The organism is Candidatus Woesearchaeota archaeon, assembly GCA_018303425.1.
Taxonomy (GTDB): Archaea; Nanobdellota; Nanobdellia; order Woesearchaeales; family JAGVYF01; genus JAGVYF01.
In genome coordinates this window covers 1-42,600 of sequence record JAGVYF010000004.1, presented here as the reverse complement: position 1 = coordinate 42,600, position 42,600 = coordinate 1, and the positions used below count along the sequence as shown (strand labels likewise).

Below are 42,600 nucleotides of genomic sequence, written 5' to 3'. Positions count from 1 at the left end.
AAATGGAAAAGTAATTGAATATTCAGGAACAGCAGAAATGTTTGATAGTCCAAAAAATAAACTGACTAAAGATTATATAAATGGAGAGTTTGGCTAATCCTCACTAATGAAACTTCTTTACAGAGTAGAAACAATATGTGCGAATCATTCATCCCAGACTCGTTTCTGTTATAATAAAAAATTTTGATGTAATGAAATGAAACTGTTAAACTTTTGTTAAGTTCCAATCAATCACGAGGCGAAGCCGAGACAATATTTTAACTAAAATTTAGCGAGGAAAAAATGGAATATAACATCGGCCCCGTTATATTCGTCTGATCAAAAGGAAGACCTAAAATTTAGTGCAACGTTCCGAAGGAAAATTTTAGAATTTTTGGATTACTGATAAATTCGACCGTAGGGAGTGTATATGTCCGATGGATGATTAATCAATTTTTTGGCTAATATGCTATAGTTTCATAAACCAAAGATAAGTTTGAAGTTGTCTATTAAAGTACATTTAATAGAGGCACGGCATTCATTTCACAAATAGGGGGAGATATTCTGCCTACGATTTTATAAAAACAAATGACAATTCAATACAAAAAGATTTGTTTACCTTGAACTGTCTGCTTGTCTTTCAAGTTCGTTTTTCTTAGCAATGACTGCGGAATTAGGGCTTGAATTATAAGCGTTCACAATTTCTTCTGATAAAGTATCAACAATTGACTTTTTAGAATTAAAAGATTTATGATATGAACCTTGTGAGATTAATTTTAATACTAAGTCAATTCTTCTCTGAGGTGAAGAATCAACGGCTTTAGGGTAACGCGCTCCCCCATATTCAATTGTAACAATTTCCTCTCTTGGGGCTGCATTTTCAATAGCTTTAACGAAAACTTTTATTGGATTTTCTTTAGTTTGTTTTTCTATTCTTAAAAATACTTTTTCAATAATGTTATATGCATTGATGCCCTGCGTAGCCATATGTCCCGAAGTTTTAAAATGATGCTGCTTAGACTTATGTCCGGTTACTCTAATTCTATTGATTAATCTTTCAACAATAAATGTTTTAGATTTATGGAATTGTCTACCAATCCATCTAGCATTTGTTTTTGGCACAATCTTTGGATCTAAATTAATATATCTGGCTAATCCTGGATCTTTTACTATAATTCCATTTGTTGACCATCTGTTAAATGCTAATATTTCTGTCATTTTTCAACCTTATTTGTTTAAAATCTTGAATATTAAAAACCGATAATTATTTTTATTTCCTCGCTTTTTCTAACTTGCCGCTTAATAATCCTCTAAGTGATTGGTCGTTTACTTTAATAACTTGCCACCTGACACCAGGGATATCTCCTTTTGAACGACCCATTTTTCCGCCAATGCATTCAACGATAACTTCATCGTGTTCATCTACAAGTTTAGATGCGCCCATGCCCGGAATAAATGCAGTAATCTGTATGCCATTCTTGACAAGCTGGACTCTTGCGCAACGCCTCATTGCAGAGTTTGGTTGTTTAGCTTCTCTTTGTACCTTTTCAAGCACAATGCCTTTTGCCTGGGAAGCTCCTTGTAATGGATCGGTCTTTTTCTTTAATGCTGACCTTCTAGGTTTTTTTGAAACTTTTCTTCTCTCTTTAAGCTTGATTCCTGCGTTTAATCCACGAGATTTTTTTGCCATTTTGTATTGTGAATCCTCTTTGAATTATAAATCTACCTGTACGATTTTTGTCTTTTTGCTCTTGCTTTTGAATCGTTAGGTTTACGCTGTTCTTTTCTTCTTATATCAGCAACTAATAAATGCCTATCATAATCTAAAAAAGTTTTTTCTAATTTTTTGTCATATACAACAAGACCTCTTGCCATTGCAAGACGGGCAGCTTCAATCTGACCTAAATATCCCCCACCATGGGTTTTTATTGATATATTTAATTTGTCGGCCACTTTTTTTGCAAAAAATAATGGTTCCTGAAGCTTTAATCTTAATAATTTAGGTTCTATGAAATCAATAACTTGATTATTAAATCTTACAACTCCTGTTCCTGCTTGTAATGTTGCTCTTGCAATTGCAGTTTTTCTTCTTCCGGATGTTTGAATTATTTTTACCATTTTTTCCCGCCTAATTCTTTGCAAATTTCTCCAACTCTCACCATGTTTAAAGTTGATAATTTTGATGCATTAGCATTAACATTTGTAATTTCCATATTTTTAAATTCGTCAGGCGTACCAATATAACACATGACATTGTGGAATGCATCCAGTCCCCTTGTCCTATCAATAGGCAGCATTCTTTTAATAACCTTTCTTACGAATCTATCCGGCATTTTAGGTTGAAATGGACCTTTACGCGGTTGAATACCCATATCGTCAATTTTCTTATATTTTTCAAATACTATGTTTTTTCTGCCGGAGATTATAACATCTTCACAATTAATTACATTAACTTTTTTGCCTAATAATGCTTGCTTTGCTGCAAAAGATGCTAATCTTCCAAGTATTTGATTTTTTCCGTCGATAATCATTTTAAATGTCTCTGAATTTTTAAAGTTATTTTTAATTTTTATCCCTTAACCAATAATCCTCACTTTATTTGCCTTTGGGTTTTTTTCCATAAGTTCCCATAAAGAGAGGGTATTGCCCCCAGCCAGTTTAATCTTTTCAACAGCTGATATTGAAAATTGATAAGCGGCCACATCAACTTTTTGTGTAACTTCACCTAAACCTAATACCTTTCCAGGAACAACAACAGTTTCACCCGGTTTAGCGTATTCTACAATTTTAATCAAATTAACTATTCTTCTGCTTCTAGTGCTTCTACTTAAATCCTCTGCAAGCCTTTTCCAAAGCTTGACTTTTTCAGTTAATGATTTTGTTTTTAACTCCTTAATTAAGGAGATAAGGTGTTCATTTGTTGATGTCATTTTTTTATTTTAATTATTTTTTATTTTAATATGCGGGAGACGAGGTTCGAACTCGCGCAAGCACTAAGCTACTAGGCATTTGAAGTTTGGGATTTAAACCCTGAAAACATTTAATTTTCACTGCCTCAACCTAGTCCGTTTGACCACTCCGGCACCCCCGCAAACACTGTTAAGGGATACGGAACACAGCCCTCTACAAATTTAATTGTGATTATGCCTACTTTAGCGCTTTTACCAACTTAACGAATTCTTCGGATTTTTCGTCAAGCTCATCTACTGCTCTTTTTAATATATCCTTAACATCAAGCTGACCCCAAGGTTCAACTGTAAATATAAATGTGTCTTCTTTATATGAAACTTTTATTTTTCCGTTGCTTTCATCTTGACAGGCTTCACATAAATGGCATGCTAGTTCATAATCTTTAATGAGTTTTAATTTTCCTGATTTTATTTCAAATAAATTAAGAGGGCACTTTGCTGCAACTTCCTCAACATTACTAACGTTTCCTATGTTAATTACTGGTTCGTTTTTATAAATTGCCAAACATGGGGCCCATTTGGCGTGGTCTCTTCCTTTTCCTAATACTGCGGTTGCAATAAGTTCAATGTCTTGACCTTTCAAAATTTTAGCAATTACTGATTCAGGTTGAGCAGGCGTTATTTTTGGGTCTTTTGGTTTAAGATCCGAAGCATAAACAATTCTTGGACCTTTAACTTTCAATACTATTTCCACCTGACATCTTGCGCATCCTTCACCATTGCATTTGCATTTTTCCGGAAGATTGTAGGATTTTAAGTCTGTATTTAATACAACTAAGCCAAGCCTATGCGCCAAAACTTCATCATATAATGCTGAATTGTTTTTTCTAATTTCAATATTTTCAATTGCCATTGTTGGCACTTCGTCAATCATCGATCTCCTAATTGCATTTGCAAAACTAGGTTTAACCCCTGACAAGATAAATGAAAATTTTTCTTTATCCTTTGAAATAATTTTAATATTCATACTCTCCTGCCCCTCCTTCCTCCTTTTTTTCTGCATCCATCATGGGGTAAGGGAGTAACATCTTCAATAATGCCTATTTTTAGTCCCATTCTTGACAATGCCCGGACAGCTGCCTGTGCGCCAGGACCAGGATTATTTGGGCCATTATGTCCTCCTGGAGCTTTAATTTTTACATGTAATGCATTTACACCTTTTTCTTTAGCGATTTCTGCGGCTTTTTTAGCAGCCATCATTGCTGCAGTTGGTGAAGATTCCATACGGTGGGCTTTTACAACTTGGCCGCCAGACGATCTAGCGATACTCTCTGATCCAGTTATATCTGTTATATGGATAATTGTATCATTATATGATGAATAAATATGCGCAATACCCCAATTATCTTCTGTTCTTTTTGATATTGGTCTTTGACCCACATTGCCTCTGTTCATTTTTTCCGTCCTTGGTTTTCTTGAATCTTCATCCATTATTCTGAAACCTCGACTTTTTCAGTTGTTTTGTCAATTTCTTTTGTAAATGATTTTTCAGACTTAACTCCAGTTTTGACAATTTTTTGAAGTTCAGCTTTAATAGATTTATCCACTCTTTCCGGATGATCCGGTTTTGCTAAAGTTGAATTATCTACAAATTTAATTAATTCTTCTTCTTGTTTTGAAACAAGATATGAAGGAGATGTAATTACTTTGTTACCGACCATTACATGGCGGTGAGTTACAAATTGTCTTGCTTGTTTAACTGTTCTGGCAAGATTCCTTTTACATAAAATTGACTGTAATCTTCTTGAAGCTAAACTGTTCAGGTTAATATCAAGCACTTTATCCAGTTGTGAATTTGGTTCAATTAAGCCTAAAATAACTAATTTATTTAACAAATGCCCTGTTTCAATCTCTGCTTGTTTACCTTCCGCAGAAATTAAATGTCTTGCCGTTCTGGTAAACTTTCTTAAAAGGGATTCAACTTTCCAAATTTCTTTTTTATTTTTAAATCCAAACTCTTTAACTAATACAGCTTCCTCTTCAATCCTGCTTTTACTCCATGCGGTAGTCGGAGTTTGGTATTTTTTTCTATTTTTTTTTGGATCTCCCATGTTGATTCCTCATAAATTAGGACCTGAAAAATTTTTAATTTTCATTGTCCCATATTTCATTATAATTTATTTACTTGATTTTTTACTTCCTTTAGCCTTTTTAACACCTAATGCTCTATTTCCCCTTTTTCTAAAATGGGCTTTAGTGCTTTGACCTCTTACAGGCAAATTTTGTATATGTCTGATGCCTTTATAACATTTAATTTTTTTAAGTTGTTTAATATCATTTTCTTGAACAAATTTTACATCTGTAGAAATTAAGTGGATATCTTGAGCTTCTTCAGGATCTTTTCTACGATTTAACATCCATCTTGGAACTTTATACTTTAAAGGTTCTTTTAACACTGAATTTAATTGTTCAATTTCTTTATCAGTTAATTCTCCAGTTTTTTTAGATTTATCAATTGAAGTTAAGTTACAGATTAAATTAGCAAACATAAAACTAACCCCCTTAATTTTCCTTAATGATGTAGCTATATCTTTACTGCCCTCGAGATCCGTATTTACTATACGTATAATATATTTGAAATTTGTTGATTCTGCCATTTTTATCATCTATAAAACACCAAGAAGACGCGAATACGGTTAAGTATAGTTTTCCGTAGACCCTATGCGCGTTAACTCGGGCTTTATACAAAGAATAAATAGGCCCTTTATAAAATCTTCGGTTTTAGGTCATCATTTTCTGATAAAACACTATAATCTTTGAAATCGATTTTATCTGATTTAATAATAAAATCAATATTCTTACCTTCTTCAATTGCCAGGTGTTTTTTAATAATCGCCTTACGAAAATGACTAAATTTTTTTAGTTCAATAATGCATTTACTGGTATACTTAATTAAATCCCCGCCAACCATTTTTACCTCATTCCTATTCTCAAAATCAGCATATACTTGATTAGTAATTAAAATAGGTATTTCTTTTTCTCTTGCAATTTTTAATAAGCTTATAAGTTGTTGTGTTAGTTCACGATTAATTTCAGAATAATCTTGTGCTAAGCCTATCTCTAGCCTATAAAACATCGCAATTGAATCTATTATTATTAATCCTATGTTTTGAGAAAGCAATAATGAAATACTTTGAAGAGCAATTTTTTGTTGCTGGAATGAGGTTGGCTTGAAAAATATAAAATTGTCAAGTTTATAAGGAAAATCAGAATAAAGCTGTTGCGCCCTTTCTACGGAAAAACCGCCTTCTGTGTCAACAAATATTACTTTTTTATTATTTTTTACTGTCTCAATAGCAGCTAACAAGCATAAACATGTTTTACCTGAACTAGATGGACCATAAATTACAGTTATAATTGTTTTGTCATAGCCTCCATTTAACAGGTTGTCAATAGCCTCAGAGCCAGATGTTAATTTTTCCATCTGATTTCAGATCCACACTCTTTATATAATTATTTCGTAATCTATAAATATACTTCTTAATTAAAGGATAATATTTTATGATTATAATCCAAAAATATGAAAAAATCTTATTATTAACTTTATTCCTATTCATATTAGGAGTTAAATTATATTTTGCATTTAATGCAGATAATTTGAGTTATGGGGCTTATTATGAAACGAAACAAGTAAATAATATACTCAAAACAGGTTTCCCCCTGTTATGGGATGAATTAAGCTTTTCAGGCAGGGCGGATATTGTAAGCCCAATTTATTATTATATACTGGCTTTATTTAGCTACTTTTTAGGGCTCTCACCTGCATTAATATTATTGCCGAATCTATTTGTATCGTTAATTTCAATAATAATTTATTTAATTGTTAAAAAGATAACTCAAAACGAGGTCTCAAGTTTTATTTGCGCAATCGTTTCAGGTTTTGTCCCTGTTTTGACTTATACAACTTTAATTACAGGGTCTATTAATTCGCTTGCTTTTTTAGTAATGTTTATCTATATTTACATTTTCATCGATATCAAAGATAAAAAAAGATTTAACTATTTTATAATATTATCTATCATGATTCCTTTTATTAGTCCAATTACGTTATTATGTTTAATTGGCTTGATTTTTTATTTTATGTTAATGAAACTTGATGGTTTTATAATTAATAAAAGTGAACTTGAGACTGTAACTTTTGCAAGTTTTTTTATGTTGTTAGCGTTATTTGTCCAGTATAAACCTGCATTGATAATGAACGGCGCTACCATAGTATGGCAAAATATTCCATTGGCGCTGCTTAACCAATATTTTTCAAATATCGATATTATGTCTTATATCGGGGCGATTGGATTATTGCCGTTAATATTTGGCATTTATACTATATATAAATTTACTTTTAAAGTAAACAAATCAAGCATAAATATAATAATTGGTTTCACGATTGCGGTGTTTTTAACGACATGGTTAAAATTGGTAAACCCTAACGCCGGGTTATCATTAATTGCGCTTTCATTAATAATCTTGATGGGTGAAAGTTTGAATAGATTCATTTCCAAAATCCGAGAAACCAAGTTTGACTCATTAGAATTTTTAATTATAATTATCCTCTGCGTAATATTTATATTTACATCTGTCAATGATACTATCGAAGCCCAAAACAAAATTATAGACCAGTCAGTTAACCCTGATTTAATTTATTCGCTAAATTGGATAAAAGGCAATACTCCCGTAGACAGCGTAATTTTTACCGATATCCAAAATGGATATTTAATTACAGAACTTGCAGAACGGAAAAACATGATTGATAATAATTTTATTTTAATAACGGATGGTTCCATAAGGTATGGGGATTACAGCCAAATATTGTATACCCCTTCAACAGTACAGGCAGTAAAGATTTTAAATAAATATAAAATTAATTATATATTATTGAATAAAGAGACCATGCCTAAATATACCGAGGACCAATGTTTTAAGCTTGTTAATAGTGAAGAAGATTATTTAACTTTTGAATTAATTTGTAAGGTGGAAAAAGTTGCATAAGTTCCTAAAACTAGAAAAACATAATTATAAGTATTTTTTATTTTCCTTATTTACATTTATATCTTTAGTCATACAAATCATCAGATTTGTGCATTATGATTCAGTGCCAATCGGATATGAAAGTTATTTTCATCAAAGAATGGCTGCATCAATTTTAACCGGAAACAGGTCATATAATCCATTTCATCTGCTTATTTCAGGGTTCAGTTTAATATTCGGAACATTGAATGTAGCGAAAATTTTACCCCTAATTATGGGATACATAACCCTCTGGTTATTAATCAAATTTTTTGAAAAAACAGGCATGGATTTAATTGAGAGATTTATTGTTTTATTAATTTTAACTACTAGCCCTGTCTTTATTTATTTAAGTTCAACATTAAATGTATATTTATTTGGGTTAATGATGGTTCTGGCAGGGGCATTATTTTATTTAGAAGACCGCACCATATTCAAAAATATATGTTATCTAATAATTTTATTATCTTCTTTTTATTTGGGTTTATTAATTTCAATCATTTGTTTATTTGAATATTTGAGGGATAAAAATAAGTCTCAATTTTTCTATTTTTTATTTGTTTTAATTTTTTCTATTGCTTCATTTCAGATAGTGCCTTATACCGACGCTGGAAATAATCTGATTTCAAGCTTTATCGGAGATTTGGGCGCGGTTTTAGGATTTAATATATATGCATTAATACTTTCAATATTTGGTTTATTGGGCCTTTGGAAACACAAAAGAATGCATTTTCAGGCATATGGCATAACTTTAATATTATTCATAATTTCAGTTTTCTTTGATAAGAGGATAAATATATTCCTATTACTTCCATTTTCATTTTTTGCGGCTAAAGGACTTATACACTTTAAAAACCGTGAATGGAACATGTTGCTCATTAAAGACTTAACAATGTTAATCTTACTTGTTGGTTTTACGATATCTACGATATCCTCTATTAAAGAAGTTGCAAATACTGGCCCGAATAATGAGGTATATGAATCATTAACTGTTCTAAAAGATTATGCTAATAAAAATGAAAAAGTTTTTTCAACATATGATAAAAGTGAATGGATTAGGAGCATAGGCGGCGCAGAAGTGGTTAATGATTTTAATGAACCTAATTATGAACTAACTAAACAAATATTGCTTCCCCGGAATTTGAACAATTTACTTAATTTACTGAAAGAAAATAAAATTACCTATATATGGATAGATGATGATATTAGAGAAAGATATTTTGATAATGAAGAACAAGGGTTAATTTATTTTATGAAGAATAGTGATAATTTTTATAATATCTTTCAAAATGAATATGCTGAACTTTGGGAATTTAGCGGTGATTCTGAATGATAGAATTAAATTATTTACTTATTTATATTACAACATTTTTTGGTTTATTCACCTCTATATATTTTTTTATAACATTATATGAAAACCATGATAAAATTTTAAGTCCAAAAGCAACAAGATTTCCGGGTGTAACTATAATCGTTCCGGACTATGGGCATCCTGAATCATTAAAAGTCACTATTGAATCATTGTTAGGATTGAATTATCCCAAAGGAAAATTAAAAATATTTGTTGTAATTAATGGTATAGATAGTTTTGCAAAAATGCAGGCATTTAAACTGGCGAAGAGTTATGAAGATAAGGGCATAGAAACATTTTATGCGGGAAACGTTGGGAAAGGCGGAGCAATAAATCGGGGAATTAAACAAACAACTACCGAGTTTGTAGGTGCTTTAGACGCCGATTGTTACTGTGATAAAAATGCTTTAAGGCGAATGGTTGCATATTTTGAAAATCCGAATGTTATGGCAGTTACTCCTTCAATACAGATAAGTAATGCGAAATCATTTTTACAGAGATTACAAAAAATTGAGTTTATGGTGGGAGTATTTTTAAGAAGGGTATTTGGTTTCTTGGGAAGTATACACATTACTCCGGGCCCATTTACGATTTATAGAAAAGCTTTTTTTGACAAATATGGGGCGTATGATGAATCAACTATAACAGAAGATATAGAAATAGCCTTAAGGATACAACAGAAAAATTATGTGATTGAAAATGCTACTGATTCTTTAGTTTATACTTCAGGTGTTAAAGAATTTTGGCCATTGTTCAATCAGCGGATTAGGTGGTATAGGGGATTTATTGATAATGTAGTGAAGTATAAAGTTCTATTTGGCGCAAAAACCGGTAATCTTGGATTGTTTATATTACCCGCATCATTTTTCTCAATTGGTCTAACGAGCCTATTAATTATATTATCATTAATTAATGCAATGGATAATGGGATTAAATTTTTTTTGAATTGGAAAGCAGTTAATTTCAGTATTTGGAAACTATTCGAGTTAAAATTTGATCTGTTTTTTATCTCAACCAATAGTCTGATAATATTTACTTTGATTTCATTAATATTGGGGCTTATTATATTGCATATATCCAAAGATATGGCACAGGAAAAGGAAACTATTAAATTGTCGTTCTTATTCCACTTCTTATTTTATTGGTTTTTATTTGTTATGTGGTGGGGGGTTGCAACCTTCTATTATTTAACCGGTAAAAAAATAAAGTGGGGCCCAAGAGAAGGATAATTTAATGATTTTGGACACTGTTTTGGAAAAAATAAGTTTTGGGAGAAAATTAAAATGCATAGAAGAAAATTTTCAATGTTTAAGTTTGTTGGAGTTTTGGCTGCTACAACATTAATTTTTATGATAGGTATACAGTTAGGAAATTATCTTAGCAGTATCAAGATTACAAGAATTGAAGATTTACAAAATAATATTAAAGTAGATACATTAGGATTAGAGACACAATTATTAATAGTAAGTAAAAATCCCTGTGAGATATTAAAGTTAGGTATTATGGATGAAGAATTATATGAGATAGGTTCTAAATTAGCCTATATTGAATCCCAGTATGGTCACGGGGATGAATCTGTACAAAGATTAAAAAATTATTATTCCATACTTGAACTAAGGCATTGGATATTATTAAATAATGTAAAAGAAAAATGTAATATTGATTATGATCTTATTTTATATTTTTATTCTAATGAACTTGATTGTAATGATTGTGAAAAACAGGGCTTTGTTTTAGACTATATCCGTAGAACAAATTCTAATGTTAAGATATACTCATTAGAATATAGTCTGGATAATCCGGCAATTAATACAATAAAGGCATTATATAAGATTAAAGCTGAAGAACTTCCAGTAATAATTATTAATGGTGAAGCTTATACGGGATTTAAAGATAAAGCTGAGTTTGAATCATTGCAGTGATAATTTTTGTTTAAGCATATCTCCAATTGTTAAAACAGAATTGTCTTTGGTAATTTCAATATTTTCTTCTTGAACTTGTTCAATTAACCGAATTTTTAAAAAACGTTCTAATTTTCTTGTTAAATCTAAAGAAGGTTTAAAATTATTAGATTCAATTTTTTGTATAATTGACCATTTCTCGTTTAAGTTTTTTGCAAGGTCTTCCTGTTTTAAACAAAGTGATTCACGTTTATTTTTAATTAAAGCTGAATAGTTGTCAACAATCTTCAAAGTATATTCTGGTTCAATTAAAGAAGAGATTACAGGTTTAGGTTTAAAAATTATCTTTTTCGGTATATGGACTATTGCGCCATAACCTGAACAATTAAGACAAACATTCATTTTAGAATTTTCAACCAAAATTTTTACAAGTTTGGCATCTTTACCGCATATATCGCATTGCATATTAATAATGATGAATAAATGATTTATAAGAATAGTTGTAATCCGCTATATCTATTTTTTAGAATTTTTAATTAAAGATTTACGTTTTTTAGAAGGTTTAACTGTTTTTTCAGATTTAGTTTTCTTTTCAAGAATTTCAATTTTTAAATCTTTAAAAGCTTTTATAACATCAGAGTGAGAAGCTTTTTTCTTGATATTTAGAGTTTTGTTTAATGGTTCTAAATGTTTAATATTGCACTTTTTTCTTCTGGTTTGACCATCAATTAACACATAATTTTCATTTAATGTGTCTACTACTACACATTGAAGATTTGCATCTCTTCCAGCTATTTTTAAACATACTCGGCCTACTTGCATCATTTTGTTAAAACCTCCGTTTGACAATTGAAAAAACGGTTTTTTTCATTTTACATTTCTCTTGCTTTTTGTTTTAATTTAGATCTCATACAAGCAGAACACAAATTTCCGCCGTATGGCCTATTAGTTGTTTTTTTACTTTTAGATAAATTTTTAAATTGAGAGCTAAGTAATTTAGGCATGCCTTTTAATGGAGTTTTACATTCTGCGCATTTAGGTAAATTTACCTTTCTTTGTCTGTAATGCACAATAGTCCTGGCACCAGGTGTCTTTATAAAGACTTTTCTGAACCTTTTTGTTTTATATTTTCCGCTTACCATTTTATTTGTTACTTTTAAGTTGGTTATAATTTCTATTTAAACCCGTCACCAGGTTTCTCTGAGTTCTTGACTCAGAAATTGTAATAAACTTGATATATGTGACCGGTTTATAAAAGTTTCTATATCTTTTAATGGATTTTCATAACTTTTCTAAATATTATGCTGGCAATAATAGAAACGATAATATAAGTGCCTAACCAGCCAAGTTTCCAACCAAATAAATTAAGTGGCTGTAATGGTTGATTATTAACGGAAATACGGGAGATATATTCATCGCCAATTTCTTTTACAGGTTCGATATAACGTTGTTTTGCAGTAATTATAACTGGTTTTATATAATTCCGGTCTTGATATTTATAGGTAAGATCATATTCACCTTCCGGTCCTTTAACTGTCCATATAGCTTTACCATTTTCAATGTCAACAATTCTTCCACTGATAACTTTTAATGTGTCGGGTGTAAGTAATTCGATTTGACCAGTTACTCCTTCTTTAAATTCAATAGTCGTTGTAAAATCAGAGTTTGGAATGATGGGTTCATATGCAAGATGCATACTAAGCCAACCAAATATTAGGATTATCGGGATAAAAGTAAATAAAGTTGGTTTCATGGAATGCATCATGTAATCCATATTTTTTTCCATCATGCGTTTTTGGATTTCCATGGCTTTCCCCGGATCGTGAGAGAACTTTTTTACTTCAGCCTGCAGTTCTTTCATTTCAGTTTTAATTTCTTTCATCAAATTTTGGTCAGTTGCAAGCTTATAGATAAGCGTCATAAGTAAAGCCACTAAAACTGAAATAATAATAATAGTCCATAGACTTGGTAATGCAAGCAACGGATTGAATACTGGATCAAGAATCTTGATAAATGATTGAAATAATACCATTGTAATAACAAAAAGAATTATTGTTTATAAAAGTTGCCTATTTATGGGGTTTTGTATAAACTCATTTAGGGGGATTTCCTTCAGTTAACGTATTCTAACGAATCGACATAAATAGATTTTCTATAGGTCATATTTACTCCATAAATTTCCTTAATGCAGGGTGCATGTCGTACATATGGGTTTTTGCAATGCTCTCGTAAAGTTTATAGATTATCATAACCGTTAATAAAAGTCCTGTGCCTGAAACCAAGGCGCCTGACAAGTCTGCAGCTGCAGCTAAAAATCCGACTATCATAGCGCCCATTACTGTCAAAGGTGAAATGTATCTGTCGAGTAATTTTTCTAAAACTCTTTTATCTTTTCTAAATCCCGGCACTTGCAGGCCGGACTTCATTATATTTTCAGCTTGACTTCCTGCGTCCATGTTCGCTGTCTGTACCCAAAAATAAGAGAATACAACTGAACCAAACATCATTATCAATATATAAACAAATGAATGTGATAAATCTGAAAAGGTTAAACTGCGGGTAATTAATTTTTGTACAAGGTTGGGTGAATTAAACCAAGAAACCATCCCTGTAATAGGAACATTACCTGAAAATGTGCCTAAAATTGGGTAACCCCAATTTTCTAATAATCTCCCCCATAACTGCATTGTTGACATAAACGCAGCAATCAAAATTACGGGAATATTGGAAGTATAAATAAAACTTAATGGCCATCTTATTCCATGACCCCTGATTCTGCCAAATGATAATGGAATTTCAACTTTCATTGATTGAACATAAACAACAATAGCAAAAATTGCAATTGTAGACAATATCCCTGCACCCATTAGCAAAGCCGTTGTAGGATCGCCCGCAGCTAAACTCTGAAATAAAGCAGGTAATGCTCCGACAGATATATTTGGGTTTGTAGGTGAAGCAGTCCAACTAAAAGCTCTATGAAATAGTTGTTGGCTTACGCCGGCTGCAATAAACAAACTTACCCCTGAACCAAATCCCCATTTTTGACATACCTCATCCATTAGGATTATCATTAATCCGCCCAATAATAATTGGAAAATTAATAACAGTTCTAATTGAAAATATAATGCAGTTCCTTGATATAACGGAGAAGGCGCAAAGCCCCCCATAAATACATAAATAATTGCTTCAAAAAGTACAAAACCATATTGTGAAAGTTTTTGTATGGCCCCATAATTTTGTTTGCCTGCTTTGCTTGATAAATCAAATTTAATTAAGCCTGAACCATTTAATAATTGTAAAATAATCGAAGCTGTTACAATTGGACCAATACCTAAAGAGATAATTGTACCAAACTTTGCACCCAGGATAAGTGATAAATATTCAAATTGTGTAAGCGCGTTTTGGCCTAAACCGAATAATGGAATTATACCTAATACAAAATAAAATGATAAAACTAAACTTGTCCATTTAAGTTTCTCTTTAAAAGAAAGATTTTTTTGTGTAGGTGATGTAACCTCCGGGAGGTTTTCTTTTATAGTATTCCATAGACTAGCCATAATTATAACCTTTATAATAGATATTTAAATACATATCGGTACTAAACGGTACTAATTAAATATTGGTACTATTTAGAATCTTTTAGATCCATAATTTTATCTTTAGATGATTCAGATTTATTGGATTTTAATGTAACTTTAACACTACCGCCCGCTTTTTCGATTTTTTCAATAGCTTTTGCAGTTGCTGCATCGACAGTAATGTTAAACTTTTTAGAAACCAAACCTTTTGATAATAATTTGTTGAATCCCATTTTGGATAAATCAATTATAAACACATTGGACTTTTCAACTGCTTTTTTAAGATTTAATAAGCTATTGATATGATTTTCCAAATAATGAATATTAATCGCTTTTATAATATTTGCATTTTTCTTTTTAAAGCCATATTTTCCAAAATAGTCCAAAGCCCATATACATGGCTTTTTTGAATCCGCGCGTTTACCCGTACCGGCATTGCCTCTGCCTCCGCGATGGCCTGCGCCTCTATGTTTCTTTTTTGCGCCCCATCCGTGAGTATGGGATCCGTGCATTCTACTATTTTTTTTACGTTTGTTCACTGTCATCTTTAAATCATCCTTCGAATTAAATCATTAATCTTTTCTTTCCTGTCCCCTAATGCCCCACCAATTAAAAATTGAACTTTAATTCCTTTTCTCCCAAAACCTTTTTTTGGAGCATTTAATCTAAAATAAGATCTATAATTTTTGCCGCCATATACAAAAAATTTGCCTTCGTATTTTATTATATTTTTTTTATCAGAGGTTCGATCAGTATATTCTTTTCCGCGCTTTTCAATTAATAATTTATAGGTTTCATCATCAATATTTCCAAATGTTGTATAATCCTTAACTTTTTTAGCCATCCCTCTATTTGCCGGAGTATCATTAACGACTACGCAATAATTTTTCCTAAATAGTTTTAACATGTCAAGGGTACTAAGCATTTTTTGATTTAAGTCAATTCTTCCTCTAACTAAAACCAATGCTATCCTTTTAATAGTCTCTTTGCTCATTCTTCTGCCTCTGGAGATTTGATTGATTTTGTAAATTCTTTATCAATTACGTTAGATTGAATTGGTCCGCTTATGATGCCTAATTGTTCAATGTGATTAATTTGAATTTTTGTTTCTGTTAATTTTTTTAATGCAGCATCACATGCCTTAACTAAATTAATCTTAGTTTTGGTCATGCCATATGTTTTTGACCAAACATCTTTAATACCTGCTAATTTTAATATTTTTGCGCATTCTTTTTCAATTTTTAATCCAATTCCTTTAGGCGCGGGCATGATCTTAATGACAGATGAACCGCATTTCCCTATAACTTTGAAAGGAATGGAGTGAGGTTCTCCGCAGTTGCATGCCCATGAACCGCAACCCCTCTTAATTTTCATGATATTTAATTTTGCCATCCTAAATGCTTTTTCACGCGCAGGGACTGTTTCTTTGCTTTTACCATATCCAATTCCAACTATGCCATCTTCGTTGCCAACAACTCCGAATGCTGCAAATTTAGGTTTATTGCCTTCTTTTGTTTTCTTTTGTGTTGTCTTAAATACACGCCTTTGTCCCCCACCAAATTTTCCCTTTGCCTGGCCAATTAATAATAAATCTGTTTGCATATTTGGCAATAATATATCCACAATTTCAGCTTCTAATAATCTTTTACCTTCACTTAATAATTTATTTAAGTCCGTTATCTCGCCAGAAACTACCTGTTTTCCAATTAATGTTTTTGGTTTCCATGCAAATTTACTTTCTGGTGTTATAATTTTTGGAGACTTGATAATACCAGGTTTATCTTTTACACCTTCCACTAAAGAATTTTCTTTTGCAATTTCTTCAGATGAAATTGCTTCTGCTTCAATTTCCATTTTTGGTTTTTTTATGTCTTTAGCCATTATTAAGCACCCATTATTTGTTGTTTAACTTTTTGGAATAATTTTGAAAGTTCTTCAGGTTTTGTGCCTGAATTTAAATATGCTGAAAACTGTTTTTTATAGCTTTTTTTATCGCTTGCTAAAGATTTAGCAAACTCTTCGATATGTTTACCGGAAACTCTTTCGTCGGAAGGAAGTATTTCTTCTGAACATGCAATTTCAAATCCTCCGTCAATTGCGCCTTTAATTAATGCATAGAGTTTCGAACCTTTAGTAGATCTTTGCAAACCAAAATCAGCTATGCCTTTTTTTATGCCTTTAGCTAAAGCTTTTTTAGCTAATAATAAACCAGTTAAATATGCCGCAGGCAAGTTATTAGCTGTAACTTTCCAGCCATTCTTTTTTAATTCCTTTGAATCCGCAGTTATAATTACTTTGTCACCATCTGCATAATACTCAACCACTTGGGCAGTGATGTTTTTTAAAGATTTTCTAATTACTAATCGCGGTTGTTTACTTTTCAATAAGGCTAGTCTAATTTTATAATTTGTTTTGCCTTCACGCTTTCTTCTATATCCCAGGGTATCTTTCTTAGATGTCATTTTTAGTTTTTATCTCATTTATTTTTTATTTTAATGTAGTTTTTCTCATTAATATATAATTTTAAGTGTTCTCTGCTTCTGAAAAGTCCGCCTTTTGCCTTTAAATATAAATCTCTGTACCCTTTTCTGTCCAATAATTCTTTTTCTCTTAATTCATTTAAGAAAACTCGCTGTTTCCTAATTTTATTTATCCAGACTCGTTTTCTAGGAGACCTGGCATTTTTAGTTCCTTTTTTTGAACCACCTCCCGATTGGCGGCCTTTTCTTTTTTGAGCCAATTTTTTTCTAATTCGTCCTTTTGAAGACTTTTGAACTGGCTTAGCAAATATCGCTTTATCTATAATTAAAGCCCTAATATCCGCTTTAGTAATACACTCTTTAATCTCAGCTAACCTGCTTGAATCTACTTTAATCTTCTTCGGTGAACGTTTAAAGATTATTCCTGCAAGTCTTTTTTGTGAGGTAAGTCTCATTTTTAGTCTCTGTAATTTATTTTATTGTTTTTGTGTTAATATCTTTTCTTTTTCATGTTTTTCTTTTTTCAAAATTTCTTCTTCTTTGTCAGTTTTTTCAGTTTCAGAAAGTTTTTTTTCTTCATTTAATTTTTTCTTATCTTCGGTTTCTTTAGCTTTAACTTTTTCAGCAACTTCTTTTGTTTTCTGTTCCTTTTTCTTTGAAACCTCGTGTTTTTTATTTTTACGAAGTTTCATGTCCTCTTCAACTGATTTTACATATTTATCTAAATCATTTATATTTTGTAAAACAATTTTAAGCTCTTTTGCTTTTTGTACTATTTCTAATTTTTTCTTTTGGCCTAATTTTCCTGAAACTAGCCCTATCTGTGAACTATTATCTATATTTTTAAGATCGGCTATTTTATTAACTTTCACTAATTCAAAACCATTTTTACTAAAACCTCTAATAGCTGCAGGTGACCTATACCCACTAGAGATATGTATATAATAACCTCTTTTCTTAAGCCTCAATTTGTTGGTAATACCCTTGGGCCTGTGCCATTTTTTAAATAAACCCGGTTTTTTACCATAATCACTTCTAACAAAATCAGGTTTTTTATTTTTTAAATCCTTTCTAATTTCAACTAATTTGGTTTTTTCCATTTTATATTTATACTTTTCCAGATTTACTTGTAATCCAAATACCGTCTTGGAAAATTCTCCTGTCTCTGTTTGTTATACGGGTTAATTTTTCAATATTTGCCGCGCATTGCCCGCACTTTTCAATATCAATGCCTTCTACAGTTATCTTATCCCCTTCTAATTTTACAATAATATCTTTATCTATTTTAAAAGTTCTTGGAACTTTTTCCCCTAAAAAGTTTTTAACAGATATTTCTTTTCCTGTAATTGAAACATTCATCGGAAAATGGCCTGAACAAATTTTTAATTCATATTTATGACCTTCAACTACGCCCCTTAACATATTTTTTATATGGGCTTTAAATGTGTTCATCATTGTTTTTTCTCGTTTTGTCGCATTTTTAGCTTTTAACATTACAACCCCCTCTTCTTTGGAAATCTTAATTGTATTACTTGCATAATTACGCTGAAGCTCTCCTTTAGGGCCCTTTACTTTTACAAGATTACCTTCTAATCTAATTTCAATACCTTCCAGTATTTCAATTTTTTGAACCATTTCAGCGATTTTCATTAGTAACAATAAGCTATCAGCCTTCCTCCGATATTTTTTAATTTTGTTTCAATATGTGTTAATAAGCCTTTGTTTGTTGAAACGATAATAAATCCAAAATCTTTTGCAGGTAAATATCTTTTTTCATATTTTTCAATTTGAGATTTATTTACAGGGAAGCGCGGTTTAATAACCCCACATTTGTTAATTTGCTTTAATAAGTTTACTTCTAAAAAGTTGCCTTTACTAGTCACCACTTCTTTATATTCCCCGAGATATCCGCGCTGATTCATTAGGTTAAGTACCTCTTTGATTATTTTTGAAGATTTCACTACACAAACAGATTTACTTGATTGTTCAGCATTTAATATCTTGGATAATGCATTTGATAATGGATCATTTAATGTCATTTTTTACACCTTAATTGTATTTCTTAAAACCGATTTTTGTTGCAACATCTCTAAAACATTGTCGGCATAAATCAATGCCATATTTGTCAATATGTCCCCTTATTCTGCCGCATCTTGAACATCTTTTTGTTGCAATTCCGCAGCTTCTTTCTTTAGGGGCATTATGTTTAACAAATTTTTTTAATTTTGCAGGCTTAACTTCCAGCTGTTTCATCATTTTTTTGTAATTGCTATAGGTCATCTTTATTCCTCGCCATTTGCCAATACTTTTATATTGAACTCATTTTTCATAAAATCAATTGATTCATTTTTTGATATTCTGTGCTTTTGAGGAATCTTTTTAGTTTTTAGACGTCTTGTTTTTACTCTAAAACCTGGCCTTTCCATCGTAACACAGATTTCTAGACCCATGATTCCAATCTCCGGATTATATTTCATATTTGGAATATCCACATATTCAGATAAACCAAAAGCCAAATTTCCTAAGTTATCAAATTGATAATCATATAATTTATTTTCCTTAGCCATGAGTAAATTTTTCAATATCTCAATAGCCTTATCTTTTCTTAATGTCAATTTACATCCAATTGGCAATCCCACTCTAAGACCCCAGCCCGGAATTCTTTTTTTAGACATGGTCTTTACAGGTTCAATACCTGTAACCATTTTAAGCAGTTTTATCCCCTTCTCCAGTCTAGCTTGATCTTTGCCAGCACCTATGTTAAGAGTAATTTTCTCTATCCTAAGTTGTCTCATTATGTTCATTTTTGCGAATCTTTTATTTGATTAATGTTATCTCTGGTTTATCTTCACCTATCACGAAACCATACTTTTTTAAAGTTTTTACAAATTTACTTCCATGCTTGAATATTAAATGTTTATCTTGAATTTCCTCAATTTTGCCATAGGCCCCTAAATTTTTACCTCCTACAATGAAAATATATGAACCTTTTTTAAGGGGTAATGTTTTCAAGATTTTTTGTGAAGGCAATTCCAATAAAAGTGAATCTCGGATTTTATACTCATTTTTATCCGTTAATATATTTCTTCCATCAAATAAATTAAGTTGAAATTTTCCCTTAATGCAATGTTTACCCAATATAGATAAAATTTTAATTTTGGATTCCTCCTCTGAAATTTCGATAAAATCGATTTTACCATATTTATTAAATAATAACCTATAATTCTTTTTTAAAGGGGATATAAATAATGTATCCATTAACCCAATGTTAAATTTAGGATCTTTTCTTCTTACACCGTCTACTAAAATCTCATGTGTTTGTAAAATATATTTAACTTCTTTAGTTGTTTTTGCAAGTTTTAAAAAATTTTTTAAAACAAAATTCAATGATAATGAATTTTGTAATGCATGCGGTCCGGAATTAGGTTTAGTAACCCAAATTTTTTCTTTTCTTTTTACTGGCCAAGTTTTAGGCGCCGAGATTGTTTTTAAATGGTTCTTAACCATGGTTTTTTCCTCCGGACTTTACAACTTTTACGTTCAATGTTTTGAATCTTTTTTTATCCTCAGTCATTAATTCTAATATCAATAAATTTGAAGCATGTATGGGATAAAATGATTTATTGCCATCTTTTTTAAAAGATTCTACGCCCTCAATATAAATTTTTGAAAGTTTAAGATTTATTTTATTCACTTTTCCAGTTTTACCTGAAAATTGCCCCCTCAAAATTTTAACTTTATCACCTTTTTTTAATTGTATGCTCCTTGTTGAATATTTTTTCATAAGATCTTTTGATAAATGGGATTTTACAAATTTACGTCTAATGTGAAGAGGTGCATTTTTCAAATATTTCCTCTGTTTGCGAGGCAATTTGCTGCTTTTCCATGTCCTTGAAAATTTTGTGTTTACCATTTTTTACATTTAATCTTTTTTCAGTTTTATACAACTATTTTGCAAATTTTTGCAACCATGGGCCATCTTAAGGTCACTTCTTTTGCAACAGGACCTTTTACCATCGTTCCTTTAGGATTTCCTTTATCATCTTTTAAAATTATTGCCGCATTATCTTCAAACTTTACTCTGGTGCCATCAGCCCGTCTAAATTCTTTTTTTTGTCTTACAATGATTGCATTAACTGTTTGCTTTTTCATTTCCGGTTTACCTGCTTTAACTGCCGCATATACCATGTCTCCAATTCCTGCAGCCTGTAACCTTCCTTTAACGGTTTTATGTCCTTTCACTGCAAAAATTTTAATACGTTTGGCTCCTGAATTATCGCAAACATCAATTACCGCTTCTACAGGCAATGCTCTTGTTATCCTTGATGATACTGGCTTCATTGTTCTTCACTCTCATCAATTTGAGGAGTTTTCTTAACTTTAGCTTTCTCCCTTTCTGTTTTTGTCAATAATTCTTGGTGTTGGATTTGAACGTATTCCTTTTGTCCTAATATTTCTTCTACTACGAAATTTTTAGTTTTACTTAAGGGTCTTGTTTCTTTAATTTTTACATAATCCCCCATTTTTGCATTTATGCATGGCGGGTTATGGGCTTTAATCTTGCTTAACCTTATTTGGTATCTTTCATATTTTGGAATGTAAATTTTTCTAGGCCACTGCACAGTTACTGTTTTATTCATTTTATCAGAGATAACACTACCATAAAACGTTGCGCCTTTTGTTTTAAGCCTGCCGTGTTCCGGACAATTTATGTCGTTGCATTCCATTTTTTACACCTTTATATCTAATTTGCTCTGATTCTTTCTTATTAGGGAATCGTTAAGTCAGTTTATCTTACTTCAATCATTTCTTTGGCAAATCCTAAATTGATTAAAATGCCTTTTACCCGTTGTCCATGATTGCCTTGCAATTCGATTTTACCCTCTTTGGCAGTTCCGCCGCAAGCAAGTTTTGCTTTAAGCTTTTTTGCCATATCTTTCAAATCGATATCTTTTTCGTCAATCCCTTCAATTACGGTATAAAGTTTTCCAAATTTTTTTTTAATTGAATAAACTTTGATTGATTGACTTTCTTTTGCAATTGTCTCACAAACACAGAGTTCTTTAGGCAAGCCGCATTGTGTACAAACTTCTGACATTATTCCTCCTTATGTTTCATACCTGAAATTGATTTTTTATCTTTTTTTGTTCCAGATATTTTTTTATTCAATAAACCCAATATTCTAGCTACCATTTTTTTATTTGTTCTTAATAATCCGGGATTCTTCGGAATAGTACGCATAGCAACCTGAGCATTATCTTTCATAATCTCTTTTCTGACCTCTCCTAATTTGCTGCTTAATTCTCCTGTAGACAACTGCGCTAATTCCTTATTCTTCAGATTCTTCATTTTTAACCTCGGCATTATCCGTTTCAATATCCTCTGAAGACTTTTTTAAATCTTCAGCTTTAACATTTTCTACCTGATTAATCTCTTCTATAATAGGTTTTTCAGCAAAATCAATTATGGTAACTGTATCGGGAAGCACCAAATCCGGCGGCATAATCTTTACTTTAATACCAATAATACCTGTTTTTAATAATGCCTGCATCTTTGCAGATTTTACTCCGGAGACAGCCACATCTCCGCATTTTTTTAAATATCCTTGATAGACTCTCCATGTTTTTGCCCTGGAACTTGGAATTTTACCGGATAATAAAATTTCAACCCCTTTAGCTCCAGCCATCATAACATCAGTCATAGTTTTATGCATAATCCCTTTAAATTTTTTTGAACCAAACCTTTCTAATGAGTTTGCAATTCTTTCTGCAACAATCTGCGGATCTAAATTTAAGTTTTCAACTTCAGCAATTTCAATTTGGGGATTTTCAAATTGAAACTCAGATTTCAGTTGTTTAGTTAATTTTTTGATATTTGAACCCCCCCTGCCTACAACTAAACCCGGTCTTGAAGAATATACAATTATTTTTTCTCCTAAAGGGTTTTTTTTTACTTTTGTCATTGAATGACCAATGCCTTTAAGGTTTTCTCTAATAAATTCTTCAACCAAATATTCTTTCTTATTTTCTTTTACGAATTTCCTTTCAATCATTCAGTAATCTCCCCTGATTTTGTTTTTTCAATATTTTCAACCCTCTCAATTTTAGATGTTTCTTTTTTTGATTTTGCTTTATCTGCAAGTTTTTCTGTCTTTACTTTTTTATTAGCTGCGCCTTTAGCTGGTTTTTCTTCTGCAACTAATATTTCTACGTGAGTCCTTTTCATAACCCTTCCCCCGTGACGGCCAGCATGAACAGGGGTGCTTGCTTTATGGGCGTTCATATGAATTATTTTTAAAGTTTCAATATTCAAACTTTTAGACTGGGCATTTTTTTCCACAGAGTTTAATAATCTCAATATTTCTTTAGCTGCGCTAATAGGATATCCTCCCGAGGTAATTCCGGGTTTATGTCCCATTTTAGTGTTAAATCGTAAATATGGAACTGCTACTTTTTTTATTATTACCTTTTCCAGCAAGTTCTTTGCTTTTTGCAAATTTCTATATCTTAACCACCGGCATATTTCTATACTTGTCTTTGTGGAAATACCCAAATCTCTGCCGGAAGCCCGAGCAACATGCTCTCCATTCAATTTTGTTGAATATCCGTATATTGCCATTATTATATTTACCTCACTGATGCGCTTGAACTTGACCTAGTCGCTCCTATACCTGGCGCGCTGTGTGAAACTTTTTTCCTAGTCATTACAAATTCTCCCAATACGTGTCCCAACATTTCTACATTCACATCAACGGGAATAAATTCTTTTCCACTATATACTTTAATTGTAGTCCCAATCATTTCAGGAATGATTACCATATCCCTGCAATGAGTTTTTACATTTTTCTTATCTGCGCTTATTTTTTTTAATAATATTTTTTGAGTTTCTGTAAATCCTCTTAATAAAGTTCTCCTAATTCTTGAATTGGTTAAAACTGCAAATTCTTTAACACTCATTCCTTTCAATTCTTCTTCAGTTTTTCCGTAATATGTAAATGTTTTTTTTGCCATGTTGAAGTTCTCCTATTTTGCATGTTTAATATTTCCCGGTTTATCCTCTTATTCTCTTTGTTTTAGCTCTGCCGGATTTCCTTGGTTTCAGCATACCTACATTTCTGCCGGGAGGTGCAAATCTTGGCGCAATTGTTGGTCTGCCTTTTCTACTTGAACTTGAACCACCATAAGGATGATCAACAGCGTTCATAGAGCATGAGCTGGTGTTAGGCCATAATTTATTTTTAGCTTTCATTTTATAAAATTTCTTGCCTGCTTTTAATAATGGTTTTTCAAGTCTTCCCCCGCCAGCCGCTATACCGATACTGGCCCTGCACTCCGGTGAAAAACTTTTTTGTTTTTTTGAAGGCAATACTACAACAACGTGATCATTTAAATTAGCCATTACTTTCGCGAATGTCCCTCCTGCCCGGACTAATTTACCCCCATCGCCAGGGCATGACTCTATATTAAATATAACCGTTCCTTCAGCAAGATCTTTTAACTTTAAACAGTTGCCATTGTTAATTTCTTGGGAACCATACTTTATTACATCCCCTATTTTGATACTTTCTGGTGCAACCATTAAACCATTTTCTTTATTCTCAAACTGTACGCTGATAAGCGGAGCTGAATGGCCTCTGCAATGGATAATATCGGTTACTTTCCCGCTTAAATGTTTACCAACTCCTAAATGCTGAGATGCCCCTTTATATTTAAAGCTTGGAGCTCTATAAGTTGTGCTCCCTTTTCCTCTTGCTTGTTGGATAATTCTTTTTGGCATTTTTTTCCTCTACATTAATCCTAACTGAGTTGCAATATCAATTGCAGGAGTTTCAGGACTAAACTTTACATATGCTCTCTTTTCGCCTTTGGAAGTTGTAAGCGTGTTAACTTTTTCAACTTTAGCATTGAATAATTCTTCAATTGCTTGTTTTATTTCAATTTTTTTAGTATGTCTTTCTACTCTAAAAACTAATTTATTCTCCGATTCTAATAACCTGATGCTTTTTTCAGTTGATACAGGGTATTTAATTATAGCGTATGGATCCATTTTAGTTAAATAAATTTTCTTTTCCGATTTTTTCAATTGCTTCTTTAGTGAATAATGTTGCTCTTCCTATATGCGTACCGGGCGCAAGTAATTCGGCGTTCAAGTTTGCAACATTAATCAGGTCTATACCTGGCACATTTTTAGCGGCTTTGGCAAGCTTGCATCTTTTATCAATTACCACTATTAAAATAGATTTCTTTGTGATATATTTTCTCCCTCTTAATTTGCCTTTACCTGCGCGAATTATTCTTTTTTGGCTTCTTGCAAGTTCTTGTTCAAACCCTAATTTAAATAATACATCTATGAATTCTTTTGTTTTTGCGATTTCATTTATTTTATTATCCAGGACAAATGGATATATTTCAGGAATAATATGGCCGCGTTCTCTTACCATACTTGAAATTAATGTTGCGCTTAATGCGCTTCTAATCGCAAGTCTATTTTCTTTTTTATTAATTTTTTGTGTCCAATCTTTTTCAGCTTTTGGCGGATGGGCTCTTCTACCTCCCACAGTATTAGGAACTACAGCACCCACCCAGTTAAATCTTGAACCGCGGACACTCATAACTTTTCGAGGCGTTCTGCTTCTGCCTGAGCCATACACTGACCTGTAATCTCTTCTCATTTTGGAAATTGTTACGCAATGTCTTTGACCAGCTTCTTTATATGCTCCATATTTTTGTCTTTTATTAGCCCGTATAGCCAAAACTGCTTTTTTGATAATATCAGGCCTAACTTCTTCGTTAAACTGTTTAGGCAAATCCACTTTGCCTGATTCTTTTCCGTTTAAATCGTAAATTTTCATCTTATTGAAATCTCTGATGTTTATATTTTGAAATTTTTATCTTCCTTGCTTTGATTCTTTGCTGATATAAGTAATATTTACACCATCAGCTGAAATTTTTTTATTTGGTCGAATAGCCCGAGTCAATATCGCTAATCTTTTACTAGGGCATGGAATTGAACCTTTAATTAAAAGGTATGGGTTTTTTAATTCACCGTATCTTACAAATCCCCCATTTGGATTGATCATGTCAACTTTCTCATTAATCTTTAAAATTAATTTATTATAATCAGTTCTTTGATGGAAACCCATTTTACCCCCTTTTGGAATAGTAAATAATACTTTAGCATAACCTTCGGGACCTTGAACTGCAGCTCTTCTAGCTTTTTCAGATTTGTGGCTTTTTAATGAAATTCCAAACCTTTTTACAGGACCTTGATAACCTTTACCGGCAGTTATTGCATGAATATCCGTTAACATACCCTCTTTTAAAATATCTTTGACATTCAGATCTTTGCCTAAATTTTCTTTTACATAATTAAATTTATTCTCTTTAGAGCCCCCTAAACCTACTTCAAAAATTTCGGGTTTCTTTTTGCCTATGCCTGTCAAATCAGGATTAGTATGCACAACAACTGTAATTTCATCAAAATCAGTAATGTCTTCAAATTTAGTTTTAAGGGTTTTTGGAATAACTAATTTTCTCTTTAAATGCTTTTTAGGTTTTGAGTTTAAAACTTCTGTAATTAATTTTTTTCCATAGGGAGATTTTTTGTAGAAACGAGCTGAGTGAATTGTCATAGGCGGGCATTCAATAACTGTAACAGGCCACATTCTTTTTTCATTTTTGATAAGCCGATTGTTGCGTTTATCCACAAAAATAATATGTGTCATGCCTGCTTTATAGCCTGCAAAAGCAAGAGGTAATGCTTCTTTGGAAGTTGTCCAAGAATGAACTCTAGCATAAGCTTTTTTAGCTCTCTTTTTAGGTAAAAATTGTAAACTTCCGCATCTTGGTTTTCTTGTGTTAGGCATTTTAGTTTATGCATCCTTTTTCAACCGTTTTTAGAAGAAAGCCCCTATGGTTTAGGTACTGATAGAGCATTTCTCTCCAGGCCGATTGTATGTCTTTAGATATCCGATTCTAAGACATTTAATACTAGATTTTGATGTGCATTTATAAAGCTATCGGTATTTGGTAATGCTTTGATATTTTGAAGTTTTAATCAATAAATTTGTATTATTTCCTCTGCTTGTACGTCAATACTTATAATAATGTATTAACCCGGTACGAAAGATTTACAGAGGTGTGAGCGGGAAAGCAAATGGTCTGTGACTGATGGTGTCAGCGAGCTTTTGAGAATATCATTGTCCTTTGCGGTCGATATTATTGGTTTTTTCTTGTTCGATTTTTTGGCGGTATTCTCGTCTCATTTTTTTTTGTTCTTCGGTAAGCTTAACACGCCCAGGTTTAGAATCTGTTTTATTTGATTGCATGAAAGATTTTCTTTTAGAATAATTAACAGGGTTTTTAATTTTGAGGCAAAGATTATCTGATTTGCAAATATTCATATCTTTGTAATAAGCATTATTATCACAATTGGGAGGTAAAACTTTATTTTTAAACTTGAATTGGCCTTTAAGATATGCTTCTTTAAGCGGTTCAGGATTGGATTGATTCCAAAGTTTAATTCTTTCTTCAACTTGCGTTTTATTCCATCCAACATTAGATAAAAAATTAATCAGGACAAACATTGACCTTTTTTTCCCGTCTTCTAGGCCCGCTAAAATCGTTTGTATGCATGGCGGAAAAAAAAGTTCAGGTATGGTTTCTTGTAATTCCTCAAAATCAAATTTCCATTTTAGAGATTTTTCTTCATGTTTAAGATTGGGGTTATAATCGAAAGCCTGTATAAACAATTTCGTTGCCTGATTTGGCTTAACATTCCGCTCAATAAACGGAATATTTGTAACCTTTACATTTTGGGGCAACGCCTGCATTTTTGTAAATGATAAGATAGAATCTTCCGCAATAGGAATTGAGACAAGTCCAGATTTTTCATTAAATGAATAAGGCATCCGATACATGTGCCTACTGGATATTAATACAGTATCAATATCCAGAAATGTAAATGGCTGTAATAATCCTTCAACCATAATATCCTCAATGGGTTTATTTGCCAGTTTTGAAATTTCTTCTTTTGTGTACTTAGCTAGTAGCGCTTTTCTCAGATGAGGCTCAATTAAAAATTGGAGATATGCGGCAATTCTGCGCGGGGCTTCCGGGAATAATTCTTTTGTATCATTATCATGAACTTTTTTTGGGAAAGCTTCAAAAGGCACCCCGATATGAAAACCATGATTGCCTGAAAATTTAACATACACCGATTCTATCCCCTGGTATTTTAATGCTTCCATAAGATAATGTGTTGCTATTTTTGAAAATTCTAATTCTTTACAATCAATATCCAGTATTAAGTCCCACCCTTTCCTTAAATTGTCTAACTGTTTTCGTGTTAAGTTTGATGAAAGATTTAAAGGATTGTTCCATAATTCTTCTGAACAATGAAAAGAAGTAGCTCCTCTCTTAACCATTTCAAGCACATCACCGCTATATTCAAATATATCGGGCCTTTTAGAAAAACCCTGCATGTTAAAACATCCGGAAATCTCTTTATCCTCTGCATGGCTGACTAAAGCTTTTTGGACATCTAACCGTTTATAATATAACAATGCTTGTGAGATATTAATCATTATAATACTATTTGGTTGATTTGATATTTATAGATTTTCGTATTAGAAAAGTAAGTTATATAAAAGTCAGGAACCATCGTTTTAATATGAGCAAAGCGTTAATCTGGATAATTTTAATTATGACATTAGCAGTGGCAGTAAATGGGGCAATGGATCCAATAAGAGCATTCTGCATAAAACAAGGATATCAGTTTTCTTATCCAAACGGGGATAGGATAGCATATTGCGTATTAGATGACGGATATAAATGCGAAGCATGGGACTTTTATAATAAAATGTGTAGAACTGATAAAATTATCAAATTAGATTGTGTTAAAAAAGGTGAAGAGATATTTGCTTCATTTGAAACGTGTTGCGAGGGAAAACCCTATCATTCCGTATTGATTGGGGGACAATCAAAATGTCTAAGTTTTTCTCAACGTTTTTGGTTAGATGTTAAATATGAACCATTCTATTGGTTTTTGGAATTGATTATTGTGAGTTATATCATTTACAAAATATTCAGAAAATATCTCTAAATCCCATACTCCAAATCTATTAATTTTTTGATATCGTTGGCTTTCTTTTCTCCAATTTTATCAATCCTCATAAGATCTTCAGCGCTTGCATTAATTATTTTTTTAATCGAACCAAAACTAAATAATAATGGTTGACACAAATTGGCGCCAACTCCGGGCAATGCAGAGACTAAATATTCTTGCTGTTCTTTTAAGGTCTTGGGTTTGTTGCTTCCGTGTGGCATAAAAATTGAATTAGTTTCTTCCTGTTCACGTTTGGCAATCACCTGCATCATTGAAGCAGTATCTTTATAATTTTTTGTCCTTATGACAGGAATCCCATAAGAAATTGCAATAGTGGATAACATGCCCCGGATTGCGTTTGGATGAATATTTCTGACGCTGTATAAATCTTGTTCACCCTCGATAATAAATAACGGCCTTTCATAATTAATTTTTAATTGTTTAGCTTGTTCGAGCAATCTTCCGTCAAGAATGGAGTTCACGAAGTCTTCAACTTTTTTATATTCAATGCCAACCCTCGTTGAAACTATATAATCTCCTACTTTTAATTGTTCAAGTTTAATATTTATCCCCTGTTCAATTAATTCTTTAATGACAAGGTTGCCCTTTTCTCTATGATCGCAAAATATTTTTAATTTAGATTCCGGTATTAATTCTTGTGATTTTATTACGTGCTTAGTGGGTTTAAATTTAGTTTTAAAGTCTTGCAAAATACGGTGCATGCGTTTTTCTTTGTGATGCGCAGACCATCTATAACCTTCATCAATTGTGCCTTTTGCGCATAACACGACTACTCTGCCTTTTTCTAATCTTCCGGTTCTGCCCCTTCTTTGAATATGGCGAATTGCGCTAGGAACTGGCTCATAAAACACAACTAAATCTACCGCAGGGATGTCAAGGCCTTCTTCACCAACTGAACTTGAGACAAGAACATTAAAACTATTATCTTTAAATTTTTGCAGCAGCTCTAACTGTTGTTTCTGACTTAACCCTTTGCCTTTTCTTTTTGCTTGTCCTACAAATATTTCAGGCTTAACATTAGGTATTTGTTTTAGATGTTCCGTGATTACTGTAACAGTATCACGATACTGGCTAAATATTATTATTTTTTTATTAATATCTTCTTCAATCTCTTTTTCTATCATGGCTCTTAAAATGTCCATTTTTGGGTGTACAATGTTCATATCTTTCAAAACTTTAGTTTTAATCAAGGCAGACCTAAAATTTAAATCCTTAACTAAATTTTGCACAGCTTTAACACTGGATGTCAGCGCTTGTTTCTCTAGAGCATCCATATATTGATGCAATGATTCAACACCTTGGGACTGTATTAATTCAAGTGCATGGAATATCTTCATTGCCTCTGCTGCCAATGACATAGATTTCAGAATTTCAAAACTTTTTTCTCCGCTGGATGCGTAACCGTGCAACATTCCCTGCAATTTTAAGATTTCAATTTTTGAAGGTTGAATGACCTGTAATTGTGAAAGAAAACCGTTCTTTTTTATTTCTTCTAATTTTGATTTTAACGAATCATCCAAAAATTTTTTGATTTCTTTAAATGATTCAGGTAATTGCACATCTATCCATTTTATATTTACATGCTGTATATATGGTTTAACATCAGGATCTTCGCTTGTCCTTACTTCAACCTCTTCAACAAATAAATTTTGAGTTATTTCAGTTATTTTTTCTATGTCTGACCCCGGGGATGCAGTTAATGCCAATATTCTGGGAAAAAGCGCTTTTTGATGGTATTGTTTAGCTATCCATACATAGCTATAATCCCCAATGGCCCTGTGGGCCTCATCAACTATCAACAGAGAAATATCTTTTAAATCAATTTTTTGATTAATGATATCATTTTCAAGACCTTGGGGCGTAGAGATAATAATGTTATTGGATTTCCAAAGTTCTGCTCTCTTTTCACTCTTAATTTGGCCAGTAAACATTATTACAGTTGTTTCAATGTGATCTTGAAAAAAAGATTTAATTTGTTCAACCAAAGGTTTTGTAGGCGCTAAAACTAAAATTTTTGAATTAGGGTATTGTTTTAGTCTTTGAGCAGCTAACATCACAGCCACACCTGTTTTACCCATCCCTGTCGGTAAAACAACTAATGTATTATAATTCACCGCAGTATGAAGAATTGTCTGCTGATAGAGTCTTGGATTAAAATTTTTAAGCATAGCTTAATAGATAAACTTGCCATTTATAAGTTTCACGCATAAATGTCCAGTGTCCAGTGTAAGTTGTCTCATAATTCCAAAATACAGAAATGAGAATTTAATAAAAATAATGATTTTTTAATAGTTTTGTCTAAATTATTATTAATATTTAAAATCTTGTTATGAATTTTCTTCAAATTATAAGCAGTTGACATCAAATTTACTTCATTCTTACATGATTTCAAGCCTCTGCACTTAAATTCTCTATATCCTAAATGTGTTTTAGTTTATTTTTTGCTCGCTTATTTTAAACATAGAAATTCCGCTTGTCCCAAGAATCTTTGATTCTGGGCACAGAAATAACTTTGCTATTTCTTGTATATTGGCGGGTAGTCTCCCTGCAGATTTTGACAAATATTTAAAATAGGGTTTGGATTTAATCTTCTAATACTGACAAAGTTTAAATAGAATAAACCCTAAATTATTTAAGTGGTAAAAAAAGCTATATTAAAGCAGAGTAAAAAAATACTTACAATAGCAGCATTGTTTTTATTAATAGTTGGTGTTTTTTATGTGTATTCACTTAGCCAAATAAAATTAGCAAAAATTCAGTTAATAGACGCCAATGAAATTACCTCTAGTAGTTTTAAATTAACGGGAAACATTGAACTTGAAAATAATGGGCTTACTCCTGTTAAAGTAAACCATATCAGTTATGATGTTTTATATGGAAAAAATAACCAAAAAATTATGACGGGCTATGTCATAGGTGGAGTTATACCTGCCAAGTCCACTACTAAATATCCTTTTACTAATGAAATTAAATGGGAATTAACTCAAGAAATTGCAGAGCAACTGTTTAAAACTATAACTGGTGAATATTTAATCGGTAATGTTAAACTTGCAAATTTTAAAGTAACTTACTTTGACACCCCATTTTCTGAATAAGTTTTGATTAGAATCAAATAAAAATAAAAAAGTGTTAAGAATAGTTTTAATTGATAATTAAAACTTATTCTTCACTTGAATCTTCATCTTCAAAATCTTCATCTGACTCTTCGTCATTTTCAGATTCTTCAGCGCTTTCTTCAACAAATTCTTCTGATTGGCTATCTTCTTGTCCTTCTTCAGAACCGTTTAAGTCGCTGCCCTTTTGAAGTAAAACTACATTTTTTGCAATTGGTCCGCGTTCTCCTTGTTCAGAATCAAAAGATACACGGTCATTATCGCGTAAAAATCTTCCTTGTGATAAGCCTGATTGGTGGACAAAATATTCTTTGCCATCTCCGCCGGCTATGAAACCGTATCCTTTTTTTCTATTGAACCATTTTACTGTTCCTTCCATTTTAAAATTCCTCCGATACTAATATTTTATAGCAATCATTCCCTCTTTTTAAATGTTCCTATGTTCTCGTAAATAGAAAGCCTGCTTATCAAAAGTTAGCTTTGGCCCGACTTTTAATCTACATTAAAAGACAAGCTAAGTTTGTATAATTGAGAAAATGAGTAGCCTCCCCGGAAGTGAAGCCAACTTTTTTACACCGGACTTTTTACGTACTATGTTCAGGATTATTATGCATTAAGTTTTGCTTCCGTTTTTTCTTTTGTGCCATCAAATTCGAGTTCACGAATGATTTTACCGGTGCGTTTGGCCATTAGCCTGGCATTTAATAAATCACTTTCAAACTCTTTAGGCACTTTAATATCCTCAATTAAAAATCTATGGCATGACAATAATTGCTTAAAATCATTCTTGATGTCAAATGCGAATTCTTTAATGGCTTTATCTGCAAGATGATTTGAAAGATGCAAATTACAAAAATTTGCTTTATATGAACCTCGCGGATTATGGGGAATTTGGTTAATCTTCAAATCAAACCCTTCGCCCTTTACGCTCAAAAGTAAATAACTTTCCTTATTGGTCTGCTTATAAAGTTGATTAAGATCGTCAATAGACATTTCACGATTTATAATGCCTATGTAAAAACCTTTTTTCTTTTCTTTGCAGTCTATTAATTCCGAAGTAAAATCTTTCTTAGAATAAATTTTACCATTGACTTTTACCTTTCCTGTAGCATTTTCGATAATGAATTTTATAAAATCGTTGCCATATTCAAAGCCAGACTTAATTTTAACAATCTTGCCATTTTTAATGCTTAAAACTGCTCTTGGATAATAATCGCCAACACTAAATCTCACAAACTGTGAATGTACTGACTCATCTTGATTACCGCTAAATATTTTTTTAATAAAATTCATTTAATCACCCTTTCTTCTTTTTACCCATTTTTTAAGTCCGCTTATTGAATTTATATACGCTACCTTTCCCCCAATCAATACGCCTATTACAAATAATAACCAACTTAATGCATAAATGATTAATGCATTCATTTTATTAAACATTAAAGTTGTTGGCGCAACTACAAAACTGAGCACAAAACTTCCAAGGATAATTATTAAACCTATAAATAATGTATTCACAGTCTTTTTACCTCAATAGATACTGCATTTTCTTCAACGCGAATATATCGCGGACACATCGTGTAAGGATATGATTTCAAATTGCAATAATCTATAATTTTTTGTTTTTCTTCATTGTTACTAAATCTTACTATTACATTTATCCCCTTTTTATCCTTATGAATAATATCAAAATTATTTAAATCTTTTTTAATAGAACCCGCAATGCTATAAAAATGGCAATATCTTTCATTAAGGTGGGTTAATTTACTGCATAACTCCGATTCATAATTCTTGTCAAATTCAATTAAAGGAAGCTTTGCGCTTATATTTATTAATTTTTGAGACTTTAAAGAGATAAATCCGCCATAACCTAAATTGACTGGTTTCCATTTACCAAAGCTCCCCAGTAAGATATCGGCGTGTTTTCCATTGCATGCTTCTTTATCACCAATTGAACCAGTGACATCTGCTATTAACAAAACTTTATCTTTACACATTTTTGATATGGCTTCTAAATCTTGGGCCGCAAAATACCCTGCGGGTTGATTTACTATTAAAGCTGCAGAATTATCTAGATACTGATCCAATTGATTAATATCTATTAAACCTGCATTTGTCTTAACTTCTTTAATTTTAAATCCAGCATCCTTGGGAAATGTTTTATAAGTTAACCACCCGCCCTGGTCAGGAATTAAAACAAATTCTTTATCTGAATAAGCCTTAACAAGTCTAATTGCATGAAGGATTGCAGAATTACCGCGATTCGTTAATCGTACTAATTTATGCCCGGTCAGTTTATGAATAATCTTAGAAGAGTCCATTTATCTTATTAGATAAATTTTAAGTTTAAAACGTTTTTGGTTTGTACATAAGTTATATTAGATTATACAAATGGTTTTAAATGAAAATGAAAAAAGAATTTACATATACGGAAGTGATATAGATGGCTAAAAAGTTAAAAAAAAGTAAATTAATTTTAATTACTTTAATATTTTTATTATTTTTGAGTTATGTCTATAAAACAGATATTAAAGAAATTACGAGTAGGGTAGTAAACCCGGATAAACTTGCAAAAGAGAATGATGTTGAACAATATAATGAAGCGCTAAAAAATAATGATGAACTCTTATGTCTGCAAATCATATTTGAAGATTTTAAAAATGAATGCTTAGTAAGAGTTGCTGAAGCAAAAGAAGATATCTCAATCTGTGAAAAAATCCTTAACTCTAAAGCCAAGTATAGTTGTTACACCGGAATATCACAAATATCCAATGATGTTGAGATTTGTAAGCTTGTAGAAGAGGATGAATATTGGAATAATGTTTGTTATAAAAATTATGCTATAGCAAATAATAATTCCGATTATTGTTGGTTCATTCAAAAAGGGACACAAAATAATGCCTGTTTTTATGAAGTTGTAGTAAAGACACTAGATTGGGAAGGTTGTAAAGATATTACGGATGAGTCTAAATTAAATAAATGCAATAACATGATAGCTCAGAAATCTGGGATAATTGAACCCTGCTATCAAATGAGTAATATAATCGATAGAGATGCATGTATCATTAGACTTGCAAGGGCAAGTAATGATAATAAATATTGTGAAGAGATTAAATATAGCACTATCCGAGAAGACTGCAAAAAAATATTTACCGGTGAATAATAAATGTTTAAAGTAGGCATAATTGGCGGCTCTGGTTTAGATGATCCTAACATTTTAGAAGGATGTAAAGAGATTGACATTGTTACACCCTACGGCAAGCCCACATCTACATTAAAAACAGGCAAGATTAAGGGAATAGATGTAGTCATAATTGCGAGGCACGGCAGGAAGCATACAATACCTCCAACGCAAGTTAATTACAAAGCAAATATTTACGCGTTGAAAGACCAAGGTTGTACGCATATACTTGCAACTACTGCCGTAGGTTCATTGCGCGATGAAATTGCCCGCGGCCATTTGGTAGTTCTTGACCAGTTTATTGATTTTACTAGAAGAAGAGATGTAAGTTTTCATGAAAGTTTTATTGAAGGAAATGCCGCGCATACGCCTATGTCTGAACCGTTTAATTTAGAATTAAGGGCAAACATTATTAAAAATTGTGAAAAACTGAAGTTCAATTTTCATCCTAAAGGTACAGTAATCACAATTGAGGGGCCTAGATTCTCAACCAAAGCTGAATCTTATATGTTTAGGGCATGGGGCGCAGATGTGATTAACATGAGCATTGCTACTGAAGCTATACTTGCTAATGAGTTAAAAATTCCCTATGCGGCAGTTGCTATGAGTACGGATTACGATTGTTGGAAAGAAAATGAAGAAACAGTCAGCTGGGAAATTATTCTAGATGTATTTAAACAAAATGCAAGCAATGTTACCAAATTACTTGTTGCCGTGATTGAAAATCTGAAACAAGATTCTCAATATATTAAAAATAAAATTAGAACAATTCCCCATTGGCCTAAAAAGGGGATTATGTTTAGAGATATAACTTCTTTATTAAAAGATAAAAACGGCTATAATCACATGATTGAAATGCTTGCTGAAAGATATAAGGAAATGCATATTGATATAGTTGCAGGGATTGAATCCCGGGGTTTTATCACCGGGTCTGTATTGGCGCATAGGTTGGGAGTAGGTTTTGTGCCAATTAGAAAACCCGGTAAATTGCCTGGAGAAACAATTTCTGAAGAATATGAGTTAGAGTATGGCCGAGATAAAATAGAGATACACAAAGATGCAATTAACCCGGGAGATAAAGTATTATTAATTGATGATTTAATTGCTACTGGCGGTACTGCTTTAGCTGCAGCTAAACTAGTCCAAAAACTGGGGGGAAAAATCGTTGAATGCAGTTTCATCATAGATTTGCCGGATATAGGGGGAAAGAAAAAACTAGAAAATGCAGGTTACAAAGTTTTTAATCTCGTTGAATTTGAAGGAGAATAAGTTCTCATTTAAGGGTAGTTAATTATTTAAATCTCCTTCCTTTTATAGTATTTCTTGATGAGCAGATATAATTATCAATTACCCGTTAATTGGGAGATATTGATTAAGGAAAATGGTAAAATAATAGATTTATATTCATTGTATGACAGACCGGACCCATTTGTGCATTTAGAAGTTTCTGAAATTGAATTTAGTGATAAATCTCTTGAGTTTTTGAGTAATAGAGATTATGAACTCAAAGAAAAAATATTTCAGTTAGGGAGAGAAATATTAAATGATGAAGAGAAAAGAAAAGAATATAATAGTTTCTATGTAGTAGATTACGGTGAAAAAGTTGGACCGGTCATATTGAAAAAAGCAGAAATCGCGTCATTAAAAGGGATGGTTGAAACGGCAACACAATTTTATCAACAAATATTGCAACATTTTCAAGATTATCCCGGGATATTGTCTGAAGCATTCAATGGCTATGGAATGATATATGAAAGCGAAGGAAAACTTAATCAGGCAATATTATATTATGAAAAAAGCATTGAAAAAAATCCAAACAATGACCGTGCAAAATTAAATCTTGCAGACATATTAAATCATCAAAGTAACTGGCCAGGAAGTTCAGAATTATATCATGAAGTGTTAAAAAATGATCAATTTTGTTTACCTGCAATTGATGGTTTAATTAAGTGTTGTGAAGAGAGTATACGCATTAGAAAAAAAGATTATGAAGGAATTGAAGAGGGTCTTGAACTTGCAATAAAAAAAGAAGAGTATTTGCTGCTTAAGTATGAACATAAAACTGCTATTGAACTAAGGAGGAAGAAAAAAAAAGCAAGAGGGATTTTTAACAAAAGCTTAAAAGGCTATATATTTGAGAGAAAATATTCAGAGAGTGATATTAAAATAATTCCATGGGATGTTAATGAATTGTGTTTTGAAATCCCCGCACTCATCGAAGAAGGAGATTATATTGGAGCAGAAGCTAATATTGACTTAATTATGGAAAAACAAACTATTAACGATATGGAATTTAACAAAAAAGCAGGTAGTTTTGAATTTTTGGGTTATTATTACAAAGCGCTGTTAAATCTAAGCCGGGGAGAGTATGGCATTGCATTACATGATGTGGCTAAAAGTATTTGTCTGCAACCATTTCAAAGTAAAACCTGGGAACTTAAAGAAGATATAATTGACCAGAATATTGCTTTTTTAAGAGAAAAGATTAAAATACTCAAAATCGACAGAATAAAAGCTGTTAAAAAACAGAGAAGGGATAATTTAGAAGAAAAAATTAAACAAGCGCAAGAAAGTTTATCTATTTCTCAAGAAATAAATGGTCTTGGAGATATTGTTTTTAATAACGTTGAAATGGGGATTGAAAGAATTAAAAATTATGCTCACCTAGGATATAAGGGATTAATACATGGATGGAAAACCGCTCAACAGCAACGACAAATTGCAGAGAAAAATGGAGATGAGCCTACCCATTATAGCCTAACCTCTAGTTTAACTGAAATTACTGCTGGAACTACAATGTATGGCGTAGGAATTTTGACTTCAAATCTTTTGTTAGCAGGCATTGGTTTGATAACCGTTATTGAAGGCCTATATAGAACATATAAAATAGAAAACGAAGACGAAGTTTGCGGTACGGTATTAAATTTTCCATGGTGGTTGAAAAATTCTTTTATTAAATGGAAAAATCATTTATACCAAGATTGGAAAATTCGAATTCAACAGAAAAAAGAAGAAACATTATTATTAAGAAAAGTTGAATATAAAAATGATTTTCAATTACCGGGAAGTTTCCCATTGCTTCCAAAACCTGAAATAACTCAAGATAAGGAAGAAAATTTAGAAGAGTTGTTAGAGCCTGAGGAGGATACTACATCTGATTAATTATTTTTAATATGTCTGAAGGTTTATCAACAATATGGTCTGGATTTGAATGTTTTAATAATTTTTTAGTATTAAGCCCCCAAGTTACTGCAATTGATTTCACGCCAACTTTATTGGCTGCTTCAATATCACGGACTTCGTCACCAACTATCACTGTTTCATTTCTTTTAAATCCATGTTTTTTGATTAAAATCCATAACCACCAGGCTTTTGTAAATAAAGAAATATTAGTTTTCACAAAATGAAAATTAGGGGTTAATTTAAACTTTTTTAGAAATTTGTTTACATTTTTTTTTGAATTTGATGTAACAATCCCCACGGTATAATTTTTATTTAAATCACTAAGTAATTTAGGTATCCCGTTGTAAGGAGTTGCAGATATAATCGTTTTACTTATTATTTTGCGAAACTTTCTAACTATTTTAGGGACTTTCCAATATGAAATGCCTGATTTTTTAATAAGAACAGCCATGCCTTCATTTCTAGCAATTTTTTCAACATCAATATTAGTTTTTACATATTTCAAAATTAACTCCTGAGAACCTTCTTTAATAGCTTTTTCTACATTGGCTATACAACCATCAAAATCAAAAATTACAAGTTTTATACTATTTTTCCCAGACATTTGTTAATTTCATTTTTTAAAGTATATAAACTTTATTTTTTAAAAGAGATATTTTTAATTTTTTGATTTAACTTTTTTTCTAGTTTTTCTAATCGTTTGGATATTTGGGGTTTTTTAATGGATAAAATGCGCACTTTCGGATATCGTTTTTTCTGAAGATTGAATGATTTTTGAGGTTCAATATTGAGATTAATCTTATCGATTTCTAAATTGATTCTATCTAATGCGCAGTCAAGTTTGGAATTGGGTTTATGGAAACTTTTCATAATTAAAGGCCTATTTAGAGTTAGTTTCTTTTTCAATTTGAAAGTTGGTTGTATATTAAGCTTTTGAGTTAGCTTCTTAAAAAATGGGATATGTACGGGTTTTGCAACGCTATGTTTAGGAATTAAATTTATTGGAGATACATATTTCTTTTGTTCACCTAACCTAAATGTTTTTGGATGATTAAGCTTTGTCCAGCTTAAAGTTTTGAATTGTTTTTCAAGTCTCTTTAGCCTTGCTGATCTCTTTGAAAGAGAAGTTTTAACTCCTAATCTTATTGAATCCTGCGGGATTAATTTTTTCTTAGTCAAAGTATAATTTTTTGCGCGGTTAATTAAATGATTAAATCTATATTTTAACTGGCAGTTTAGCCTGATTAAATAAGTCGGGATTTTAATTTTAGTCATATTTAATAACGGTTTTTTAGAAATTATCTTTGTTTTTCTAGTTCTATAATCCTTAATTTTATAATTCAGATTAACAGGGATCACTGACTTTAATCTCTCATCAATCTGATCATTAAGTTTTGAAATATAATTTGGTTCTTCATATTTTGTCCTTGTTGTTATTGCCAATGGTTTTCTTGCTGAAACCTTTTTGGTTTGATAAGGCCTGTATAACTCAAAAGTAGTTTCTTTTAATCGTGTAATTTGTTTATCAAGTTTTTCAAAATTGGTTGTATTGAGAGATATTTCTTTAAATGGATGTTCTCGAGCCAATTGCTTTCTATGTTTTAACCTAAAATTCTTAACATATGGTTTAATCAATAACCTTAATTTATTAGCAGCGTACCATACTCTGGAATATTCACGTTTGACTTGCAATTCATGCTCACGTTTTTGTAATAGTTTTTTTGCTTTTTCATTTTTAAATGCAAGTTCTTCCACTTTTTGTTGTTTATGCAACAGATAAAGTTCTTTAGCTCTATTTCTTTTTAATTCAAGGTCAGTTTGTTTCTCTAACTTTTGTTGTAACTTTTCGTGGAGTTTTTGTTTAAGTATTAATTCATGCGCTCTTTGTTTTTCAGCTCTTTCAGCTTTTAATTTTTGTAGTTTAATATTATGTTGTAATAAAATAAATGGGACTTTGATAGATTTAATTGTTGAGTTAATATTTTGTATCAATTGCTTTTTAGAAGATTTAACAATCTCCTGAGACCATATTGATAATTTTTCCATGCGATTGTTAAACTTAACTTTAATATTTCTGCGCCAGAGCATATATTTTTTAACTCTAATATTATGAAGTCTAGTAGCTCTTGCCTTGATAAGCATTGCTTTTTGAGCTTTTTCTTTTTTTAACTTTATTAAATATGCTTTATAATTATTAACTTTTGAAATGTAATAATTACATAATTCTATTAAGGATATCTTAATTTTATAAATAAATAAATGGATAAAGCTGTACAATGCAACAATTGAATATATAAACACTATTGAGAATATTTTAAATGCATTTGTGAATTTTAAATAAGTACAAATTAAAGTTCCTTTGATCTTATCTACTTTGTTTAATGTTTTTATTTTGACACTTCTACGTAGGTACATATAATCTTTAGACCTTTCTTCACTTGCTTTTTGAGCTTTGATTCTTTGTGTCGCTAAATATTTCCTGAATTTTATAAGTGATTCAATTAATATGTCAAAGTAAGATTTGTACTGGTAAACAATAGCGCTTTGTTTTTGATAAGATAAGTAATTGTTATAAGTAATTATTACAAGCAGTAATAAGAGCAATAACATTGTTAGATAATCTTTTAATACAAATATTACAATTGGTTTTTCTTCAGTAGGTCTATCACTGTATTGACAAATTTCTTCAGTTATTGGTTTTGTGAGACTAGTTCCACAAGCATTATTATCTATACAGAATCTTGTTCTAGTTCCAGTTGAATTATATCTTGTCCATTTACTACAGTCCCAGTCTTCTACACATTGATATATTGGTTCTGCAACTGCGTAACCGGTTATAGGTTGCGTTCCTGTAAACCAGTAGTATAATTTTTCAAAGAAGGATAATTGTATGCCTATACCGCAATCAAAGCCACAGGTTTGTTTGTTTTCATTGGGATCACAGTAACTATCTCCACAGTATGGTGTATATGGACTTGGACCAACACCTAATCCGGGATCTTGCGCAAGCAATGTTAAATTAACTGGGTGTAATCCTTGAGGTAACCATTGGAATACTTCCCAAGTGCTCTCGTTTATACAAATGCCATTTTCATAGTCCCAATCTAAACATTTCATTACTGCGTGCCTTGGACCCGCGCAGATATAACCCAAACCTAAAGTTATTTTTGTAAAATTTATTTTGGGCCTAAATGCAAATAAGTCTTGAAACTGAGTAAAATTTGAATTAGTTTCCGGAAGGTCTTGGAAATCAATTAAGTCTGCAATTGATGCGCCATTTGTACCCTCGGCTAAAATGGAGAGTATAGGCGAATAAGGATTATCAATTATAACTTCAGTGGTGTCTTCTGTTACGATTTCGGTTATAGTTGGTTCTTCCAGCACTACTTCAACAATAGGGGCGGGAGGTATTATAATTGGGGCCGGTGTTGGTGTTGGACCAGGTAATGTTGTAGTTCCGCTACTGGCAGACGGGGTTGCTGAAGACGTAGCTGTTTCTAAAGTAACAAATGAATAATTTATTCCTAAACCGGGATTACCTGAAACATCTGAACAGTTCATTCCCCAAGTATAGTTTGTTCCAGTTTGCGCAAATGTCAAGTTTGTAAAATTAAATGCTATATTTGTTATTACTGATTGTGATTCGTTCTGTGTCCAATTGCCTGACCACGTGCCAAACAAAGTACATTGCCCAGTTTTTGATGATTGGGCTGAAAATATATATGTTAATCTGTCATT

Annotated in this window: 55 protein-coding genes, 1 tRNA gene and 2 pseudogenes; 10 read left to right on the top strand and 48 right to left on the bottom strand. The window is 31.6% G+C overall.

Translation table 11 applies throughout. The features are described 5' to 3' along the window. Positions 1-594: 594 nt before the first annotated feature. The 11 genes from rpsG to radB all read right to left on the bottom strand — a co-directional run bounded on the left by rpsG (position 595) and on the right by radB (position 6,372). On the bottom strand, positions 595-1,197 hold the full coding sequence (rpsG, locus tag J4418_01395) for a 30S ribosomal protein S7 (protein ID MBS3112720.1): 603 nt from the start codon (positions 1,195-1,197) through the stop codon (positions 595-597). A 52-nt stretch (positions 1,198-1,249) separates the two neighbouring features. Next, positions 1,250-1,669: a 30S ribosomal protein S12 gene (locus tag J4418_01390; protein MBS3112719.1), complete on the bottom strand. Its 420-nt coding sequence runs from the start codon at positions 1,667-1,669 to the stop codon at positions 1,250-1,252. A 32-nt stretch (positions 1,670-1,701) separates the two neighbouring features. Next, the gene (locus J4418_01385; protein MBS3112718.1) at positions 1,702-2,097 is read right to left on the bottom strand and encodes a 30S ribosomal protein S9; all 396 of its coding nucleotides are present in this window, start codon (positions 2,095-2,097) and stop codon (positions 1,702-1,704) included. Then, positions 2,091-2,510, bottom strand: a complete 420-nt coding sequence (rplM, locus tag J4418_01380; protein MBS3112717.1) for a 50S ribosomal protein L13 — start codon at positions 2,508-2,510, stop codon at positions 2,091-2,093. The genes J4418_01385 and rplM overlap by 7 nt, the downstream gene beginning before the upstream one ends. Positions 2,511-2,555: 45 nt before the next feature. Further along, positions 2,556-2,909 carry a 50S ribosomal protein L18e gene (locus J4418_01375; GenBank protein MBS3112716.1) on the bottom strand — a complete coding sequence of 118 codons (354 nt, stop codon included), beginning with the start codon at positions 2,907-2,909 and terminating at the stop codon, positions 2,556-2,558. Between the two features lie 31 nt (positions 2,910-2,940). Beyond that, positions 2,941-3,070, bottom strand: a tRNA-Leu gene (locus J4418_01370). A gap of 56 nt (positions 3,071-3,126) precedes the next feature. Continuing rightward, positions 3,127-3,915: a DNA-directed RNA polymerase subunit D gene (locus tag J4418_01365; protein MBS3112715.1), complete on the bottom strand. Its 789-nt coding sequence runs from the start codon at positions 3,913-3,915 to the stop codon at positions 3,127-3,129. Continuing rightward, positions 3,912-4,343 (bottom strand): 30S ribosomal protein S11, encoded by a 432-nt coding sequence (locus J4418_01360; protein ID MBS3112714.1) that lies wholly within the window; start codon positions 4,341-4,343, stop codon positions 3,912-3,914. The genes J4418_01365 and J4418_01360 overlap by 4 nt, the downstream gene beginning before the upstream one ends. Before the next feature lie 35 nt (positions 4,344-4,378). Then, positions 4,379-4,999: a 30S ribosomal protein S4 gene (locus tag J4418_01355; protein ID MBS3112713.1), complete on the bottom strand. Its 621-nt coding sequence runs from the start codon at positions 4,997-4,999 to the stop codon at positions 4,379-4,381. Positions 5,000-5,065: 66 nt separating this feature from the next. Next, positions 5,066-5,554, bottom strand: a complete 489-nt coding sequence (locus J4418_01350) for a 30S ribosomal protein S13 (protein MBS3112712.1) — start codon at positions 5,552-5,554, stop codon at positions 5,066-5,068. 98 nt (positions 5,555-5,652) lie between these two features. Further along, complete coding sequence (gene radB, locus J4418_01345) at positions 5,653-6,372, bottom strand: DNA repair and recombination protein RadB (protein ID MBS3112711.1); 720 nt, start codon at positions 6,370-6,372, stop codon at positions 5,653-5,655. Between the two features lie 77 nt (positions 6,373-6,449). Between radB and J4418_01340 the strand changes: the two genes are divergently transcribed. The 4 genes from J4418_01340 to J4418_01325 all read left to right on the top strand — a co-directional run bounded on the left by J4418_01340 (position 6,450) and on the right by J4418_01325 (position 11,225). Next, positions 6,450-7,934: a hypothetical protein gene (locus J4418_01340; protein MBS3112710.1), complete on the top strand. Its 1,485-nt coding sequence runs from the start codon at positions 6,450-6,452 to the stop codon at positions 7,932-7,934. 88 nt (positions 7,935-8,022) lie between these two features. Next, positions 8,023-9,285: a hypothetical protein gene (locus tag J4418_01335; protein MBS3112709.1), complete on the top strand. Its 1,263-nt coding sequence runs from the start codon at positions 8,023-8,025 to the stop codon at positions 9,283-9,285. Then, on the top strand, positions 9,282-10,532 hold the full coding sequence (locus tag J4418_01330; protein ID MBS3112708.1) for a glycosyltransferase family 2 protein: 1,251 nt from the start codon (positions 9,282-9,284) through the stop codon (positions 10,530-10,532). Before J4418_01335 ends, J4418_01330 begins: the two co-directional genes overlap by 4 nt. 54 nt (positions 10,533-10,586) lie before the next feature. Continuing rightward, the gene (locus tag J4418_01325; protein MBS3112707.1) at positions 10,587-11,225 is read left to right on the top strand and encodes a hypothetical protein; all 639 of its coding nucleotides are present in this window, start codon (positions 10,587-10,589) and stop codon (positions 11,223-11,225) included. On the opposite strand, the gene J4418_01320 is transcribed toward J4418_01325, so the two are convergent. The 29 genes from J4418_01320 to J4418_01180 all read right to left on the bottom strand — a co-directional run bounded on the left by J4418_01320 (position 11,214) and on the right by J4418_01180 (position 28,846). Then, positions 11,214-11,669 carry a TIGR00270 family protein gene (locus tag J4418_01320; GenBank protein MBS3112706.1) on the bottom strand — a complete coding sequence of 152 codons (456 nt, stop codon included), beginning with the start codon at positions 11,667-11,669 and terminating at the stop codon, positions 11,214-11,216. The genes J4418_01325 and J4418_01320 overlap by 12 nt on opposite strands. Before the next feature lie 51 nt (positions 11,670-11,720). After that, entirely contained in the window at positions 11,721-12,029 is a 309-nt protein-coding gene (locus tag J4418_01315; protein ID MBS3112705.1) for a 50S ribosomal protein L14e, read from the bottom strand. Between the two features lie 47 nt (positions 12,030-12,076). After that, entirely contained in the window at positions 12,077-12,346 is a 270-nt protein-coding gene (locus tag J4418_01310; protein ID MBS3112704.1) for a 50S ribosomal protein L34e, read from the bottom strand. A gap of 128 nt (positions 12,347-12,474) precedes the next feature. After that, positions 12,475-13,236, bottom strand: a complete 762-nt coding sequence (locus J4418_01305) for a DUF106 domain-containing protein (GenBank protein ID MBS3112703.1) — start codon at positions 13,234-13,236, stop codon at positions 12,475-12,477. 133 nt (positions 13,237-13,369) lie between these two features. After that, positions 13,370-14,761: a preprotein translocase subunit SecY gene (gene secY, locus J4418_01300; GenBank protein MBS3112702.1), complete on the bottom strand. Its 1,392-nt coding sequence runs from the start codon at positions 14,759-14,761 to the stop codon at positions 13,370-13,372. 68 nt (positions 14,762-14,829) lie between these two features. Continuing rightward, the gene (locus tag J4418_01295) at positions 14,830-15,327 is read right to left on the bottom strand and encodes an uL15 family ribosomal protein (protein MBS3112701.1); all 498 of its coding nucleotides are present in this window, start codon (positions 15,325-15,327) and stop codon (positions 14,830-14,832) included. A gap of 2 nt (positions 15,328-15,329) precedes the next feature. Then, complete coding sequence (locus tag J4418_01290; GenBank protein ID MBS3112700.1) at positions 15,330-15,776, bottom strand: uL30 family ribosomal protein; 447 nt, start codon at positions 15,774-15,776, stop codon at positions 15,330-15,332. Further along, positions 15,773-16,636, bottom strand: a complete 864-nt coding sequence (gene rpsE / locus J4418_01285) for a 30S ribosomal protein S5 (protein ID MBS3112699.1) — start codon at positions 16,634-16,636, stop codon at positions 15,773-15,775. The genes J4418_01290 and rpsE overlap by 4 nt, the downstream gene beginning before the upstream one ends. 29 nt (positions 16,637-16,665) lie before the next feature. Beyond that, on the bottom strand, positions 16,666-17,244 hold the full coding sequence (locus J4418_01280) for a 50S ribosomal protein L18 (protein MBS3112698.1): 579 nt from the start codon (positions 17,242-17,244) through the stop codon (positions 16,666-16,668). Positions 17,245-17,258: 14 nt separating this feature from the next. Beyond that, a complete protein-coding gene (locus J4418_01275) occupies positions 17,259-17,717 on the bottom strand; it encodes a 50S ribosomal protein L19e (GenBank protein MBS3112697.1) in 459 nt (152 codons plus the stop codon). Positions 17,718-17,738: 21 nt separating this feature from the next. Beyond that, entirely contained in the window at positions 17,739-18,362 is a 624-nt protein-coding gene (locus J4418_01270; GenBank protein MBS3112696.1) for a hypothetical protein, read from the bottom strand. 7 nt (positions 18,363-18,369) lie between these two features. Beyond that, on the bottom strand, positions 18,370-18,912 hold the full coding sequence (locus J4418_01265) for a 50S ribosomal protein L6 (protein MBS3112695.1): 543 nt from the start codon (positions 18,910-18,912) through the stop codon (positions 18,370-18,372). Beyond that, positions 18,912-19,301: a 30S ribosomal protein S8 gene (locus J4418_01260; GenBank protein ID MBS3112694.1), complete on the bottom strand. Its 390-nt coding sequence runs from the start codon at positions 19,299-19,301 to the stop codon at positions 18,912-18,914. Before J4418_01260 ends, J4418_01265 begins: the two co-directional genes overlap by 1 nt. Positions 19,302-19,311: 10 nt before the next feature. Then, positions 19,312-19,518 carry a 30S ribosomal protein S14 gene (locus J4418_01255; protein ID MBS3112693.1) on the bottom strand — a complete coding sequence of 69 codons (207 nt, stop codon included), beginning with the start codon at positions 19,516-19,518 and terminating at the stop codon, positions 19,312-19,314. 26 nt (positions 19,519-19,544) lie between these two features. Beyond that, positions 19,545-20,066 (bottom strand): 50S ribosomal protein L5, encoded by a 522-nt coding sequence (locus tag J4418_01250; GenBank protein MBS3112692.1) that lies wholly within the window; start codon positions 20,064-20,066, stop codon positions 19,545-19,547. A 13-nt stretch (positions 20,067-20,079) separates the two neighbouring features. Further along, positions 20,080-20,769 (bottom strand): 30S ribosomal protein S4e, encoded by a 690-nt coding sequence (locus tag J4418_01245; GenBank protein ID MBS3112691.1) that lies wholly within the window; start codon positions 20,767-20,769, stop codon positions 20,080-20,082. Continuing rightward, positions 20,762-21,175: a 50S ribosomal protein L24 gene (gene rplX / locus J4418_01240; GenBank protein ID MBS3112690.1), complete on the bottom strand. Its 414-nt coding sequence runs from the start codon at positions 21,173-21,175 to the stop codon at positions 20,762-20,764. The genes J4418_01245 and rplX overlap by 8 nt, the downstream gene beginning before the upstream one ends. Positions 21,176-21,201: 26 nt before the next feature. Beyond that, a complete protein-coding gene (locus J4418_01235; protein ID MBS3112689.1) occupies positions 21,202-21,603 on the bottom strand; it encodes a 50S ribosomal protein L14 in 402 nt (133 codons plus the stop codon). Then, positions 21,600-21,989 carry a 30S ribosomal protein S17 gene (locus J4418_01230; protein ID MBS3112688.1) on the bottom strand — a complete coding sequence of 130 codons (390 nt, stop codon included), beginning with the start codon at positions 21,987-21,989 and terminating at the stop codon, positions 21,600-21,602. Before J4418_01230 ends, J4418_01235 begins: the two co-directional genes overlap by 4 nt. Before the next feature lie 62 nt (positions 21,990-22,051). Next, positions 22,052-22,360 (bottom strand): translation initiation factor, encoded by a 309-nt coding sequence (locus J4418_01225; GenBank protein MBS3112687.1) that lies wholly within the window; start codon positions 22,358-22,360, stop codon positions 22,052-22,054. Further along, entirely contained in the window at positions 22,360-22,611 is a 252-nt protein-coding gene (rpmC, locus tag J4418_01220) for a 50S ribosomal protein L29 (protein MBS3112686.1), read from the bottom strand. Before rpmC ends, J4418_01225 begins: the two co-directional genes overlap by 1 nt. Next, positions 22,592-23,314 (bottom strand): 30S ribosomal protein S3, encoded by a 723-nt coding sequence (locus J4418_01215; protein ID MBS3112685.1) that lies wholly within the window; start codon positions 23,312-23,314, stop codon positions 22,592-22,594. Before J4418_01215 ends, rpmC begins: the two co-directional genes overlap by 20 nt. After that, complete coding sequence (gene rplV / locus J4418_01210) at positions 23,311-23,880, bottom strand: 50S ribosomal protein L22 (protein ID MBS3112684.1); 570 nt, start codon at positions 23,878-23,880, stop codon at positions 23,311-23,313. The genes J4418_01215 and rplV overlap by 4 nt, the downstream gene beginning before the upstream one ends. 8 nt (positions 23,881-23,888) lie before the next feature. After that, entirely contained in the window at positions 23,889-24,272 is a 384-nt protein-coding gene (locus J4418_01205; GenBank protein MBS3112683.1) for a 30S ribosomal protein S19, read from the bottom strand. 40 nt (positions 24,273-24,312) lie between these two features. Continuing rightward, on the bottom strand, positions 24,313-25,038 hold the full coding sequence (locus J4418_01200; GenBank protein ID MBS3112682.1) for a 50S ribosomal protein L2: 726 nt from the start codon (positions 25,036-25,038) through the stop codon (positions 24,313-24,315). Positions 25,039-25,047: 9 nt separating this feature from the next. Continuing rightward, a complete protein-coding gene (locus J4418_01195; GenBank protein ID MBS3112681.1) occupies positions 25,048-25,308 on the bottom strand; it encodes a 50S ribosomal protein L23 in 261 nt (86 codons plus the stop codon). A gap of 1 nt (position 25,309) precedes the next feature. Next, positions 25,310-26,113, bottom strand: a complete 804-nt coding sequence (gene rpl4p / locus J4418_01190; protein ID MBS3112680.1) for a 50S ribosomal protein L4 — start codon at positions 26,111-26,113, stop codon at positions 25,310-25,312. Positions 26,114-26,149: 36 nt separating this feature from the next. After that, entirely contained in the window at positions 26,150-27,127 is a 978-nt protein-coding gene (locus tag J4418_01185) for a 50S ribosomal protein L3 (protein ID MBS3112679.1), read from the bottom strand. A 330-nt stretch (positions 27,128-27,457) separates the two neighbouring features. Continuing rightward, on the bottom strand, positions 27,458-28,846 hold the full coding sequence (locus J4418_01180) for a hypothetical protein (protein MBS3112678.1): 1,389 nt from the start codon (positions 28,844-28,846) through the stop codon (positions 27,458-27,460). 86 nt (positions 28,847-28,932) lie between these two features. On the opposite strand from J4418_01180, the gene J4418_01175 reads away from it, so the two are divergent. Then, on the top strand, positions 28,933-29,364 hold the full coding sequence (locus J4418_01175; protein ID MBS3112677.1) for a DUF333 domain-containing protein: 432 nt from the start codon (positions 28,933-28,935) through the stop codon (positions 29,362-29,364). On the opposite strand, the gene J4418_01170 is transcribed toward J4418_01175, so the two are convergent. Then, entirely contained in the window at positions 29,361-31,556 is a 2,196-nt protein-coding gene (locus tag J4418_01170; GenBank protein MBS3112676.1) for a DEAD/DEAH box helicase family protein, read from the bottom strand. The genes J4418_01175 and J4418_01170 overlap by 4 nt on opposite strands. A gap of 68 nt (positions 31,557-31,624) precedes the next feature. Then, positions 31,625-31,819 (bottom strand): annotated as a pseudogene (locus J4418_01165) (transposase). A 205-nt stretch (positions 31,820-32,024) separates the two neighbouring features. On the opposite strand from J4418_01165, the gene J4418_01160 reads away from it, so the two are divergent. After that, a complete protein-coding gene (locus J4418_01160; protein ID MBS3112675.1) occupies positions 32,025-32,483 on the top strand; it encodes a hypothetical protein in 459 nt (152 codons plus the stop codon). Positions 32,484-32,547: 64 nt separating this feature from the next. On the opposite strand, the gene J4418_01155 is transcribed toward J4418_01160, so the two are convergent. From J4418_01155 to J4418_01140, 4 genes are all read right to left on the bottom strand, one after another. Next, positions 32,548-32,880 carry a cold shock domain-containing protein gene (locus J4418_01155; GenBank protein MBS3112674.1) on the bottom strand — a complete coding sequence of 111 codons (333 nt, stop codon included), beginning with the start codon at positions 32,878-32,880 and terminating at the stop codon, positions 32,548-32,550. Positions 32,881-33,107: 227 nt separating this feature from the next. Continuing rightward, positions 33,108-33,794 (bottom strand): hypothetical protein, encoded by a 687-nt coding sequence (locus tag J4418_01150; protein MBS3112673.1) that lies wholly within the window; start codon positions 33,792-33,794, stop codon positions 33,108-33,110. Beyond that, positions 33,795-34,016, bottom strand: coding sequence for a hypothetical protein (locus J4418_01145; protein ID MBS3112672.1), 222 nt, complete (start codon positions 34,014-34,016; stop codon positions 33,795-33,797). Further along, the gene (locus J4418_01140; protein MBS3112671.1) at positions 34,013-34,819 is read right to left on the bottom strand and encodes a hypothetical protein; all 807 of its coding nucleotides are present in this window, start codon (positions 34,817-34,819) and stop codon (positions 34,013-34,015) included. Before J4418_01140 ends, J4418_01145 begins: the two co-directional genes overlap by 4 nt. 122 nt (positions 34,820-34,941) lie before the next feature. Here J4418_01140 and J4418_01135 point away from each other — a divergent pair, with 122 nt between their 5' ends. From J4418_01135 to J4418_01120, 4 genes and pseudogenes are all read left to right on the top strand, one after another. Beyond that, on the top strand, positions 34,942-35,661 hold the full coding sequence (locus J4418_01135) for a hypothetical protein (protein ID MBS3112670.1): 720 nt from the start codon (positions 34,942-34,944) through the stop codon (positions 35,659-35,661). Positions 35,662-35,664: 3 nt separating this feature from the next. Then, positions 35,665-36,408, top strand: a pseudogene (gene mtnP, locus J4418_01130) (S-methyl-5'-thioadenosine phosphorylase). Then, entirely contained in the window at positions 36,406-36,948 is a 543-nt protein-coding gene (locus J4418_01125) for an adenine phosphoribosyltransferase (protein MBS3112669.1), read from the top strand. The pseudogene mtnP and the gene J4418_01125 overlap by 3 nt, the downstream one beginning before the upstream one ends. A gap of 57 nt (positions 36,949-37,005) precedes the next feature. Further along, positions 37,006-38,841, top strand: a complete 1,836-nt coding sequence (locus tag J4418_01120) for a tetratricopeptide repeat protein (protein ID MBS3112668.1) — start codon at positions 37,006-37,008, stop codon at positions 38,839-38,841. On the opposite strand, the gene J4418_01115 is transcribed toward J4418_01120, so the two are convergent. Continuing rightward, on the bottom strand, positions 38,828-39,466 hold the full coding sequence (locus J4418_01115) for an HAD-IA family hydrolase (GenBank protein ID MBS3112667.1): 639 nt from the start codon (positions 39,464-39,466) through the stop codon (positions 38,828-38,830). The genes J4418_01120 and J4418_01115 overlap by 14 nt on opposite strands. Before the next feature lie 32 nt (positions 39,467-39,498). After that, the coding region (locus tag J4418_01110; GenBank protein ID MBS3112666.1) for a hypothetical protein at positions 39,499-42,600 on the bottom strand (3,102 nt) is incomplete at its 5' end.

Excerpts from the sequence above, each read along its gene's own strand:
- rpsG (MBS3112720.1), bottom strand. The coding sequence starts at position 1,197 with ATGACAGAAATATTAGCATTTAACAGATGGTCAACAAATGGAATTATA.
- J4418_01390 (MBS3112719.1), bottom strand. The coding sequence starts at position 1,669 with ATGGCAAAAAAATCTCGTGGATTAAACGCAGGAATCAAGCTTAAAGAG.
- J4418_01385 (MBS3112718.1), bottom strand. The coding sequence starts at position 2,097 with ATGGTAAAAATAATTCAAACATCCGGAAGAAGAAAAACTGCAATTGCA.
- rplM (MBS3112717.1), bottom strand. The coding sequence starts at position 2,510 with ATGATTATCGACGGAAAAAATCAAATACTTGGAAGATTAGCATCTTTT.
- J4418_01375 (MBS3112716.1), bottom strand. The coding sequence starts at position 2,909 with ATGACATCAACAAATGAACACCTTATCTCCTTAATTAAGGAGTTAAAA.
- J4418_01365 (MBS3112715.1), bottom strand. The coding sequence starts at position 3,915 with ATGAATATTAAAATTATTTCAAAGGATAAAGAAAAATTTTCATTTATC.
- J4418_01360 (MBS3112714.1), bottom strand. The coding sequence starts at position 4,343 with ATGAACAGAGGCAATGTGGGTCAAAGACCAATATCAAAAAGAACAGAA.
- J4418_01355 (MBS3112713.1), bottom strand. The coding sequence starts at position 4,999 with ATGGGAGATCCAAAAAAAAATAGAAAAAAATACCAAACTCCGACTACC.
- J4418_01350 (MBS3112712.1), bottom strand. The coding sequence starts at position 5,554 with ATGATAAAAATGGCAGAATCAACAAATTTCAAATATATTATACGTATA.
- radB (MBS3112711.1), bottom strand. The coding sequence starts at position 6,372 with ATGGAAAAATTAACATCTGGCTCTGAGGCTATTGACAACCTGTTAAAT.
- J4418_01340 (MBS3112710.1), top strand. The coding sequence starts at position 6,450 with ATGATTATAATCCAAAAATATGAAAAAATCTTATTATTAACTTTATTC.
- J4418_01330 (MBS3112708.1), top strand. The coding sequence starts at position 9,282 with ATGATAGAATTAAATTATTTACTTATTTATATTACAACATTTTTTGGT.
- J4418_01325 (MBS3112707.1), top strand. The coding sequence starts at position 10,587 with ATGCATAGAAGAAAATTTTCAATGTTTAAGTTTGTTGGAGTTTTGGCT.
- J4418_01320 (MBS3112706.1), bottom strand. The coding sequence starts at position 11,669 with ATGCAATGCGATATATGCGGTAAAGATGCCAAACTTGTAAAAATTTTG.
- J4418_01315 (MBS3112705.1), bottom strand. The coding sequence starts at position 12,029 with ATGATGCAAGTAGGCCGAGTATGTTTAAAAATAGCTGGAAGAGATGCA.
- J4418_01310 (MBS3112704.1), bottom strand. The coding sequence starts at position 12,346 with ATGGTAAGCGGAAAATATAAAACAAAAAGGTTCAGAAAAGTCTTTATA.
- J4418_01305 (MBS3112703.1), bottom strand. The coding sequence starts at position 13,236 with ATGGTATTATTTCAATCATTTATCAAGATTCTTGATCCAGTATTCAAT.
- secY (MBS3112702.1), bottom strand. The coding sequence starts at position 14,761 with ATGGCTAGTCTATGGAATACTATAAAAGAAAACCTCCCGGAGGTTACA.
- J4418_01295 (MBS3112701.1), bottom strand. The coding sequence starts at position 15,327 with ATGACAGTGAACAAACGTAAAAAAAATAGTAGAATGCACGGATCCCAT.
- J4418_01290 (MBS3112700.1), bottom strand. The coding sequence starts at position 15,776 with ATGAGCAAAGAGACTATTAAAAGGATAGCATTGGTTTTAGTTAGAGGA.
- rpsE (MBS3112699.1), bottom strand. The coding sequence starts at position 16,636 with ATGGAAATTGAAGCAGAAGCAATTTCATCTGAAGAAATTGCAAAAGAA.
- J4418_01280 (MBS3112698.1), bottom strand. The coding sequence starts at position 17,244 with ATGACATCTAAGAAAGATACCCTGGGATATAGAAGAAAGCGTGAAGGC.
- J4418_01275 (MBS3112697.1), bottom strand. The coding sequence starts at position 17,717 with ATGAGACTTACCTCACAAAAAAGACTTGCAGGAATAATCTTTAAACGT.
- J4418_01270 (MBS3112696.1), bottom strand. The coding sequence starts at position 18,362 with ATGGAAAAAACCAAATTAGTTGAAATTAGAAAGGATTTAAAAAATAAA.
- J4418_01265 (MBS3112695.1), bottom strand. The coding sequence starts at position 18,912 with ATGAAAATCGCTGAAATGGTTCAAAAAATTGAAATACTGGAAGGTATT.
- J4418_01260 (MBS3112694.1), bottom strand. The coding sequence starts at position 19,301 with ATGACATTAAATGATCCATTATCAAATGCATTATCCAAGATATTAAAT.
- J4418_01255 (MBS3112693.1), bottom strand. The coding sequence starts at position 19,518 with ATGATGAAACAGCTGGAAGTTAAGCCTGCAAAATTAAAAAAATTTGTT.
- J4418_01250 (MBS3112692.1), bottom strand. The coding sequence starts at position 20,066 with ATGAACATAATGAGACAACTTAGGATAGAGAAAATTACTCTTAACATA.
- J4418_01245 (MBS3112691.1), bottom strand. The coding sequence starts at position 20,769 with ATGGTTAAGAACCATTTAAAAACAATCTCGGCGCCTAAAACTTGGCCA.
- rplX (MBS3112690.1), bottom strand. The coding sequence starts at position 21,175 with ATGGTAAACACAAAATTTTCAAGGACATGGAAAAGCAGCAAATTGCCT.
- J4418_01235 (MBS3112689.1), bottom strand. The coding sequence starts at position 21,603 with ATGAAGCCAGTATCATCAAGGATAACAAGAGCATTGCCTGTAGAAGCG.
- J4418_01230 (MBS3112688.1), bottom strand. The coding sequence starts at position 21,989 with ATGGAATGCAACGACATAAATTGTCCGGAACACGGCAGGCTTAAAACA.
- J4418_01225 (MBS3112687.1), bottom strand. The coding sequence starts at position 22,360 with ATGTCAGAAGTTTGTACACAATGCGGCTTGCCTAAAGAACTCTGTGTT.
- rpmC (MBS3112686.1), bottom strand. The coding sequence starts at position 22,611 with ATGAAGAATCTGAAGAATAAGGAATTAGCGCAGTTGTCTACAGGAGAA.
- J4418_01215 (MBS3112685.1), bottom strand. The coding sequence starts at position 23,314 with ATGATTGAAAGGAAATTCGTAAAAGAAAATAAGAAAGAATATTTGGTT.
- rplV (MBS3112684.1), bottom strand. The coding sequence starts at position 23,880 with ATGGCAATATACGGATATTCAACAAAATTGAATGGAGAGCATGTTGCT.
- J4418_01205 (MBS3112683.1), bottom strand. The coding sequence starts at position 24,272 with ATGGCAAAAAAAACATTTACATATTACGGAAAAACTGAAGAAGAATTG.
- J4418_01200 (MBS3112682.1), bottom strand. The coding sequence starts at position 25,038 with ATGCCAAAAAGAATTATCCAACAAGCAAGAGGAAAAGGGAGCACAACT.
- J4418_01195 (MBS3112681.1), bottom strand. The coding sequence starts at position 25,308 with ATGGATCCATACGCTATAATTAAATACCCTGTATCAACTGAAAAAAGC.
- rpl4p (MBS3112680.1), bottom strand. The coding sequence starts at position 26,113 with ATGAAAATTTACGATTTAAACGGAAAAGAATCAGGCAAAGTGGATTTG.
- J4418_01185 (MBS3112679.1), bottom strand. The coding sequence starts at position 27,127 with ATGCCTAACACAAGAAAACCAAGATGCGGAAGTTTACAATTTTTACCT.
- J4418_01180 (MBS3112678.1), bottom strand. The coding sequence starts at position 28,846 with ATGATTAATATCTCACAAGCATTGTTATATTATAAACGGTTAGATGTC.
- J4418_01175 (MBS3112677.1), top strand. The coding sequence starts at position 28,933 with ATGAGCAAAGCGTTAATCTGGATAATTTTAATTATGACATTAGCAGTG.
- J4418_01170 (MBS3112676.1), bottom strand. The coding sequence starts at position 31,556 with ATGCTTAAAAATTTTAATCCAAGACTCTATCAGCAGACAATTCTTCAT.
- J4418_01155 (MBS3112674.1), bottom strand. The coding sequence starts at position 32,880 with ATGGAAGGAACAGTAAAATGGTTCAATAGAAAAAAAGGATACGGTTTC.
- J4418_01150 (MBS3112673.1), bottom strand. The coding sequence starts at position 33,794 with ATGAATTTTATTAAAAAAATATTTAGCGGTAATCAAGATGAGTCAGTA.
- J4418_01140 (MBS3112671.1), bottom strand. The coding sequence starts at position 34,819 with ATGGACTCTTCTAAGATTATTCATAAACTGACCGGGCATAAATTAGTA.
- J4418_01135 (MBS3112670.1), top strand. The coding sequence starts at position 34,942 with ATGGCTAAAAAGTTAAAAAAAAGTAAATTAATTTTAATTACTTTAATA.
- J4418_01120 (MBS3112668.1), top strand. The coding sequence starts at position 37,006 with ATGAGCAGATATAATTATCAATTACCCGTTAATTGGGAGATATTGATT.
- J4418_01115 (MBS3112667.1), bottom strand. The coding sequence starts at position 39,466 with ATGTCTGGGAAAAATAGTATAAAACTTGTAATTTTTGATTTTGATGGT.